At 61.6% G+C, this 56,392-nt stretch carries 53 protein-coding genes (1 of these 53 only partly in view); 19 read left to right on the top strand and 34 right to left on the bottom strand.

The genetic code is table 11. The annotated features are described in order from the left end of the window. On the top strand, nt 1–2,395 hold the 3' portion of the coding sequence (locus tag AC07OT_RS13895; RefSeq protein WP_495108312.1) for a sensor domain-containing protein. It extends 1,457 nt beyond the left edge of the window; the window shows 2,395 of its 3,852 coding nt (coding positions 1,458–3,852); its start codon lies beyond the left edge, outside the window; it ends in the stop codon at nt 2,393–2,395. 230 nt (nt 2,396–2,625) lie between these two features. Further along, nucleotides 2,626–3,879 (top strand): serine hydroxymethyltransferase, encoded by a 1,254-nt coding sequence (gene glyA / locus AC07OT_RS13900; RefSeq protein WP_017528864.1) that lies wholly within the window; start codon nt 2,626–2,628, stop codon nt 3,877–3,879. Nucleotides 3,880–4,005: 126 nt separating this feature from the next. Here glyA and yjiA read toward each other — a convergent pair whose 3' ends face one another. The 3 genes from yjiA to AC07OT_RS13915 all read right to left on the bottom strand — a co-directional run bounded on the left by yjiA (nt 4,006) and on the right by AC07OT_RS13915 (nt 7,380). Beyond that, complete coding sequence (yjiA, locus tag AC07OT_RS13905; RefSeq protein ID WP_065938307.1) at nt 4,006–4,965, bottom strand: GTPase; 960 nt, start codon at nt 4,963–4,965, stop codon at nt 4,006–4,008. A 135-nt stretch (nt 4,966–5,100) separates the two neighbouring features. Next, complete coding sequence (locus AC07OT_RS13910; RefSeq protein WP_003176208.1) at nt 5,101–5,298, bottom strand: YbdD/YjiX family protein; 198 nt, start codon at nt 5,296–5,298, stop codon at nt 5,101–5,103. Nucleotides 5,299–5,313: 15 nt separating this feature from the next. After that, nucleotides 5,314–7,380, bottom strand: coding sequence for a carbon starvation CstA family protein (locus tag AC07OT_RS13915; protein WP_027605316.1), 2,067 nt, complete (start codon nt 7,378–7,380; stop codon nt 5,314–5,316). Between the two features lie 174 nt (nt 7,381–7,554). Between AC07OT_RS13915 and AC07OT_RS13920 the strand changes: the two genes are divergently transcribed. Next, on the top strand, nt 7,555–7,923 hold the full coding sequence (locus AC07OT_RS13920) for a PilZ domain-containing protein (protein WP_141156055.1): 369 nt from the start codon (nt 7,555–7,557) through the stop codon (nt 7,921–7,923). A gap of 4 nt (nt 7,924–7,927) precedes the next feature. On the opposite strand, the gene AC07OT_RS13925 is transcribed toward AC07OT_RS13920, so the two are convergent. The 4 genes from AC07OT_RS13925 to katB are packed head-to-tail and all read right to left on the bottom strand — an operon-like array spanning nt 7,928 to nt 12,208. Continuing rightward, complete coding sequence (locus AC07OT_RS13925) at nt 7,928–8,653, bottom strand: hypothetical protein (RefSeq protein WP_495108313.1); 726 nt, start codon at nt 8,651–8,653, stop codon at nt 7,928–7,930. A 16-nt stretch (nt 8,654–8,669) separates the two neighbouring features. Beyond that, complete coding sequence (gene radA, locus AC07OT_RS13930; RefSeq protein ID WP_024077502.1) at nt 8,670–10,037, bottom strand: DNA repair protein RadA; 1,368 nt, start codon at nt 10,035–10,037, stop codon at nt 8,670–8,672. Nucleotides 10,038–10,072: 35 nt separating this feature from the next. Further along, nucleotides 10,073–10,612: an ankyrin repeat domain-containing protein gene (locus AC07OT_RS13935; RefSeq protein ID WP_495108314.1), complete on the bottom strand. Its 540-nt coding sequence runs from the start codon at nt 10,610–10,612 to the stop codon at nt 10,073–10,075. 54 nt (nt 10,613–10,666) lie between these two features. Beyond that, on the bottom strand, nt 10,667–12,208 hold the full coding sequence (katB, locus tag AC07OT_RS13940; protein ID WP_027605312.1) for a catalase KatB: 1,542 nt from the start codon (nt 12,206–12,208) through the stop codon (nt 10,667–10,669). 287 nt (nt 12,209–12,495) lie between these two features. Here katB and mscL point away from each other — a divergent pair, with 287 nt between their 5' ends. Next, nucleotides 12,496–12,912, top strand: a complete 417-nt coding sequence (mscL, locus tag AC07OT_RS13945; protein ID WP_115487559.1) for a large-conductance mechanosensitive channel protein MscL — start codon at nt 12,496–12,498, stop codon at nt 12,910–12,912. Nucleotides 12,913–12,958: 46 nt separating this feature from the next. Here mscL and AC07OT_RS13950 read toward each other — a convergent pair whose 3' ends face one another. After that, on the bottom strand, nt 12,959–13,735 hold the full coding sequence (locus tag AC07OT_RS13950; protein ID WP_115487558.1) for a ferredoxin--NADP reductase: 777 nt from the start codon (nt 13,733–13,735) through the stop codon (nt 12,959–12,961). 380 nt (nt 13,736–14,115) lie between these two features. On the opposite strand from AC07OT_RS13950, the gene AC07OT_RS13955 reads away from it, so the two are divergent. Both AC07OT_RS13955 and AC07OT_RS13960 read left to right on the top strand, forming a co-directional pair. Further along, on the top strand, nt 14,116–14,826 hold the full coding sequence (locus AC07OT_RS13955) for a helix-turn-helix transcriptional regulator (RefSeq protein WP_115487557.1): 711 nt from the start codon (nt 14,116–14,118) through the stop codon (nt 14,824–14,826). A 161-nt stretch (nt 14,827–14,987) separates the two neighbouring features. Beyond that, nucleotides 14,988–16,112 carry a methyltransferase gene (locus AC07OT_RS13960; protein ID WP_495108315.1) on the top strand — a complete coding sequence of 375 codons (1,125 nt, stop codon included), beginning with the start codon at nt 14,988–14,990 and terminating at the stop codon, nt 16,110–16,112. Nucleotides 16,113–16,178: 66 nt separating this feature from the next. On the opposite strand, the gene AC07OT_RS13965 is transcribed toward AC07OT_RS13960, so the two are convergent. The 3 genes from AC07OT_RS13965 to AC07OT_RS13975 are packed head-to-tail and all read right to left on the bottom strand — an operon-like array spanning nt 16,179 to nt 18,807. Further along, on the bottom strand, nt 16,179–16,346 hold the full coding sequence (locus AC07OT_RS13965) for a DUF2474 domain-containing protein (RefSeq protein ID WP_010562540.1): 168 nt from the start codon (nt 16,344–16,346) through the stop codon (nt 16,179–16,181). 12 nt (nt 16,347–16,358) lie between these two features. After that, nucleotides 16,359–17,366 carry a cytochrome d ubiquinol oxidase subunit II gene (gene cydB, locus AC07OT_RS13970; protein WP_027605307.1) on the bottom strand — a complete coding sequence of 336 codons (1,008 nt, stop codon included), beginning with the start codon at nt 17,364–17,366 and terminating at the stop codon, nt 16,359–16,361. A 1-nt stretch (nt 17,367) separates the two neighbouring features. After that, complete coding sequence (locus AC07OT_RS13975) at nt 17,368–18,807, bottom strand: cytochrome ubiquinol oxidase subunit I (RefSeq protein WP_027605306.1); 1,440 nt, start codon at nt 18,805–18,807, stop codon at nt 17,368–17,370. Between the two features lie 318 nt (nt 18,808–19,125). On the opposite strand from AC07OT_RS13975, the gene AC07OT_RS13980 reads away from it, so the two are divergent. Continuing rightward, complete coding sequence (locus AC07OT_RS13980) at nt 19,126–20,373, top strand: MFS transporter (protein ID WP_065938315.1); 1,248 nt, start codon at nt 19,126–19,128, stop codon at nt 20,371–20,373. Nucleotides 20,374–20,435: 62 nt separating this feature from the next. Here the strand turns inward: AC07OT_RS13980 and AC07OT_RS13985 are convergent, their stop codons facing one another. The 4 genes from AC07OT_RS13985 to AC07OT_RS14000 form a co-directional block, all read right to left on the bottom strand. Beyond that, nucleotides 20,436–22,619 (bottom strand): xanthine dehydrogenase family protein molybdopterin-binding subunit, encoded by a 2,184-nt coding sequence (locus AC07OT_RS13985; protein ID WP_495108316.1) that lies wholly within the window; start codon nt 22,617–22,619, stop codon nt 20,436–20,438. Next, a complete protein-coding gene (locus tag AC07OT_RS13990; protein WP_495108317.1) occupies nt 22,616–23,605 on the bottom strand; it encodes an FAD binding domain-containing protein in 990 nt (329 codons plus the stop codon). The genes AC07OT_RS13985 and AC07OT_RS13990 overlap by 4 nt, the downstream gene beginning before the upstream one ends. Then, nucleotides 23,602–24,126 carry a (2Fe-2S)-binding protein gene (locus AC07OT_RS13995; RefSeq protein WP_495108318.1) on the bottom strand — a complete coding sequence of 175 codons (525 nt, stop codon included), beginning with the start codon at nt 24,124–24,126 and terminating at the stop codon, nt 23,602–23,604. The genes AC07OT_RS13990 and AC07OT_RS13995 overlap by 4 nt, the downstream gene beginning before the upstream one ends. Nucleotides 24,127–24,222: 96 nt before the next feature. Beyond that, nucleotides 24,223–24,669, bottom strand: coding sequence for a DUF4879 domain-containing protein (locus tag AC07OT_RS14000; protein ID WP_065938392.1), 447 nt, complete (start codon nt 24,667–24,669; stop codon nt 24,223–24,225). 188 nt (nt 24,670–24,857) lie between these two features. Between AC07OT_RS14000 and AC07OT_RS14005 the strand changes: the two genes are divergently transcribed. Further along, nucleotides 24,858–26,153, top strand: a complete 1,296-nt coding sequence (locus AC07OT_RS14005) for an NCS2 family permease (protein WP_053137959.1) — start codon at nt 24,858–24,860, stop codon at nt 26,151–26,153. Then, nucleotides 26,150–27,229, top strand: a complete 1,080-nt coding sequence (gene trmA, locus AC07OT_RS14010; RefSeq protein ID WP_495108319.1) for a tRNA (uridine(54)-C5)-methyltransferase TrmA — start codon at nt 26,150–26,152, stop codon at nt 27,227–27,229. The genes AC07OT_RS14005 and trmA overlap by 4 nt, the downstream gene beginning before the upstream one ends. Here trmA and AC07OT_RS14015 read toward each other — a convergent pair. The 9 genes from AC07OT_RS14015 to AC07OT_RS14055 form a co-directional block, all read right to left on the bottom strand. Next, nucleotides 27,212–27,679 (bottom strand): DUF2442 domain-containing protein, encoded by a 468-nt coding sequence (locus AC07OT_RS14015; protein WP_495108320.1) that lies wholly within the window; start codon nt 27,677–27,679, stop codon nt 27,212–27,214. The genes trmA and AC07OT_RS14015 overlap by 18 nt on opposite strands. Beyond that, the gene (locus AC07OT_RS14020; protein ID WP_495108321.1) at nt 27,676–28,104 is read right to left on the bottom strand and encodes a DUF4160 domain-containing protein; all 429 of its coding nucleotides are present in this window, start codon (nt 28,102–28,104) and stop codon (nt 27,676–27,678) included. The genes AC07OT_RS14015 and AC07OT_RS14020 overlap by 4 nt, the downstream gene beginning before the upstream one ends. A 135-nt stretch (nt 28,105–28,239) precedes the next feature. After that, nucleotides 28,240–29,568: a TolC family outer membrane protein gene (locus AC07OT_RS14025; RefSeq protein ID WP_495108322.1), complete on the bottom strand. Its 1,329-nt coding sequence runs from the start codon at nt 29,566–29,568 to the stop codon at nt 28,240–28,242. Next, entirely contained in the window at nt 29,565–30,890 is a 1,326-nt protein-coding gene (locus AC07OT_RS14030; RefSeq protein WP_495108323.1) for an HlyD family type I secretion periplasmic adaptor subunit, read from the bottom strand. Before AC07OT_RS14030 ends, AC07OT_RS14025 begins: the two co-directional genes overlap by 4 nt. Next, nucleotides 30,887–32,623, bottom strand: a complete 1,737-nt coding sequence (locus AC07OT_RS14035) for a type I secretion system permease/ATPase (protein WP_495108324.1) — start codon at nt 32,621–32,623, stop codon at nt 30,887–30,889. Before AC07OT_RS14035 ends, AC07OT_RS14030 begins: the two co-directional genes overlap by 4 nt. 174 nt (nt 32,624–32,797) lie before the next feature. Further along, on the bottom strand, nt 32,798–33,418 hold the full coding sequence (locus tag AC07OT_RS14040; RefSeq protein WP_495108325.1) for a heme acquisition protein HasA: 621 nt from the start codon (nt 33,416–33,418) through the stop codon (nt 32,798–32,800). 103 nt (nt 33,419–33,521) lie between these two features. Beyond that, nucleotides 33,522–36,272: a TonB-dependent receptor gene (locus AC07OT_RS14045; protein ID WP_495108326.1), complete on the bottom strand. Its 2,751-nt coding sequence runs from the start codon at nt 36,270–36,272 to the stop codon at nt 33,522–33,524. A gap of 152 nt (nt 36,273–36,424) precedes the next feature. Beyond that, nucleotides 36,425–37,423, bottom strand: a complete 999-nt coding sequence (locus tag AC07OT_RS14050) for a FecR family protein (RefSeq protein ID WP_495108327.1) — start codon at nt 37,421–37,423, stop codon at nt 36,425–36,427. 63 nt (nt 37,424–37,486) lie between these two features. Then, complete coding sequence (locus tag AC07OT_RS14055) at nt 37,487–38,008, bottom strand: RNA polymerase sigma factor (RefSeq protein ID WP_065925006.1); 522 nt, start codon at nt 38,006–38,008, stop codon at nt 37,487–37,489. Between the two features lie 207 nt (nt 38,009–38,215). Between AC07OT_RS14055 and aroQ the strand changes: the two genes are divergently transcribed. Both aroQ and AC07OT_RS14065 read left to right on the top strand, forming a co-directional pair. Beyond that, nucleotides 38,216–38,665 (top strand): type II 3-dehydroquinate dehydratase, encoded by a 450-nt coding sequence (gene aroQ, locus AC07OT_RS14060; protein WP_010206717.1) that lies wholly within the window; start codon nt 38,216–38,218, stop codon nt 38,663–38,665. After that, nucleotides 38,662–39,510, top strand: a complete 849-nt coding sequence (locus AC07OT_RS14065) for a shikimate dehydrogenase (protein ID WP_495108328.1) — start codon at nt 38,662–38,664, stop codon at nt 39,508–39,510. Before aroQ ends, AC07OT_RS14065 begins: the two co-directional genes overlap by 4 nt. A gap of 49 nt (nt 39,511–39,559) precedes the next feature. On the opposite strand, the gene AC07OT_RS14070 is transcribed toward AC07OT_RS14065, so the two are convergent. Together AC07OT_RS14070 and quiC are read right to left on the bottom strand one after the other, a co-directional pair. Next, nucleotides 39,560–40,225, bottom strand: coding sequence for a TetR/AcrR family transcriptional regulator (locus AC07OT_RS14070; protein WP_027605289.1), 666 nt, complete (start codon nt 40,223–40,225; stop codon nt 39,560–39,562). 80 nt (nt 40,226–40,305) lie between these two features. Continuing rightward, the gene (gene quiC / locus AC07OT_RS14075; protein WP_027605288.1) at nt 40,306–42,207 is read right to left on the bottom strand and encodes a 3-dehydroshikimate dehydratase QuiC; all 1,902 of its coding nucleotides are present in this window, start codon (nt 42,205–42,207) and stop codon (nt 40,306–40,308) included. A 223-nt stretch (nt 42,208–42,430) separates the two neighbouring features. Between quiC and AC07OT_RS14080 the strand changes: the two genes are divergently transcribed. After that, nucleotides 42,431–43,765, top strand: a complete 1,335-nt coding sequence (locus tag AC07OT_RS14080) for an MFS transporter (protein WP_115487543.1) — start codon at nt 42,431–42,433, stop codon at nt 43,763–43,765. Here AC07OT_RS14080 and AC07OT_RS14085 read toward each other — a convergent pair whose 3' ends face one another. Beyond that, nucleotides 43,766–44,644 carry a DMT family transporter gene (locus AC07OT_RS14085; protein WP_027605286.1) on the bottom strand — a complete coding sequence of 293 codons (879 nt, stop codon included), beginning with the start codon at nt 44,642–44,644 and terminating at the stop codon, nt 43,766–43,768. A 199-nt stretch (nt 44,645–44,843) separates the two neighbouring features. On the opposite strand from AC07OT_RS14085, the gene AC07OT_RS14090 reads away from it, so the two are divergent. The 3 genes from AC07OT_RS14090 to AC07OT_RS14100 are packed head-to-tail and all read left to right on the top strand — an operon-like array spanning nt 44,844 to nt 47,167. Beyond that, a complete protein-coding gene (locus tag AC07OT_RS14090; RefSeq protein WP_368960404.1) occupies nt 44,844–45,257 on the top strand; it encodes a lipoprotein in 414 nt (137 codons plus the stop codon). Nucleotides 45,258–45,301: 44 nt separating this feature from the next. Next, complete coding sequence (gene ypfJ, locus AC07OT_RS14095) at nt 45,302–46,189, top strand: KPN_02809 family neutral zinc metallopeptidase (RefSeq protein WP_495108329.1); 888 nt, start codon at nt 45,302–45,304, stop codon at nt 46,187–46,189. Continuing rightward, nucleotides 46,190–47,167 (top strand): alpha/beta hydrolase, encoded by a 978-nt coding sequence (locus tag AC07OT_RS14100; protein WP_495108330.1) that lies wholly within the window; start codon nt 46,190–46,192, stop codon nt 47,165–47,167. On the opposite strand, the gene AC07OT_RS14105 is transcribed toward AC07OT_RS14100, so the two are convergent. The 3 genes from AC07OT_RS14105 to AC07OT_RS14115 are packed head-to-tail and all read right to left on the bottom strand — an operon-like array spanning nt 47,157 to nt 49,263. Then, nucleotides 47,157–47,786 carry an HAD family hydrolase gene (locus AC07OT_RS14105; protein WP_141156073.1) on the bottom strand — a complete coding sequence of 210 codons (630 nt, stop codon included), beginning with the start codon at nt 47,784–47,786 and terminating at the stop codon, nt 47,157–47,159. The genes AC07OT_RS14100 and AC07OT_RS14105 overlap by 11 nt on opposite strands. Beyond that, complete coding sequence (tesB, locus tag AC07OT_RS14110) at nt 47,783–48,652, bottom strand: acyl-CoA thioesterase II (RefSeq protein WP_027605282.1); 870 nt, start codon at nt 48,650–48,652, stop codon at nt 47,783–47,785. The genes AC07OT_RS14105 and tesB overlap by 4 nt, the downstream gene beginning before the upstream one ends. Before the next feature lie 41 nt (nt 48,653–48,693). After that, entirely contained in the window at nt 48,694–49,263 is a 570-nt protein-coding gene (locus AC07OT_RS14115) for a GNAT family N-acetyltransferase (RefSeq protein ID WP_495108331.1), read from the bottom strand. A 76-nt stretch (nt 49,264–49,339) separates the two neighbouring features. On the opposite strand from AC07OT_RS14115, the gene AC07OT_RS14120 reads away from it, so the two are divergent. Together AC07OT_RS14120 and AC07OT_RS14125 are read left to right on the top strand one after the other, a co-directional pair. After that, entirely contained in the window at nt 49,340–50,260 is a 921-nt protein-coding gene (locus tag AC07OT_RS14120; protein ID WP_495108332.1) for a histone deacetylase family protein, read from the top strand. 171 nt (nt 50,261–50,431) lie between these two features. After that, nucleotides 50,432–51,658, top strand: a complete 1,227-nt coding sequence (locus AC07OT_RS14125; RefSeq protein WP_495108333.1) for a TIGR03862 family flavoprotein — start codon at nt 50,432–50,434, stop codon at nt 51,656–51,658. Between the two features lie 122 nt (nt 51,659–51,780). On the opposite strand, the gene rhlE1 is transcribed toward AC07OT_RS14125, so the two are convergent. Together rhlE1 and yedA are read right to left on the bottom strand one after the other, a co-directional pair. Beyond that, the gene (rhlE1, locus tag AC07OT_RS14130) at nt 51,781–53,118 is read right to left on the bottom strand and encodes an RNA helicase RhlE1 (RefSeq protein WP_495108334.1); all 1,338 of its coding nucleotides are present in this window, start codon (nt 53,116–53,118) and stop codon (nt 51,781–51,783) included. Nucleotides 53,119–53,166: 48 nt separating this feature from the next. Then, entirely contained in the window at nt 53,167–54,063 is an 897-nt protein-coding gene (yedA, locus tag AC07OT_RS14135; protein ID WP_065924994.1) for a drug/metabolite exporter YedA, read from the bottom strand. Between the two features lie 161 nt (nt 54,064–54,224). Between yedA and AC07OT_RS14140 the strand changes: the two genes are divergently transcribed. Beyond that, nucleotides 54,225–54,680, top strand: a complete 456-nt coding sequence (locus AC07OT_RS14140; RefSeq protein WP_408014261.1) for an Lrp/AsnC family transcriptional regulator — start codon at nt 54,225–54,227, stop codon at nt 54,678–54,680. Beyond that, the gene (locus AC07OT_RS14145; RefSeq protein ID WP_253492154.1) at nt 54,670–55,368 is read left to right on the top strand and encodes a cyclase family protein; all 699 of its coding nucleotides are present in this window, start codon (nt 54,670–54,672) and stop codon (nt 55,366–55,368) included. The genes AC07OT_RS14140 and AC07OT_RS14145 overlap by 11 nt, the downstream gene beginning before the upstream one ends. 120 nt (nt 55,369–55,488) lie before the next feature. Here AC07OT_RS14145 and AC07OT_RS14150 read toward each other — a convergent pair whose 3' ends face one another. Together AC07OT_RS14150 and AC07OT_RS14155 are read right to left on the bottom strand one after the other, a co-directional pair. Further along, nucleotides 55,489–55,752 carry an acyl carrier protein gene (locus tag AC07OT_RS14150; protein WP_065938340.1) on the bottom strand — a complete coding sequence of 88 codons (264 nt, stop codon included), beginning with the start codon at nt 55,750–55,752 and terminating at the stop codon, nt 55,489–55,491. After that, complete coding sequence (locus AC07OT_RS14155; RefSeq protein WP_065938341.1) at nt 55,742–56,308, bottom strand: hypothetical protein; 567 nt, start codon at nt 56,306–56,308, stop codon at nt 55,742–55,744. Before AC07OT_RS14155 ends, AC07OT_RS14150 begins: the two co-directional genes overlap by 11 nt. Nucleotides 56,309–56,392 lie beyond the last annotated feature (84 nt).

Consider the following 56,392-nt stretch of genomic DNA (forward strand, 5'->3'; position numbering starts at 1 on the left):
CACCCTCGGATATACCAAGGCCGAACTGCAGCAAATGGGCGAGTATTTCTGGGAAATCCTGCTGCACCCCGAAGACGCCGAGCATTACCACGATTTGCGCCAGCAGCAACGCCAGGCCGGCTACGCGACGCAGTTGCACTGCCAGTTGCGCTTTCGCCATCGCAACAATCAATGGCGGCGCTTTGATATCCGCGAGCAGGCCCTGGCGCGGGACAAATCGGCGCAAGTCACGCGCATCATCGGTGTGGCCAAGGACATCACCGACCAGATCGAAGCCAGCGAGTCCCTGCGCGACAGCGAAAAGCGCTACCGCATGCTGGCCGAAAGCATCAGCGACGTGATCTGCTCCACCGACAGCCAACTGGCCCTCAACTACATCAGCCCGTCGGTCAACGCCGTGCTGGGTTACGACGTGGACTGGGTATTCAAGAACGGCTGGCAGTCGATCATCGCCAACCCCCAGCAACTGACCGGCATCTATAGCTTGCTGGAACAGGTCAGCCGGGCGCTGGGCGATCCCGACGCGCTGAACAGACTCCGCGATCAAGTGCAGACCCAATTGTTCCTGTTCGACTGCCTGCGCGCCGACGGCCGCAAGGTGCCGATCGAGCTGCGCCTGGTGCTGGTGTGGGATGAGCACGGCGCCTTCGAAGGCGTCCTCGGCGTGGGCCGCGATATCAGCCAGCAACGCCGCGCGGAAAAAGACCTGCGCATGGCCGCCACCGTATTCGAACACTCCACGTCGGCGATCCTGATCACCGACCCGGCCGGTTATATCGTGCAGGCCAACGAGGCGTTCAGCCGGGTCAGCGGTTATGCAGTGAGTGACGTACTCGACCAGTTGCCGAACATGCTCACCGTCGACGAACAACAGGAAGCCCACCTGCGCTACGTGCTCAAGCAATTGCACCAGCACAGCACCTGGGAAGGTGAAGTGTGGCTCAAGCGCCGCAACGGCGAGCACTACCCGGCCTGGGTCGGCATTACGGCGGTGTTCGACGACGAAGGCGACCTGGCCAGTTATGTGTGTTTCTTCAGTGATATCAGCGAACGCAAGGCCAGCGAACAGCGCATCCACCGCCTGGCCTACTACGACGCCCTGACCCACCTGCCCAACCGCACGCTGTTCCAGGACCGCCTGCACACCGCGCTGCAATCAGCCGAACGGCAGAAGTCGTGGGTGGTGCTGATGTTCCTTGACCTTGACCGTTTCAAGCCGATCAACGACTCCCTGGGCCACGCGGCCGGCGACCGCATGCTCAAGGAAATGGCGACCCGCCTGCTCGGCTGCGTGGCCGAAGACGACACCGTGGCACGCATGGGCGGCGACGAGTTCACGTTGCTGCTGCAACCACGGGTCAACCGCGAGATGGCGTTGAACCGCGCGATCCATGTGGCCGAGCAGATCCTCGCCAGCCTGGTGAAGCCCTTCGTGCTGGAGGGTCGCGAGTTCTTTGTGACCGCCAGTATCGGCATCGCACTCAGCCCCCAGGACGGCAACGAGCTGAGCCAGCTGATGAAAAACGCCGACACCGCGATGTATCACGCCAAGGAACGCGGCAAGAACAACTTCCAGTTCTACCAGGCCGATATGAACGCCAGCGCCCTGGAACGCCTGGAACTGGAAAGCGACCTGCGCCACGCCCTGGAGCAGGACGAATTCGTGCTTTATTACCAGCCGCAGTTCAGCGGCGACGGCAAACGCCTGACCGGCGCCGAGGCGTTGCTGCGCTGGCGCCACCCACGCCGTGGCCTGGTGCCGCCGGGGGACTTCATTCCGGTGCTCGAAGAGCTGGGCCTGGTGGTGGACGTGGGCGACTGGGTGATCAGCGAAGCCTGTCGCCAGCTCAAGACCTGGCACCAGAACAAGGTGCGGGTACCGAAAGTCTCGGTGAACATCTCTGCGCGGCAGTTCTCCGACGGCCAACTGGGCACGCGCATCGCCACCATCCTCAAGGACACCGGCCTGCCGCCGGCGTGCCTGGAACTGGAGCTGACCGAAAGTATCCTGATGCGCGAAGTCAACGAAGCCATGCACATCCTCGACAGCCTGAAAAACCTGGGCCTGAGCATCGCGGTGGATGACTTCGGCACCGGTTATTCGTCCCTCAACTACCTCAAGCAATTCCCCATCGACGTGCTGAAAATCGACCGCACCTTCGTCGATGGCCTGCCCTCCGGCGAACAGGATGCACAAATCGCCCGCGCCATTATCGCCATGGCCCACAGCCTCAACCTGGCGGTGATTGCCGAAGGTGTGGAAACCCATGAGCAACTGGACTTCCTGCGCGAGCATGGTTGCGACGAGGTGCAGGGGTATCTGTTCGGGCGGCCGATGCCGGCACATCGGTTCGAGGCGCAGTTCAGCAATGATGCGCTGTTCATGTTCGATTGAAATGTTGTGGTAAGGCTTATGGCCTCATCGGGGGCAAGCCCCCTCCCACCTTCTGACTTGTGAATACATTCAAATGTGGGAGGGGGCTTGCCCCCGATGAGGCCGGCACAGTCACCGCCCATCTCGAGATGAGCCCCACTTGTCCGCGACATGATGTCCTTTCATATGCCATCTAAAACCCATTGGGTTAGAATGCCCTCCTTTTCTGCCCCCGATCCTTGAGGACCGCCATGTTCAGCCGTGATTTGACTATTGCCAAGTACGACGCCGATCTCTTCGCCGCCATGGAGCAAGAAGCCGTGCGCCAGGAAGAGCACATTGAGCTGATCGCTTCGGAAAACTACACCAGCCCTGCGGTGATGGAGGCTCAAGGTTCGGTTCTGACCAACAAGTACGCCGAAGGCTACCCAGGCAAGCGCTACTACGGTGGCTGCGAGTACGTCGACGTGGTTGAGCAACTGGCCATCGACCGTGCAAAAGAACTGTTCGGCGCCGATTACGCCAACGTCCAGCCACACGCCGGCTCCCAAGCCAACAGCGCCGTGTACCTGGCCCTGCTGCAAGGCGGCGACACCATCCTGGGCATGAGCCTGGCCCACGGTGGTCACCTGACCCACGGCGCCAGCGTTTCCTCCTCCGGCAAGCTGTACAACGCCGTTCAGTACGGTATCGATGCCAACGGCCTGATCGACTACGACGAAGTCGAGCGCCTGGCGGTCGAGCACAAGCCAAAAATGATCGTGGCCGGTTTCTCTGCCTACTCGCAGATCCTCGACTTCCCACGCTTCCGCGCCATCGCCGACAAGGTGGGCGCCTACCTGTTCGTCGACATGGCTCACGTAGCCGGTCTGGTCGCCGCTGGCGTCTACCCGAACCCGGTACCTTTCGCTGACGTGGTGACCACCACCACCCACAAGACCCTGCGCGGTCCACGTGGCGGCCTGATCCTGGCGCGCGCCAACGCCGAGATCGAGAAAAAGCTGAACTCCGCCGTATTCCCGGGCGCCCAGGGTGGCCCACTGGAGCATGTGATCGCTGCCAAGGCGATCTGCTTCAAGGAAGCCCTGCAGCCTGAGTTCAAGACCTACCAGCAACAAGTGGTGAAAAACGCCAAGGCCATGGCCGGCGTGTTCATCGAGCGCGGCTTTGACGTGGTGTCCGGCGGTACTGAAAACCACCTGTTCCTGCTGTCCCTGATCAAGCAGGACATTTCCGGTAAAGATGCTGACGCTGCCCTGGGCAAAGCCTTCATCACCGTGAACAAAAACTCCGTGCCGAACGACCCACGTTCGCCGTTCGTCACCTCCGGCCTGCGCTTCGGCACCCCGGCTGTGACCACTCGTGGCTTCAAGGAAGCAGAGTGCAAGGAACTGGCCGGCTGGATCTGCGACATCCTGGCGGACCTGAACAACGAAGCCGTGATCGACGCGGTGCGTGAGAAGGTCAAGGCCATCTGCAAGAAGCTGCCGGTATACGGCGCGTAATACAAAGAAGCCCACTGTAGGAGCGAGCTTGCTCGCGAAAAACGTCAACGATAACGCGTGCATCTTGGGTGCACGCGCTGCCTGTGAGTTCTTCGCGAGCAAGCTCGCTCCTACAGGTGGGCTTTTTTATGCCTGATAGACCCGCTCAAAGCCTTCTCGGATCTTGTCCTCCGGCAATTCATCGGCAATAAACACGATCACACTCTCCCGCGCCTCACCCTCGGCCCATTCGGTATCCCAGTCGAAACCATAGAGCTTCAGCACGCCCTGGAACACCATGCGGCGGTCTTCGCCGGCGATATTGAGCACGCCCTTGTAGCGCAGCAGCTGCTTGCCATGGTCTTCCAGCAGTTCGTTCATGAACTCACTGAGCCGGTCGATATCCAGCGGCTGGTCGGTGCGCAGCACCAGGCTGGAAATACGGTCGATGGACGGCGCCTTGCTCACCGGGCGCAGGCTCATGCCGGCGTTGAGATTGAAGCCGCGCACATCGAGCAGTTCGGCCAGGTCAATCTTGCCGTGCTCAACCACGCGAATCGGCGCGCGGCGGTTGATGCGTGTGAGGCGTTCACTGAGTGCCTCGAAGGCAGCGTCGTCCACCAGGTCACGCTTGCTCACCAGCAGCCGGTCGGCGAAACCTATCTGCGCCTGGGCGATGGTCTGGGTCAGGTGATGCTCGGCGTGGGCGGCGTCCACCAGAGTGATGATGCCGTCGAGGATGTAGCGCTCGCGCAGTTCTTCATCGATGAAAAAGGTCTGGGCCACCGGCGCCGGGTCGGCCAGGCCGGTGCACTCGATCACCAGGCGGTCAAAGGCGATCTCACCGCTGTCCAGGCGCTCGAGCAGCAGATACAGGGCCTTGGTCAGGTCGGTGTGGATGGTGCAGCACACGCAGCCGTTGGACAGGGTCATGACTTGCACCGGTTCTTCGCCCAGCAATTGGGTGTCGATACCGGCGTCGCTGAATTCGTTTTCGATCACGGCAATTTTCAGCCCGTGCTCTGCCTTGAGCAGATGGCGCAGCAAAGTGGTCTTGCCCGCGCCGAGAAAGCCGCTGAGAACGGTGACTGGAATGGGGGAGGACAAAAGAAATTCTCCTTAAAGGAACACAGAAACAAATGTGGGAGGGGGCTTGCATCCGATAGCAGTGTGTCAGGCACTGATCTGTCACTGACACGCCGCTATCGGGGCAAGCCCCCTCCCACAGGGCGTTGCGTTAAATCAACAGCACTTGGGCCCACCCTTGCCGCCGTAACGGGCCTCCTGACGTTCCCGGAAGAACGCCTTGTAGTCCATCATCGGCTTGTCCGGGTGCTTGGTTTGCATATGCTCGACGTACGTGTCGTAGTCGGGCATGCCGACCATCAGGCGCGCGGCCTGACCGAGGTATTTACCGAGGCGACTGATGTCATTGAACATGGTTGCAATCCTCGATTATGCGTCCGGTACTGCCTGGAAGGGGGCTTCTTTATCCGTACGCTCTTTGTTGCCCCAGGCGGCGACGCCGACCTTGAGCGCATAGAACAGGATGCTGAACACCACGAACAGGAACAGCACAGTCAGCGTTGCGTTGGTGTAGGCGTTCCAGATCACGTGCTGCATCTGGTCCACGCTCTTGGCCGGGGCCAGGATCTGGCCGTTTGCCAGGGCATCACTGTACTTCTTCGCCAGCGACAGGAAGCCGATCGCCGGGTTGGCGTCGAACAACTTGATGAAGCCCGCGGTGGTGGTGCATATCAGCAGCCAGACCGCCGGCAGCATGGTCACCCAGATGTAGCGCTGGCGCTTCATTTTGATCAGCACAACGGTGGCGAGCATCAGCGCGATACCGGCCAGCATCTGGTTGGAGATACCGAACAGCGGCCACAAGGTGTTGATACCGCCCAGCGGGTCGATCACGCCCTGGTACAGCAGGTAACCCCACATGGCGACGCAACCGGCGGTCGCGATCAGGTTGGCGGTCCAGGACTCGGTGCGCTTGAGCGCCGGTACGAAGGAGCCGAGCAAGTCCTGAAGCATGAAGCGACCGGCACGGGTGCCCGCGTCGACGGCAGTCAGGATGAACAGCGCTTCGAACAGGATCGCAAAGTGGTACCAGAACGCCATGGTGTTTTCACCCGGCAGCACACTGTGCAGGATCTGCGCGATACCCACCGCCAACGTCGGCGCACCACCGGCACGCGCGAGGATGGTGGTTTCACCGATGTCATGGGCCACCGCCGACAGCGCCTCGGGGGTAATTGCAAAACCCCAGCTGCTGACGGTTTGTGCCACGGTCACCACGTCGGTGCCGACGATTGCCGCCGGGCTGTTCATGGCGAAGTACACGCCTGGCTCGATCACCGAAGCGGCAACCATCGCCATGATCGCCACGAAGGACTCCATCAGCATGCCGCCGTAACCGATGTAACGGGCGTGGCTTTCATTGGCCAGCAGCTTGGGCGTGGTGCCCGAGGAAATCAGCGCGTGGAAGCCCGAGACCGCACCACAGGCAATGGTGATGAACAGGAACGGGAACAGGCCGCCCTTCCATACCGGGCCGGTACCGTCGATGAACTGGGTCAGCGCCGGCATTTTCAGGTCGGGCATGGTCACCAGGATGCCAATCGCCAGGGCGATGATGGTGCCGATTTTCAAGAAGGTAGAGAGGTAGTCACGTGGCGCGAGGATCAGCCACACCGGCAGTACCGCCGCCACGAAACCGTAGCCGATCAGCATCCAGGTGATCTGGATCCCGGTGAAGGTGAAGGCCTTGGCCCAGACTGGATCAGCGGCGATCTGCCCGCCCAGCCAGATCGAACCGAGCAGCAACAGCACGCCGATGATGGAGATTTCACCGATACGGCCCGGGCGGATGTAGCGCATGTAGATGCCCATGAACATCGCAATCGGGATGGTCGCCATCACCGTGAAGATGCCCCATGGGCTCTCGGCCAGGGCCTTGACCACGATCAGCGCCAGCACCGCGAGGATGATGATCATGATCAGGAAGCAGCCGAACAGCGCGATGGTCCCCGGGATACGCCCCATCTCTTCGCGAACCATGTCGCCCAGGGAACGGCCATTACGACGGGTGGACAGGAACAGGACCATGAAGTCCTGCACCGCACCGGCCAGCACCACGCCGGCAATCAGCCAGAGCGTGCCGGGCAGGTAGCCCATTTGCGCCGCCAGTACCGGGCCGACCAGGGGGCCTGCACCGGCAATCGCCGCAAAGTGGTGACCGAAAAGGATGTGTTTGTTGGTCGGCACATAGTCCAGACCGTCATTGTTGAGCACTGCGGGGGTGGCCCGCCGTGGATCGAGCTGCATCACATTATTAGCGATGAACAGGCTGTAGTAGCGATAAGCGACCAGATAGATGGCCACGGCAGCGACCACGATCCACAAGGCGTTGATCGCCTCGCCTCGGCGCAAGGCCACTACGCCCAGGGCGCACGCTCCTACGATTGCCAGCACCAGCCAGGGTAGGTGGCGTAGCAGGCTATTATTATTTTTCATTTTTATATTCCAGCCAGGGTGGACAGAAAGGACAGCCATCCGGAGTTTAGCGCTACTGGCCTTAAAGGCCACCCCCCTACGTTGGTCTAGAGCCTTGCAGAGGCAAAAAAAGCAGAAAAAACCACCCGATGATGGCGCAGGGCTACAATCCTTTTATCCACAGAGGGTTTCACCATGACCGAGCAAGCGTCTGATCGCCGTCGTTTTCGCCGGATCGCCTTTGATGCCAAGACCGAACTTCGGCAAACCGGCCAGGAGTGGCCCGTGCAATTGGTGGATTTGTCGCTGAAGGGCTTGCTGGTGCAAAAGCCCGCCCCCTGGAAGGGGAATAAAGCCCTGCCGTTCGACGTCGACATACGCCTGGACCCCAAGGCTCATATAAAGATGCGAGTGCATCTGACCCACGAAGCGGATGGCCAGCTGGGATTTGTGTGCACAGACATCGATCTGGAATCGATCAGCCACTTGCGGCGGCTGATCGAGTTGAACCTGGGCGACCAGGAAGAGCTGGAGCGGGAGCTGGGCGCGTTGCTGGAGGTGTAACGGCTCAGGGAAACGCCGTACGTGCGGGAAATTCGCTTTCCATGTCCCAGTAGCCCTTCTGCTGACTTGAGGCGCCGTGCCACTGCCCGTCGACAAACCGATAAGTCTGATAACGGGTGGCAAAGTCATCCTCACCGTCGCCGTCCATGAAGGACGACACCTGCAGCAGTTCGTCCGCGCCGCCACTGGTTGGCGTCACGATCTTCCACGCCGCCTTGCCCGTATGCGCCAGGGTCAACGCCTGGACTTTGCCGTCGGCGCCCTGGTAACCCAGCGGTTTGAGTTGCTGCTTGCCAGGCAGCAACAGCTGCGTGGCAGGCCCGCTGTAGCTGCCCATGGGGGCGGTCTGGTCAATGGTCAAAAAATACACAGGTTCGGGCAGCCCTTTGATCGGGGCTTTCTCGACCTCGGCCAACGGGTAGCCGAGGTCTTCGTGGGCTATCACCTCGCCAGAGGCCGATACCCACCGCACCTGGGCTTCGAGCAGCGGGTTGTCGACCAAATCGCCGGGCTCGTCGAACGAGTCTTCATCCAGCCCACTGCCCCAACTGTCCTTGTGCAGCTGGACGCTGATGCGTTGGTCTTCGAGCACCTGCAACACACTGCCGTCCTGTGTCACCAGCGTTTGCGCCAGGCGATAGCCCGTTGGCAGCTCAGCCCAGGCCATGGCGGGCAAGCCGGCCAAGGTGATAAACAGGGCGACGACACCCCAGCGATTCGATCGTTGCATGGCGTCCATCCCTGAGTTATTCGAAAAGTGCATCCAACGCCTGTTCCAGGCGCGTGACCCCAATCACCTGCAATCCAGGTGGCATTTCCTTCGGCGCATTGCCCTTGGGCACAATCGCGCGTTTGAAGCCGTGCTTGGCCGCTTCCTTCAAGCGTTCCTGACCGCTCGGCACCGGGCGCACTTCGCCCGACAGGCCCACTTCACCGAATACCAGCAGGTCGTGGGGCAATGGCCGGTTACGCAGGCTGGACATCACCGCCGCCATCAACGCCAGGTCGGACGCGGTTTCCAGCACCTTGACCCCGCCGACCACGTTGAGGAACACGTCCTGGTCATGGGTCGGGATGCCACCGTGACGGTGCAGCACCGCCAACAGCATCGCCAGGCGGTTTTGATCCAGGCCCAGCGTGACGCGGCGTGGGTTGGCCAGATGGCTGTCATCCACCAGCGCCTGGACTTCCACCAGCATCGGCCGGGTGCCTTCCCACGTTGCCATGACCACGCTGCCTGGGACTTCTTCCTGGGCACGGGTCAGGAAAATCGCCGAGGGGTTGGAGACTTCCTTAAGCCCCCGGTCGGTCATGGCGAACACACCCAGTTCGTTCACCGCGCCGAAGCGGTTCTTCACCGCCCGCAGCAAGCGCAAGCGGCCATCGGACTCGCCTTCGAAATACAGCACGGTATCGACCATATGCTCCAGCACCCGTGGCCCGGCCAGCGCGCCCTCTTTGGTTACATGGCCGACCAGGAAGATCGCCGTGCCGCTCTGCTTGGCGTAACGCACCAGCAACGCCGCACTCTCGCGCACCTGGGACACGCCGCCCGGCGCCGATTGCAGTTGTTCGGTGAAAATCGTCTGGATCGAGTCGATCACCATGACCTTGGGTTTTTCGATCCGGGCCGTGGCAATGATGCTTTCGATGCAGGTTTCGGTCATGACCCGCAGTTGGTCCTGGGGCAGGCCCAGACGGCGGGCACGCATGGCCACCTGTTGCTGGGATTCTTCGCCGGTGACGTACAGCGCCGGCATGCGGCTGGCGATGCTGCACAGGGTTTGCAGCAGAATCGTCGATTTGCCGATGCCCGGGTCACCGCCGATCAACACCACCGAACCATCCACCAGACCGCCACCCAGCACCCGATCCAGCTCACCGGAGGCCGTCGAGAAACGCGGGATCTCTTCAACGCTGACTTCCGCCAGAGTCTTGATCTGCGCCTGCTGCCCGGTCCAGCCGGCGCGGCCGGTGGGGGCCGAGGCGCCGCCGCTTTCGATCATGGTTTCAGTCAGGGTATTCCACGCACCACACTCGGTGCATTGGCCGGCCCACTTGGGAAAGGTCGCGCCGCACTCCGTGCAGCCGTACATGCGCTTGGCCTTTGCCATTTGAGAACCTCCAACCGAAAAACCGCGATGATAGCTCAGCGCGACGCCGGGGTCCGGATTTCACCGCTGGCCAATCGTGAAGCACTGTTGCCGACCGGGTCTTGGGCGTTGAGATCGGCGCCCTTGGCCTTGAGTTCGTCGAGCAACTCGAGGCGCTTGAACAGGCCGGCGTACATGGCCGCCGTCTGACCGGCGCCATTACGTTGGTCGGGGTTGCAGTCGGTGGCCAGCAGGCGCTGGGCAATGGTCAACTCACCCTTGAAGATCGCCCCCATCAATGCGGTGTTGCCGCGTTTGTCCTGCACACAGGCGTCGGCACCGGCGGCGAGCAAACGCTCCACATAAGCGCTTTCGCCGTGGTAGGCGGCGAGGATCAGCGCGGTGTAGCCCTTGTCGTCCTGGGTGTTGAGGGGGAAGCCGGCGTCGATGAAGGTGTTGAGCATGTAGAGGTCGCCACGGCGGGCGGCGTCGAAGTAATAGTCCTGGAGCTGCGCCTTGAGCGCGACCGGGTCGGGCGACTCGGCATGGGCGACAAAGGCCAGCATGGTCATCAGTAAACCGATAGAAATACGCATGGGTTCTCTCCTGCCAGAGGTCGACGCCCGGGAGGGCGTCGACCGAAACCAACGTCAGTCAGTGAGTTTTTCGGCCAGCGCCTTCACGCGCGCCAGGTCACCCTTGGCGACCTTGGCCACGCCGGTGCCGTATTCCGGATCGGCCTTGTAGAGGAACGACAGGATGATGTGCTTGCTCTCGTCATCGGTAGTGGCCAGGGAGCCGCCGAAATTGTCGATCAAGTCCTGGCGTTCTTTCGGGCTGTAGGAGCGATACAGATCACCGGCCTGCTTGAAGTTCTGCTCACGCTGGATCTTCGCCTGCTGGGTACTGCCCGACAGCGCCGTCTGGCTGTAGCGCGCGGTTTGCGGCTCTTCACGGTTTTCCAGGCGGCTTGGCTGGTAGTTCACGCCACTGGTGGTCTTGCCAAAGTTCAGCGCGCCGTCCTGGTTACCGTTGTTGACGGTGACCCGTGGGGCGTTGATCGGCAGTTGCAGGGCATTGGCGCCCAGGCGATACATCTGCGTGTCGGCATACGAGAACACCCGGCCTTGAAGCAGGCGGTCTTCCGACGGCTCGATGCCCGGTACCAGGTTGGCAGGGGCCATGGCCACTTGTTCGGTTTCCTGGAAGACATTTGCCGGGTTGCGGTTCAGCACCATCTGCCCGACTTTGCGCTCGGGCACATTCGGCCAGATCTTGGTGGCGTCCAGCGGGTCGAAATCAAACTTGGCCAAGTCTTCCGGCTTGAGTACCTGCACATACAGGTCCCACTTGGGGAAGTCGCCCTTGTTGATATGGGTGACCAAGTCATTGGTCATATGGCTGTAGTCACGCCCCTGCACTTCGGTAACTTGCTTGGGATCGAGATTCTTGATGCCTTGCAGACTCTTCCAGTGGAACTTGACGTAATGCACTTCACCCTTGGCGTTGATCAACTTGTAGGCATGTACGCCATTGCCGTCCATTTCCCGATAACTGGCCGGAGTACCGGAGTCGGAATACAACTCGGTAAGTGTGCGAGTGGCCTCGGGAACATGGGAGAAGAAGTCGAAGCGACGGGAGTCATCATCCAGGTTGGTGCGCGGGTCCGGCTTGAAGGCGTGGACCATGTCGGGGAACTTGATGGCATCGCGGATAAAGAACGTCGGGAAGTTGTTACCCACCAGGTCCCAGTTGCCATCGGCGGTATAGAACTTGGTGGCGAAGCCGCGCGGGTCACGCAGGGTTTCAGGGGAATGATTGCCGTGCACCACGGCCGAGAAGCGCACGAACACCGGGGTCGTTTCGCCAGCAGCGAAGACCTTGGCCTTGGTCAGGTCACTGAGGTTATCGGTGACGGTGAAGGTGCCATGGGCGCCGGTACCGCGGGCATGCACCACGCGCTCAGGGATGCGTTCACGGTCGAAGCGCTGCAGTTTCTGGATCAGTTGCACGTCCTGCAGCAGCACCGGGCCGTTGGCGCCGGCGGTTTGCGAGTTCTGGTTGTCGCCGACGGCGGCACCGTTGTCACGGGTCAGGTTGGCGGCTTGTACAGAGAGGGAAAGCAGGCTGGCGGTCGCCAGTACCAGCACATGACGCGCCAATACCGGGCCGCGATTCATTGGATTCTTCATCAAGGTTTCCTCTGGTTTTTTTAGTGCACATTCAGTTGTGCTTGCCAGAGGCTAGTGACCCGCGAGTCAGAAGATAAATAGAAAAACACCACCAGGGCGATTAAGAAAATAATGTGGTAAGCCGCTGAAATGGCGCGTATTTCGCGCGCGACTGGTGGCACTTTGCAAACTATTTGCGATTTAATGTGTCGATAAAAACTGACAGTGTTAGCAGCTGTATCAGGCAAGCCGGTTACGACTGACTTACACTGAGCGGCACCCTTCTCATCTGTAACAAGGAATAACCTATGGGCGTGATCAGTGAGTTCAAGGCCTTCGCGGTCAAAGGTAATGTGGTCGACATGGCCGTCGGTATCATCATCGGCGCCGCCTTCGGCAAAATTGTTTCCTCGTTTGTAGGCGATGTGGTGATGCCGCCCATTGGTCTGCTGATCGGTGGCGTGGACTTTGGTGACCTGGCGATTACGCTCAAGGCGGCACAGGGCGATGTGCCTGCCGTGGTGCTGGCGTACGGCAAGTTCATCCAGAGCGTGATCGACTTTGTGATCGTCGCGTTCGCGATCTTCATGGGCGTCAAGGCCATCAACCGCCTCAAGCGCGAAGAAGCCGTGGCGCCGAGCCTGCCACCGACACCGAGCAAGGAAGAAGTGCTGCTGGGCGAGATTCGCGACCTGCTCAAGGCACAGAACGACAGGCAGCTTTAACCCATACCGGCTTGGAAAAAAGGCGCCTCCTTGAGGCGCCTTTTTATTACCAGTAGTTTTCCACTGCCACCTGCCCTGGCCGGCGGCTAAGGCTCAATTGCATGTCGCGCTGCTTGAGCAACTGGCGAGTGTCATCCACCATCTGCGGGTTGCCGCAAATCAGCACGCGGGAGTGTTCCGGGGTCAGCTCGACGCCGGCAGCACGCTCCAATTCTCCGTTTTCGATTGAGGTGGTAATACGCCCACTTAACGCCCCCGGATAATCCTCTCGGGTCACGATGGGGATGTAGGTCAGTTTGTGCGCATATTCTGCCAGGTACTCCCGCTCGCCCAACCCCTTGATCAGCGACTGGTACGCCAGCTCCCGGGCTTCCCGCGCGCTGTATACCAGGATGATGCGCTCGAATTTCTCCCAGACTTCGAAGTCCTGCAGGATCGACAAAAACGGTGCCACCCCGGTGCCGGTGCCTAACATCCACAAGTCCCGGCCATCGACGAAACGGTTCAGGGTCAGGAACCCGGTAGCCTGGCGCTCCACCATCAAGGTATCGCCCACCCGCAATCGGCTGAGTTCACTGGTGAATTCACCGCCTGGGACAACAATCGAGAAAAAGTCCAAGTGTTCATCAAACGGCGAGGACACCACGGAATACGCGCGCCACACCGTGCTGCCATCCGCCTTGGTAACGCCCAGGCGCACGAACTGACCGGCGGTAAACCGGAACCCGGGGTCACGGGTGGTTCGCAGGGTAAACAGGCTGGGGGTCAGGGATTGCACATCGAGCAAGGTTTGGCGGGTAAATTTCTCAGCACTGGCCGTCATGGGGGACTCCGTTCTACAGGTGCCCTAGTGTCCCTCAAACTCGAGCCCGGAAACACCTCTGGTTGGTAGTGGCATTATATAGGCACAACATAATGGCAACCTAATATCAACTCTGATCAATTTGCTATTAGCTCCTTTATCCGCGCTACAAGCACGCTCTAAGTTGATCCGCCACAGGTGCTTTAACTGACTAAAAAATCGAAAAAAACAACTAAGCCCCTTAGCTAAGCCCGCCGCGACCTTAGAGAAAATTTCTTAAACGCTGCCCTGCAAGAGCGAAAATTTCATCTCGTGATGTAGCTCATGTCCTACACTAATTTCCGTGCAGTGGGAGTTCAGGACGTATCCCATGTCATGCGGAAACCCATGGAGAGTTACCAATGGTCAACTGGCGCAATACCCGACTTCCCAAACTGGAAGGCGAGAGCGAGGTTACGACTCTTTTCGAGATGGCAGTCAACCACACCTACGCACTTGGCTTCCAATACTGTTCTTTCACGATGAGCTCTCAACTACCCAACAATCAAACGAAACCTATTCGCCTCAATAACTATCCAGATGAATGGAACAAACTGTATAACCAGGCCCACTTCTTTGACGCTGATCCCGTGGTGGAACATTGCAAACGTTGTGTACTGCCCCTTGTCTGGGAAGAAAAAATCTTTAAAGACTCACCCAACCTGTGGTCTTTAGCCCAATCCTTTGGTGTGCATTTGGGATGGACCCAAGCCGTGCATGATTTCCAGGGTGTGTTCAGCATGCTGACCCTGGGTCGCAGTGCGGGTGAAGTGACCCCGCAGGAGCTTTATGAAAAAGCCGGCCAGGTCCTGTGGCTGTGCCATGCGATGCATGCGGTAGTCGCGAAGACTTACGCACACAAGCCCAGCATTAACCCAGCAAGCAAATTAACCCCGCGCGAAACCGAAATCCTCAAGTGGTCAGCCATGGGCAAGACCGCCGCGGACATTGCCGCCATCCTGTGCCTGTCCGAACGTACGGTGGGCTTTCATATCTGCAGTTGCTTCAAAAAGCTGGGAGTCAACAACAAGATCGCCGCCGTGCTCTGCGCTTCGAAAGCCGGGTTGTTTTAATCAGCGTTGAAACACCGCATGTAATCCCTCAGGAAAAAAAGTAACATTTACGACCCATTCTGAGTGCTGGGCTGTCCCCACGGGGTGCCGCCCGCTGTTCACTCAGACGGTTCCGCAGCCGACTGCCGAACACCCATTGATGACCCAGAGCCTCCCTCGCCATGCCCCTGCTCGACAGCCCCTTCGCCCAGCTCGATCTGATCCGCCAGCCAGAGCAACATAACGATCCGCTGCAAGCCTTCGACGCCGCCGACGAGTACCTGCTCAGCTACCTGGCGGAACAGCAACCGAGCGCTGCGACCCGCGTGCTGGTGCTCAATGACAGCTTCGGCGCCCTGGCTGCGAGCCTGGAAGGCCGGGTGCAGGTGACCTCCAGCGGCGACTCGTTCCTGGCCGCCCTGGGCCTGGATAAAAACCTGGTGCGCAATGGCAAGGCCTTTGACGCCGTGCCGTTCATCCCCGCCAGCGAGGTGCCCAGCGGGCCGTTCGACCGGGTGCTGATCCGCGTCCCCAAGACCCTGGCATTGCTGGAAGAACAGCTGATCCGCCTGCAAGGCCAACTGGCGCCGGGCGCCGAAGTGATTGCCGCAGCCATGGTCAAGCACCTGCCCCGGGCGGCCGGTGAGTTGCTGGAGCGCTATATCGGGCCGATGCACGCCTCCCTGGCGGTGAAGAAGGCACGGTTGCTGATTGCGACACTGGCCGACCGCCCCGCGGCGGTCTCGCCCTACCCGACGCGCTACACCCTGGACGCGCCGGCCATCGAACTGCTCAACCATGCCAACGTGTTCTGCCGTGAAGGCCTGGACATCGGCACCCGCGCCTTCCTGCCGCACCTGCCCAATAACCTGGGCAGTGCCCGCGTGGCGGACCTGGGTTGCGGCAACGGGGTATTGGCGATTGCCAGCGCACTGCAAAACCCCGACGCCCGGTACACCTTGGTGGACGAGTCCTATATGGCCGTGCAATCGGCCCTTGAGAACTGGCAAGCCGCCCTCGGTGAGCGGGAGGTGACAGTACGTGCCGGGGACGGCCTCGCAGGCCAGGAGCCGGACTCCCTCGACGTGGTGCTGTGCAACCCGCCGTTCCACCAGCAGCAGGTGGTCGGCGACTTCCTCGCCTGGCGTATGTTCCAGCAGGCGCGGGAGGCGCTGGTGGTAGGCGGCGCCCTGTATATCGTCGGCAACCGTCACCTGGGTTATCACAGCAAGTTGGCGCGCTTGTTCCGTGGCGTAGAGCAGGTCGCCGCCACGCCCAAGTTCGTGATTCTCAAAGCACGCAAATAAAAAAAGCCCTGCCCTTCCAAAAGAAGAGCAGGGCTGAAAACCGGGCGCGAAGCCCGGATCGGGATGTCAGTGGGTGGTCAGGCCGGCCGCATTCATGAACATGCGCATCAGGCTGGCCACCACGAACAGGGCCAGCACACTGCCGGTCCAGATCATCGCCAGCCAGCCGAGGCGCCGCCAGAGCGGCTGTTTCTCGGCCTGTTCAATCTCGTGCAACGTAGGTTTGCCGGACATGCAACGACCCTCCTAGTGATAGCCGTCTTCGTGGGTGACCTTGCCGCGGAACACGTAGTAGCTCCAGAAGGTGTAGCCCAGGATGAACGGGATGATGAACAAGGTGCCCACCAGCATGAAACCCTGGCTCTGCGGCGGCGCAGCGGCATCCCAGATCGACACCGAGGGCGGGATGATGTTCGGCCACAGGCTGATCCCCAGACCGCTGTAGCCGAGGAAGATCAACACCAGCGTCAGCAGGAACGGTGTGTAGTGGGCATTACGCGCCACGGCGCGGATCAAGCCGTACATGGTCACCAGCACCAGGATCGGTACCGGCAGGAACCAGAACAGGTTCGGCAGGGTGAACCAGCGCGAGGCGATTTCCGGGTGCGACAGCGGCGTCCAGAGACTCACGATGCCGATCACGGCCAGCACCACGAAGGCCAATGGCCGCGCCAGGTTGTGCATCTTCTCCTGCAACGGGCCTTCGGTTTTCATGATCAGCCAGGTGCAGCCGAGCAATGCATACGCCACGATCAGCGCCACGCCGCAGAACATCGTGAACGGCGTGAGCCAATCCAGCGAGCCGCCGGCAAACTGGCGATTGACCACCGGGATCCCGTCGATAAACGCCCCCAGCGCGACGCCCTGGAAGAACGTGGCCGCCAGCGAACCGCCGATAAACGCCTTGTCCCACAGGTGACGCTTGTGGTCCTTGGCCTTGAAGCGGAACTCGAAGGCCACGCCACGAAAGATCAGCCCTACCAGCATCAGGATCAGCGGCAGGTACAGCGCCGACAACACCACCGAATAGGCCAGCGGGAACGCGCCGAACAACGCCGCGCCGCCCAGCACCAGCCAGGTTTCGTTACCGTCCCAGACCGGGGCCACGGTGTTCATCATCACGTCACGGTCGGTCTTGCCCGGGATAAACGGGAAGAGAATGCCGATACCCAGGTCGAAGCCGTCCATGACCACGTACATCATGATGCCGAAGATGATGATCACGGCCCAGATCAGCGGAAGATCAATACCCATCTCAATTCCCCTTATGCTGGATGTGGGCGTGGTCGTCATCGCTGCCATCATCGGCGGCGGACAACGGACGGGCCGGTGTGCGTTTCTGGCCAGGGCCACCGTGGGTCGGTTCCGTGCCTTCGTGGGTCACCGGGCCTTTGCGCACCAGGCGCATCATGTAGCCCAGGCCGGCGCCGAACAGCGCGAAGTACACCACCACGAACAACACCAGGGTGATCGTCATCTGCGCCAGGCTATGCCCGGAAGAAGCATCCGCCGTGCGCATCAACCCGTAGACCACCCACGGCTGGCGGCCGATTTCGGTGGTGAACCAACCGGCGAGAATCGCGATCAGCCCAGACGGCCCCATCCACAGCGCCAGGTACAGGAACGGCCTGGACGTGTACATTTTGTCGCCCCGGCGCAGCCAGAGGCTGAACAGGCCGGTGAAGATCATCAGGAACCCCAGGCCGACCATGACCCGGAACGACCAGAATACGATGGTCGAATTCGGCCGGTCTTCCGGCGGGAATTCCTTGAGCGCCGGCACCTGTTTGTCCAGGGAGTGGGTCAGGATCAGGCTGCCCAGGTACGGAATCTCCACAGCGTATTTGGTTTTTTCGGCCTTCATGTCCGGCCAGCCAAACAGGATCAGCGGGGTTGGCTCATTGCCTTTGTTTTCCCAGTGGCCTTCAATCGCGGCAATTTTCGCCGGCTGGTGCTCGAGGGTGTTGAGGCCATGGAAGTCGCCGATCACCGCCTGGATAGGCGCCACGATCAGGGCCATCCACATCGCCATCGACAACATCTTGCGGATGGCCGGGTTGTCTTTGCCGCGCAGCAAGTGCCAGGCCGCCGAGGAGCCGACGAAGAACGCGGTGGCCACGAACGCCGCCGTCGCCATGTGCATCAGGCGGTAAGGGAACGACGGGTTGAAGATCACCGCCAGCCAATCGGTAGGAATCACGCGGCCGTCGATGATTTCAAAGCCTTGCGGCGTCTGCATCCAGCTGTTGGACGCCAGGATCCAGAAGGTCGAGATCAACGTACCGACGGCCACCATCACGGTGGAGAAAAAGTGCAGCTTGCGCCCCACCTTGTTCCAGCCGAACAGCATCACGCCGAGGAAACCGGCTTCCAGGAAGAAGGCCGTAAGCACTTCGTACGTCAGAAGCGGCCCGGTCACGGCGCCGGCGAAGTCCGAGAAGCGGCTCCAGTTGGTGCCGAACTGGTAGGCCATGACCAGACCGGAGACCACGCCCATGCCGAAGTTGACGGCAAAGATCTTCGACCAGAAATGGTAGAGGTCACGGTAGGTATCGTTATGGGTCTTGAGCCACAAGCCTTCCAGCACCGCGAGGTAACTGGCCAGGCCGATGGTGATCGCCGGGAACAGGATGTGGAATGAGATGGTGAACGCGAACTGAATTCGGGCGAGATCTAGCGCCTCCAAACCGAACATAAGTCTTCCTCTGTCAGGTAATACCGGCTGCTGGCGGGAGCCTGCACCCACTGCCCCCACGGATATGGAGTCTGGCGAATTTCAATTCGTTTCTTTTTTTAACCAGCCACGCAGGGAATCGGGCCTTGCGGCCACCAGAACAAATTCTGAAATGACTTTGATCTGGGTCAATCACAGTGAAAAGAGTAGTCCCATTTTCGCGGCTGGCCTGTGTGGTCTTTTGCCGCGTGACAGCTTGCCTCAGCCTTCTTCTCGCAACTAATTGTTACAGCTTGATGCTAATCTGCCTCTTCCCTCCGGCCTTGACCTGAACTCCCGATGCCCAGTGAACCCACGTTGCTGTTACGTCACCACCGTCCTTTCATCGCGTTCTGGCTAGCACGGATCTTCACCGCCAGCGGCTTCCAGATGCTTACCGTGGCCATTGGCTGGAACCTCTACCAACTCACCGGCAACGTGCTCGACCTGGGGCTGGTCGGTCTGGTGGAGTTCGTGCCGCGCGTGCTGTTCATGCTGCACACCGGGCATGTGGCCGACCGCTATGAGCGACGCAAAGTCGCGGCCATCTGCCAGACCGTGCAGGCGCTGATTGCCCTTTCCCTGGCCATCGGCGGCCTCACCGGCAACGTGACCCGCGAGATGATCTTTATCCTCGCCTTCCTGCTCGGTGCCGCACGCTCGTTTGAAATGCCCACCACCCAGGCCCTGCTGCCAAGCATCGTGCCCAGTGCGCTGTTCCCGCGTGCGGTGGCCTCGTCGCAGTCGGCCCAGCAACTGGCAACCATCGTCGCCCCGGCCCTCGGTGGTTTGCTATACGCCTTCGGCAGCGTCTGGGTGTATGGCCCAACAGTGGCGCTGTACCTGATTGCCTGTGTACTGACCCTCAACCTGCCCGCCCGCCAGACCCCGCTCAACAAAGGCAAGGCCACCCTCGATTCACTGCTGGCCGGCATCCGCTTTATCCGCAGCCGCCCGGACATCCTCGGGGCGATTTCCCTCGACCTGTTCGCCGTGCTGCTGGGCGGCGCCACCGCGTTGCTGCCGGTGTTCGCCAAGGACATCCTGCTGACCGGCGCCTGGGGCCTGGGCCTGTTGCGCTCGGCGCCGGCGGTGGGCGCCTTGTTGATGTCACTGTGGCTGGCGCGCTTTTCGGTAGATCGGCAGGTGGGCCGGGTGATGTTCACCGCCGTCGGCGTATTCGGCGTGGCGACCATCGCCTTCGGCCTGTCCACCTCGTTCTGGTTTTCCCTGGCGGTGCTGGTGGTGCTGGGCGCGGCGGACATGATCAGCATGGTGATCCGTGCGTCCTTCGTGCAGCTGGAGACGCCGGATGAAATGCGCGGACGGGTGAGTGCGGTCAATGGTCTGTTTATCGGTGCGTCCAACCAACTGGGCGAGTTCGAATCGGGGATTACCGCCCATTGGTTCGGCACCGTGCCCGCCGTGGTCATGGGCGGCATCGGTACGCTGGTGGTGACCGGAGTGTGGATCAAACTGTTCCCGACCCTGGCGAATCGGGATCGTATGCATGTGCCGGTAGATGAAAGCATCAAGCCCGCTGCATGATCCAATGTGGGAGGGGGCTTGTTCCCTCCCACATTTGGATCTTCAGTGTTTGCTGGACCGCGTCAGAGCACCTTATCCAGGGTGATCGGAAACTCTCGCACCCGCTTGCCGGTGGCATGGTAGACCGCATTCGCCACCGCCGCCGCCACCCCGACAATGCCGATCTCTCCCACGCCCTTGGAGCCAAGGGCGTTGACGATCTCGTCATGTTCCTCGACAAACACCACGTCAATCTCGCCGATATCGGCATTTACCGGGATGTGGTACTCGGCCAGGCTGTGGTTCATGTAGCGGCCCAACTGATGGTCGATCTGGGTCTCCTCATGCAGGGCCATGCCGATGCCCCACACCACCCCGCCGAGGATCTGGCTGCGGGCCATCTTCGGGTTGACCACCCGACCGGCCGCAATGGCGCTGACCACGCGGCTGACCTTGATCGTGCCCAAGTCTTCATCCACCCGCACTTCGACGAACACCGCCGAGTGGGTGGCGGTGGCGTAGCCCTCGCGCTTTTTGTCCGGCTCGCTGTCGACCTGGACTTCCACGCTCTCTTCACCGCTGTCCTTGACCAGCTGTGCCAACGACACGCTCACGTCGCCGGTGTGCAGTTGGCCGTCTTCAAAACGCACGGACTCGGCATCCTTGAACACCGGGTAAGTCTGCCGGGCGATGGTCAGCAGCCTCGCGCTCAACGCTTCGCAGGCTTGCTGCACGGCGGTGCCGACGGACGACACGGTGAACGAGCCGCCTTGCAGCGGCGCGGTGGGCAATGAAGAGTCGCCGAGCAGGAACACCACGTCCTCAACCGCCACGCCACTGGCCTGCGCCGCGATCTGGGTCATCACCGTGTAGGTGCCGGTGCCGATGTCCGTGGTCGCACTGCTGACGGTCAGCTTGCCCTCGGCGTCGATGCACGCCTTGGCGCTGGCCTTCATCTGCATGGCCTCCCACACGCCACCGGCCATGCCCCAGCCGATCAACTGGCAGCCGTCGCGCATGCTGCGCGGTTCCGGGTTGCGCTGGCTCCAGCCGAAGCGTTCGGCGCCTTCGCTGTAACACTCGCGCAGGGCCTTGCTCGACCAGGGTTTGTCTTCGTTCTGGTTGCGCTCGGCGTAGTTGACCAGCCGCAATTGCACCGGGTCCATCCCTAACGCACAGGCCAACTCGTCCATGGCGCATTCCAGGCCGATCACGCCCAAGGCGGCGCCGGGCGCGCGCATGTCCAGGGGCGTGAATACATCCAGCGGCACCAGTTTGTAGGTCAGTTGCACGTTGTCGCAGTGATAGAGCATGCCGCTCCACTCCACCACGTGCTCGCTGAAGTCTTCGAAGCGCGAGGTCTGGCCAATCGCCGTATGCCCCAATGCCAGCAGGCGACCATTGGCGGCGGCGCCCATCTGCAAACGCTGCAAGGTGCGCGGGCGGTAGCCGAAGGTGAACATCTGCTGGCGAGTCAAGGTGACGCGCACCGAGCGCTTGAGCGCCAGGGACGCCATCACTGCCAGCGGCAATTGATACTGCGGGCGCAAGCCCGAGCCGAACGCACCGCCGACGAACGCGGCGAAGATCCGCACCTGGCTTTTATCCAGGCCGAACACCTCTTGCACATAGGCCTGGCAGTTCTGCGGGCCCTGGGTCTTGTCATGGATATGCAAGGTGCCGTCCGGCTGATACAGCACGGTGCTGGCGTGGGGTTCCATGGGGTTGTGGTGTTCGATGGGGGTGCTGTAGTGCAGGTCGAGGCTGACGGCGGCAGCGGCCCACTCGGCCTGGAAGTTGCCACGCGGCTTGGGCGGCGCCTGCGGTGAAGCATGGGCCTGTTCCTGCTGGGCGAGCAGGTCGGTCTCGAAGTCTTCCCGTGCGTAGTCGATCGCTACCAGCGAGCCGGCATGCCGCGCCAGTTCCAGGTTGTCGGCGATCACCAGGGCCAGGGGTTGGCCGCTGTACAGCACACGGTCGTTATACAGCGGGCGAAACGGCGAACCGTCCGCCGCATCGTCATCCTGGAAGGCCTCGTCGTAACGGGCGATTGTCGGCCGGTTGAGGTGATGGATAACCGCCACCACGCCCGGCAGGGCCAGTGCCCTGGACGCGTCGATCGCCAGCACACGGCCCTTGGCGATGGTGCTGGACACCACACTGCCGTGGAGCAGGCCGTCCTCGGGAAACTCACCGGCATAACGCGCCTGGCCGGTGACCTTGAGCAGACCGTCGACACGGTCCAGGGGTTTGCCAATAGCGGTCATGGGCGATCTCCTGCGACAGCAGCGTCGCTCAGGGCACGGATGATTGCGCGGCGCGCCAGCTTGATCTTGAAGCCGTTGTGTTCCAGCGGCTCGGCGTCTTGCAGCACGGCGTCGGCGGCATTGCTGAAGGTTTCGCGGCTGACCGCCCGGCCGATCAGCGAGGCTTCCACCGCACGGTCGCGCCAGGGCTTATGGGCCACGCCGCCGAGGGCCAGGCGCGCGTCGACGATTCGATCGCCGTCCAACTCGAGAGCGGCGGCCACCGACACCAAGGCAAACGCATAAGACGCGCGGTCGCGGATTTTCAGGTAATGGCTGTGACGGGCCAGGTGGTCAGCGGGCAATTCGATGGCGGTGATCAGCTCATCGTCGGCCAGTTGGTTGTCGCGTTGCGGCGCATCACCGGGGAGGCGGTGGAAGTCGGCAAACTCGATAACCCGCGCGCCACCTCGGCCTTCGACATGCACCCGCGCCTCCAGCGCCGCCAGGGCCACGCACATGTCCGACGGGTGAGTTGCCACGCACTGTTCGCTGGCACCAAGGATCGCATGGATACGGTTCAAGCCAGTGCGCGCCGGGCAGCCGCTGCCGGGCTCACGCTTGTTGCAGGGCACGCTGGCGTCATAGAAGTAGTAGCACCGGGTGCGTTGCAACAGGTTGCCGCCGGTGCTGGCCATATTGCGCAGTTGCGGCGAGGCCCCGGCAAGGATCGCCTGGGACAGCAACGGGTAACGCTGTTCGATCAGCGGGTGCCAGGCCAGGTCGGCATTGCTCACCAGCGCGCCGATGCGCAGGCCGCCCTCGGCGGTTTGTTCAATCTCATTGAGCGGCAGGCCGGTGATATCGATCAGGTGCTCGGGGCGGCTGATGTTTTCTTTCATCAAGTCCAGCAGGTTAGTGCCGCCGGCAATAAAGCGCGACGCGGCGCTGCTCAGGTGCACGGCTGCGTGGACATCCGCCGGTTTGCTGTACTGGAAGGGATTCATTGCTCGCCTCCCTGGGCGCGGCAGGCCGGCAAAGCCTCTTCGATGGCATCGCGGATATTGCTGTAGGCGCCGCAGCGGCACAGGTTGCCGCTCATCAGCTCCTGGATCTGCGCGGTATCGTGGGCACGGCCTTCATTGGCCAGGCCGACGGCGGAGCAAATCTGCCCGGGCGTGCAGTAGCCGCACTGGAAGGCATCGTGCTTGATAAAGGCTTGCTGCATCGGGTGCAGTTGGTCGCCGTCGGCCAGGCCTTCGATGGTGGTCAATTCGGCGCCGTCGCACATCACCGCCAGGGTCAGGCAGGCGTTGATGCGTTTGCCGTCGCGCAATACTGTGCACGCACCGCATTGGCCGTGGTCGCAGCCTTTTTTGCTGCCGACCAAGTCCAATTGCTCGCGTAGCAGGTCCAGCAACGTGGTCCAAGGCAATACGTCGAGTTGGCGGTCCTGACCATTGAGGGTCAAGCGTATGGAGTGGGCGACGAACGGTTGGGCCGCCGCGCCATTGGGGATCGCGCTCATAAACACCTCACGGGTTGGTGTACATCCGCGGCGTTCAGGAAAGTCGCCGTCTCAGGGGTACGACTTCCCGGGATTTTGAGCGTTCAAGCTGATTGATCAGCGGATATTGAGCAGGGTCTTCAAGGTGTTCCGCGGGCCGTTGATCGACGAGTTGCTGTATTCGAACCAGCCTTGGGCCTGGACATTCAGGTCAAATACATAGATGTAGCCCATCAGCGTGCCTGCCCCGCTGCAGGCCTCGCTGACGCTGCCGACCTGGCACACGGGCGTACGTTGCCCGTTCAGTTCGGCACCATTGAAGCGCCCCATCGGGTTGTTACCCAGGCCGACTTCCATCACCGACACTTGGGTGGGCCCACGGTGCGTGCACATCTGGGTGCTTTGCGCGCGTTCCGGGATGGTTTCCGTGCAGTGCGCCGATTCGACCTTGAATACGCGCACCTCGCTCAAGGGCGGTGCAGTCGCGCCCCACACCGGTGCCGCGCCCAACCACAGGCCGAGACAGGGGATCAGGGCTAGACTCCACGCGTTGGCTTTTTTCATGCTGTCGATGACCCGCTGTTGAACGTCGCCGCAGTATGCCTCAAGGCCATGCGCCACACAGCCTCGGCTGCTGGTATGATGCGCCGCTTTTTCCGATCCTCTCTGGAATCACAGGCGCTTGGCGCAGTTTGTGCTTTGACTTAGAGGTCAACAAATAACGACGCAACATAGCGTCACAGGGAGCAGGCATGCTGGAAAAGCTGTTTCAACTCAAGGCACACAACACCAACGTGCGCACCGAGATCCTCGCGGGCATCACGACATTCCTGGCCATGGCCTACATCCTGTTCGTGAACCCGAGCATCCTCGGCGAGACCGGCATGGACAAGGGCGCGGTGTTTGTCGCGACGTGCCTGGCGGCGGCCATCGGTTCGACCGTGATGGGCCTGATCGCCAACTACCCGATCGCGCTGGCACCGGGCATGGGCCTCAACGCCTTCTTTACCTACACCGTGGTGTTGCACATGGGTCACACCTGGCAGGTTGCGCTGGGTGCGGTATTCATTTCGGCGGTGCTGTTCTTCCTGCTGTCGATCTTCCGTATCCGTGAGTGGATCATCAACAGCATTCCCCTGCCCCTGCGTTCGGCGATTGCCGCCGGTATCGGCCTGTTCCTGGCACTGATCGCCCTGCACAACGCCGGGATCGTGGTCGGCAACCCCAACACCCTGGTTGGCATGGGCGACCTGACCAAGCCGGCGCCTATCCTGGCCATCCTCGGCTTCATGCTGATCGTTGCGCTGGAAGCCCTGGCCGTACGCGGCGCGGTGCTGATCGGCATCCTGGCGGTGACCATCGTCTCCATTCTGCTGGGCGTCACCGCGTTTGGCGGCGTGATGTCGATGCCGCCGTCCCTGGCCCCGACCTTCCTGCAGCTGGATATCAAGGGCGCGCTGGACATCGGCCTGGTCAGCGTGATCTTCGCCTTCCTGTTCGTCGACCTGTTCGACAACTCCGGCACCCTGATCGGCGTGGCCAAGCGCGCCGGGCTGATGGGCAAGGACGGCCACATGCCGAAAATGGGCCGTGCGCTGATCGCCGACAGTACCGCCGCCATGGCCGGTTCCCTGCTGGGTACGTCGACCACCACCAGCTACATCGAATCCGCTGCGGGCGTAAGCGCCGGTGGCCGTACCGGCTTGACCGCCATCGTGGTGGCGATCCTGTTCCTGCTGGCGCTGTTCTTCTCGCCGCTGGCCGCCAGCGTACCGGCCTTCGCTACCGCGCCGGCGCTGCTGTTCGTCGCCGTATTGATGACCTCAGGCCTGGCCGAAATCGACTGGGATGACATTACCGTTGCAGCGCCGGTGGTGATCACCGCCCTGGCGATGCCCTTCACTTACTCCATCGCCAACGGCATTGCCTTCGGTTTCATCGCCTGGACCGCCATCAAGCTGCTTTCGGGCCGCTACCGTGAGCTCAACCCGGCACTGGTGATTCTGTCGATTCTGTTCGTGATCAAGCTGGGCTGGTTCAACGCATGACTTTTGACGCCGCACGCTACACCGCTCAACTGCAAGACAAGGTCACGCGTTTGCGTGACCTGTTGGCACCGTTCGACGCACCCGAGCCGCAGGTCTTCGAGTCGCCGCTGCAGAACTTCCGCCTGCGGGCGGAGTTCCGCCTGTGGCGCGAAGGCGGTGAACGCCACTACGCGATGTTTTCCCAGGACGACAAGCGCACGCCAATCCTGATCGAAGCGTTCCCCATCGCCAGCCAGCGCATCAACCAGTTGATGCCCCAGCTCAAGGCCGCCTGGCAAGCCAGCGCTGCCCTGAGCCACAAGCTGTTCCAGGTGGAGTTCCTCACCACCCTGGCCGGCGACGCGATGATCACCCTGTGTTATCACCGCCCGCTGGACGAGCACTGGCACACGGCGGCGAATAAGCTGGCGACTGAATTGAATGTGAGCATCATCGGCCGCTCCAAGGGCAAGCGCGATGTGATCGGCCACGACTACGTGGTGGAAAAACTCGACGTCGCCGGCCGCACTTTCAGTTACCGCCAACCCGAAGGCGCCTTCACCCAGCCCAACGGCACGGTGAACCAGAAGATGCTCAACTGGGCATACGAAGCCTTGGGCGATCGCCCGGATGACTTGCTGGAGCTGTATTGCGGCAACGGCAACTTCACCCTGCCCCTGGCCACCCGTGTGCGTAAAGTGCTGGCTACCGAGATCAGCAAGACCTCGGTGAATGCGGCCCTGAGCAACCTCGATGAAAACGCGGTGGGTAACGTCACCCTGGTGCGCCTCTCCGCCGAAGAGCTCACCGAAGCGCTGAACGAAGTGCGCCCATTCCGTCGCCTGCACGGCATCGACCTGAAGAGCTATGAATTCGGTAGCGTATTCGTCGACCCGCCCCGCGCCGGCATGGACCCGGACACCTGCGAACTGACCCGACGCTTCGACAATATCCTGTACATCTCCTGCAACCCGGAGACGCTGGCGGCGAACATTGCGCAACTGCATGACACCCACCGCATTACCCGGTGTGCGATGTTTGACCAGTTCCCCTGGACGCACCATATGGAATCCGGTGTGTTATTGACCCGGCGGTAATTCAGCGTCCTCAGGTTCCTTCTTGCGTGGCCGGCCGCCCTTCTTGCCATTGGCGCGGGCGGCGGCGGATTTGGCGGCGCTGCTCTTGCGACCGTTGCGTGACGCTACCAGGCTGGTGGCCAGGTCCATCAGCGGCTGGCTTGTGGCGATCAGGCCCGTGATCGAAACATCCAGATCCTGAGCCTCACAGCTAATAGCCTTGCCACCGAAACTGACTTCCAACTGCTGGAAATCTTCCTCTGAAAACCCTTCGAACTCCGGCAGCCCTGCCACCGGCAGCATGACGCGACTGCCGTCGCTGAAACCGATGGAAATGCAGTCGTCTACATAACGCACATTGCTGGCGTTGGCGTACAGGCGCTTTAGCCTGCGGCCACGGGCGATTGCCTTGTCGATGTCAACGTCAGTGAGAGGTACATAAGGTATGACTTTGGCTTTTACGATTTTCATAAATTAATCCCCACGCAATCTGGCGCTCTTACCAGATTCAAAATAGTCCGTTGCGCTACAGCGTCGTGCCAGGCGCTTGCGATGACGTAGACACCACGTCGAATGACTAACCCTGGAACCAATTCACTGGTGTCCCAGTTCCATGAATGGTTCTCCAGGCAAACCGTTTGCAGTTTTTCCCACCAAATCCTGCGTGCCCGTGCCAGATAATGTCGCTGCATGATTACCTCGCGTATTTCCTTCAGAACCGCAGTGGGTGGCCGCCTCCGTTCAGGCTCTACGTCCCACAACTCAACGTCCCCATCCAAAAAACTAAAACGAAACCGCGCATCCCACTCCTTGCCCCTGACATGTACATGAGGCGGACAATGCTCGTCCCTGATAAACACCGAGATGACATACCCCTTGTAAGCACCTACTTTCATCGTAACCCATCCGTTAGGTTATTTTCCGCCAGGTAACAATTTCCCCCTGCCACCCGACAACCGGCTCCCTATTCCCGAAGCTGTTTCACAGATTAGTAACCACAAAAAACCCGGCGAATGCCGGGTTGTAACCACTCATGCCGAAGGCTGGAAGTACCCCGCCAAGGCCTGCAAGTCCTGCTCGCTCAGCAACCCCGCGTAATACTTCAACTGAATCCTGGCCAGCAGATACGCATGCCGCGCATTGGCCAGGTCGCGGCGGGCAGTGAAGAGTTGTTGTTCGGCGTCGAGCACGTCGAGGTTGACCCGCTCACCGCCGCTGACGCTCTTTTTGGTCGCAGTGACCAGCGCGGTGGCGGAGCTGACGGCCATCTCGTAGGCACGCACTTTCGCCGCGCCACTGGTGTTGAGGTTGAACTGCTTGCGCAGCTCCACCAGCGTCGCCGAGGTATGTGCGTCCAGCTCGTATTGGGCCTGGGACAGTTGATTGGCCGCCTGGCGCGTAGAGGCCGACACCGAGCCGCCGGCAAACAACGGCAGGCTGACCTGGATACCGACGCTGTTGGTGTCGTACTTCTGGTTGTAGCTGCTTTCCGAATCGGAGCTGGTCTGGCGGCTGCTGGCGTACAGGCTGACCTTGGGCAAGTGGCCGGCGCGTTTACGCTCCACTTCGTAAGAGGCCACGTCCAGCGCGTGGTGCTGGGACTTGAGTTCCGGGTTGTTGGCCATGGCCAGTTCACGCCAGGTTTCGAAGCGATTGGGCTCCAGCGGCGGGATGTCGAATTGACGGGCCAGGGGTGCCAGCGCGTCGATCTGCAACGGTTGGCCGACAATCGCTTCCAGCTCGCGCAAGGCGCTGTCCTGGGCGTCCAGCGCCTCGATTTCCTCCGCCTGGGCCAGGCTCAAGCGCGCCTGGGTTTCGAGTACATCGGTGCGCGTGCCTTCACCACCTTTGAGCAGGCGATCATTGAGTTGCAGGCGTTCGGCATACGCACGTTTCTGCGCACGGCTCAACTCGATGCGTTCCTGCGCCAGCAGCGCCTGGCTGTAGGCACTGAGCACGCGCACGGCCAACTCCTGACTCTTGCCGCGAAAACGCTCATCGGCCATCAACGCCTGGGCCGTGCCTTGACGAAAGCGCGCATAGGCTTCGTAGTCCAGCAACGGTTGCTGCAAGGTCAGGGTCGAGGCGTAGCTGCGGTAATCACGGTCGCTGGTGACATCGCCAACGGCGGTGCTTTGGGTAACTTCGGATTCGTTGCGCGAGTTGTTATAGCTCCAGGACAGGTTCGGCAATAACGCTGCACGGCCGATCACGCGGTTCTCTTCACCGGCCTCGCGTTCCTGGATGGCGGCCTGGAAGGTCGGGTCATTGCGCAGGGCGAGGTCATAGGCGTCGAGCAAACCCAAGGCATGTGCCGCCGGTGTAACGCTCAGGCACAGGGTCAAAAACAGCGCCTTCATTCTTCCACCAGGGCCATGTGGGTACGGTCCAGCAAGGGTTTGAACAGGTAGTTGAGCATCGAACGCTCACCGGTCTTGATGAAGGTTTCCACCGGCATGCCCGGACGAATCCGCACGCCGTCCAGTTGTTGCATGCCCGCCGCACTGACCTGGGCGCGCACGGTGTAATAAGGCTCGTCGGTGCGCTCATCGACCTGGCGGTCGGCGGAGACCAGCGTCACCTCACCGGCCACCCGTGGGGTAGTGGCCTGGTTGAACGCCGAGAACAGCAACTCCACCGGTAGGCCCGGATGCACCTTGTCGATCATTTGCACCGGCACCCGCGCTTCCACCCACAGCGGTTCGCCCTGGGGCACGATGTCCATCAGGGCCTGGCCGGGCTTGGTCACGCCGCCTTCGGTGTACACCTCCAACCCCACCACCACCCCCGAGGCCGGCGCCCGCACCAGGCTGTTGGCCAGTTCGAACTCGGCCGACGCCAGGCGGTTACGCAGGTCATCGCTGCGGGTACGGGTCTCGGCCAACTGGCCGCGCAGGTCTTTCTGGAACTCTTCGCCGAGCTGGCGGATGCGCAGGCGCAGTTCCACAACCTGGCGCTGCAACTGGCCGATGCGCCCGTAGTCTTCGGCAATCGTGCCGTCGACCTGGGCGTACAGGCGCTCGCTGTCGAGCAGGCGATTGCGCGGGATATAGCCATCGCGCGCCAACTCGCGCAGCCCTTGCAGTTGCTCATTCAATGCCGCGCGTTGCTGCAGCTTGCTCGCCTGGGAATCCCGCGTGCCGCGCAACTGCGCCTCGGCGCCGGCGATGGTTTCGCGCAGGCCTTGCTGCTCGGTGGCCAGCGCCTGGGCGCGGCTGGTGAACAGTTGCCGTTGCAGGTTCAAGGTGTTGGCGGCCTCCGGCTCGTTGAGCAATTCAGGACCGAAGGTGATGGCGGGCAGCCCTTCGCTTTCCGCACTCAAGCGCGCCTCACTGGCCAGGGACGCCAGGTACTGGCTGCGCAGCGACTGCATCTGCCCGCGCAAGGGTGTTTCCTTCAAGCGCAGCAGCACCTGGCCGGCGTTGACCACATCACCGTCACGCACCTCGATACGCTCGACGATCCCCCCGGCAGGATGCTGCACGGTCTTGCGATGGCCAGAGACCATGACCTTGCCCGACACCGCCACGCCCTTGTCCAGCGGCGCCAACGCGGCCCAGCCGATAAATCCGGCAAAGCCGCCGAGCACCAACAACCAGCCCAGGCGCGAATATTTTTTGTCATCCAGCGTCAACACCGTGTGAGGGCGGTCGCTGACCAGCACCGGCTTACTCATGCTCATGCCTGTTTTCCTTCACCGAGGCGGTAGCTCATGCTCAGGGTCGACACCGGTTTGGAAGCTGCCGGTTTCTGCCGCGCCTCCAGCACCCGCGCCGTCGGACCAAAGGCCTGCAACTGGCCGTCCTTGAGGATCAGCAACTGGTCGGTCAGGCTCAGTACATTGGCTTTGTGGGTAATCAGGATCACCGTGCGGCGCTGCTGCTTAAGCTGGGTGATGGCCTGGAGCAGGGCCTGCTCGCCCACCTCGTCGAGGTTGGCGTTGGGCTCATCCAGCACGATCAACGCCGGCAGGCCGTACAGCGCACGGGCCAGGGCCACGCGTTGCTTTTGCCCACCGGACAACCCCGCACCGCCCTCCCCCAATTGCGTGTCATAGCCTTGGGGCAGTTGCAGGATCAGTTCATGTACGCCGGCCATTTTCGCGGCGGCCAGGACGTTGTCGCTATCCAGTTCGGCAAACCGCGCGATGTTGTCGGCGATGCTACCGGCGAACAATTGAATGTCCTGGGGCAGGTAGCCGATGTGCGGGCCGAGTTGCTGTTTGTCCCACTGGACCAGGTCGGCGCCGTCCAGCCGCACCTTGCCGGCCAGTGGTGCCCAGGCGCCCACCAGCACCCGCGCCAGGGTGGATTTGCCGCAGCCGGAAGGCCCGATCACGCCGAGCACATCCCCCGCGGGCAGGTTAAACCCCAGGTTCACCAGTGCAGGCCGACGGCTGCCGGGGGCGCAGGCGCTGATTTGCTCGACGCTCAACTGGCCCTTGGGCACCGGCAGGTTCATGCGCGGCGGTCGCGCCGGGTTGGCCGCCAGCAGCTGCGACAGCCGCTCGTACGCCAGGCGCGCCGAGCCCCATTGTTTCCAGACGCCGATCAGTTGGTCGATGGGGCTCAGCACCCGCCCCATCAGGATCGAGCCGGCAATCATCATCCCCGGCGTGATGTCGCCCTGCACCGCCAGCAACGCGCCCAGGCCGAGTACCAACGACTGCAACCCCAGGCGTACGCCCTTGGACCAGGCGGTGACGGCGGCGGTCTTTTCACTGGCCAGGTTTTGCTGGGCGAGGAACGCCTGGTGCTGGTTGAACCAACGCCCGCGCAAAGTGGCGAGCATGCCCATGGCTTCGATGCTGTCGGCATTGCGCAGGTTGGCCGTGGCCTGCTGGCTGGCGTGGATGGACAGTTGGCTGGCCTCGGCCATCGGCGCCTGGCTGACATGGTGGTTGATCCACGCCAACGCGATCAGTATCGCCGCGCCGCCCAGCGCCAGCAGGCCAAGCCAGGGGTGGAACAGGAAGATCACCAGCAGATACACCGGAAACCACGGCGCATCGAAAAACGCGAACAGCGCCTGGCCGGTGGCGAACTGGCGCAAGGTGGTCAGGTCATGCAACGCCTGGCCTGCCGCCTGGGTGCCGCCCTTGAGTTGCGCTTCGAACGCGGCGTCATAGACTCGCTGGTTCAGGCGCATGTCCATCTGCGTGCCGAGGCGGATCACCACCTGGCTGCGCACCCACTCCAACGCGCCCATCAGGCCGAACAGGCCGAGGATCATCAACGTCAGCATGAGCAGGGTCATCTGATTACCCGACGCCAGCACCCGGTCGTACACCTGCAGCATGTACAGCGCCGGGGCCAGCATCAGCAGGTTGATCACCGCCGAGAACAGGCCGATGTTGAAGAAGCCACTTTTATAGGCCGTGAGGGCGGCCAGGGTTTCGTTGCCGACGTGGCGCATCTGGGGATTCTCGTGGGGTTGAACGTGCAGCGTCGCCGCGTTGACAGCCGATACGGCGCTGCGCAGAATTCGGCACCGCCGTCGCCGGAAGAGTTAGAAGGCTTGGGCGACGGCGGTGTAATGCAGCGAATGGGAGAGCGATCTTCCATTCGCTTTTTTCAGGCGGCAGCAGGTTCAGGCAGCGAGTGCCCAGTCCTGTGCCACGTCCTGCACGCCCACCAGGGCAACATCGGTGGACACTGCGCTGGCGTGTGCCGCCAGGCCCGCCGACACTTCGTCGAAGGTGCTGGCAGTGGACAGGCCGAAGTCGTCGAGCAGGTTGTTGAGCACGGTTTCCAGCGCGGCGGTGTTGCCCTGCATCAAACCGTAGATCACGCTTTGTACGTCGTTGCCAGCCCGGCCGGCGCCCTCGGCAGCGCTCAGGTCGAGGCCGTTGAACGCGACCTTGAAGTCGCTCAGGGAGAAGTCGCTGCCATTGCCGCCGCCCAGGCCTGTGCCCAGTTGCACGTTATCCAGGTCGCCCCACAGGTAGTGGTTCAGGTTGCTGCTGGCGGGCAACGACGGGTTGAACACATAGTGCAGGCCATTGCTGGTATCGCTGTCGGCGATGAACGCGTACTCGGAGTTGTCGGCGCCGTGGGTCGAATACTGGTCGCCGCTGAGGGTGCCGTTGCTGAAGCCGCCGGTGTTGCTGGTGCCGTGCCCTGCAGTGTTGAACCCCACTGCCCAGGAGCTCAGGTAGTCCGATACCGACAGAGAACCCAGGCCCGAATCGTAGCTAACAGAAATAGTCATCGCTAAACCTCGTTAAACAACGTTGTTGATGAGCACGCCGGTGCGGCGCGCCTTTTTGCCCACCCATGGGCAAAACCGTTGATCAAGTGCCTGCGCACGCTGATCAGAATTTGTATTCCAACATGCCGCTCAGGGTTCGCCCGCGCGCCAGACTGAGGTTGTTGGCGTCGCCCATGGCGACGAAATAGGCTTCATCGGTGGCGTTTTCCAACGCCAGTGCAATGTTCAGTTGATCCGTCATCCAGTAACTGGCGTACAGGTCATAGAGCGTGTACTTGGGCCACATCGCCTGATCCATCAGCTCGTAGCCCTGCTGATTGAGGTTTTCGCCGTTGCCCGAGCTGTAGCGCACACGCACACCCGTATCCAGGCGTTTTTCCAGGAAGCGCGTACCCAGGGTCAGCGAGCCGCGATCGGCTGGCATGTACGTGGCGTTCCCCATGATTCGCCCGCAGCTTTCCTTGTTGTTGGCGACGTCGTCATCCAACACTTCATAGGTGGTGACCGGCCGTATGCCGATGCGCCCATCCGGCAGGGTGAAACGCTCCAGGCGAGTAGTCCTTGGCCCGGTGGTCTTGGCACCGCCCATGTAATAGTTCTTCGAGCAGAACTCATTGCTGCCGATCATGTGGGTGTAGCTGAGGTTGGCGTACGCGCGCCCCATGTCGTAATTGAGCTGGTATTCGACCCCGCGAAAACGCGTCGGGTTGGTGTTATTGACGTAAGCCATGGTCCCGAGAAATCCACCCACCTGGGTTTCCGGCAAGCTGACGCTGGTGTTGAGGAAAGAGAAATTTTCGATCCGGGTATCGAAGTACGCCACCTTCATGCCGAGGCGATCGTCACTGAAAAACAAGCCTTCCTTGAAGACATTCATGCCCACTTCCCAATCCCGTGATTCTTCAGGCTTGAGGTAGGGGTTGGGAAATACGCGCTCTCCCGAACCGCCACCGTGGGGCCGGCCGGTCATGAAGGTTTCGGTCACCGCCGGTGGCCGCCAGCCCTTGCCCCACCGGGTATAGAGTTGCAGCCAGTCCACGCCCGGCTTTACCGCAAGACCGAAGGTGGGGGAAAACTGGCCTTCCTCACGGTCGACCTCCATCACTTCCGAGACACGCCTGGCGCCGACAAGGCTGTTGTAGAAGCGATCACGCCGGTACAGGGTCATGCCGGTTTCGCCTTCGAGCCGATAGCGGTCATAACGCAAGCCCGCATCCAGGGTCAGCCAGCCGCCATATTCGTACTGCGCGTTGTTGAACAGGCTGGCGATGGTGCGTTTGCCCCCTGGCGTGCTGCCCTCTGCGTAAGGCAACAAGCCCAGGTTGTTGGTGGCTTCAACTTTGTTGGTGCGGGGCTTGAACTCGTCCTGATACAGCTCCACCCCGTAGTTCCAGGTGACATGCCCCTGTTCGCCGAAATCGAACCGCGAGGTGTTGTCACCCTGCAGGCCCCAGGTGTCGGTCTGGAAGTGATCGGTATAGGCGCCGACGTAGTTACCGGTACCTGGCGACGACAGGTTGGGAGCGTTGCTGCGATCCATCTGGGTGGTGACGTAATAGAGCTTGGCCTTGAGATCGATCAGCGGGTTATCCGGGCTGTAGCTGTAGTCCAGCGCGACGTTTTTGGCGTTGAGGTTGTTTTTGCTGGTGCGTACGTAGTAGGTGCTCTGAAGGTCGTTGGCGATATAGCCCCAGGCATCGTTACTGTCGGTGTCGGTTTCCAGGTAGCTCAACTGCACGCGCTGGTCGTTGGGCAGGTTCAGGCCGAACTTGACGATCTGCGAGCGGGTCACGCTGCCGGTGTCGCCGACTTCGCTGTTCAACCAGTCGTCGAAGGCCGCAGGGGCAGATGACCTGGCGCGCAGGTTGGTGCCCAGGTTGTCGTCGTTGTGCCTGCCGGCGCGGTAGTTACCGAAATGCCGCTCGCTGTAGCCCAGCACGACATCACCGCGCTCATCACCAAAGGCAAACACGCCACTGCCGTTGAAGTCGGTGCCGTTACCCAGCTCACCAATGCCGCTGCCGGCGCGAAGGCGGCCGCCGTAGTCCTTGCCGTCCTTGAGGAACTCACTGGCATCCAGGGTCTTGAACGAAGCAATGCCGCCCAGTACGGCCGCACCGCCCTGCCCCGACTGGCTGCCTTTGTCGATCTCGATGCTGGAGATGAACTCCGGGTCGATCAGCATGGTGCCGTTGCGCTGCTGGTGGCCGTTGACGTTGAAGTTCTGGCGCATGCCGTCGATGTTCATGTTCACCCGGCCATAGTCCTGCACACCGCGAATATTCACCGACAGGCCAGGGTCGCGCTGGTTGACGGCGGTGTAGACACCGGCGGTTTCTTCGAGCATGTCGGCGGCGTGACGGGGCGGACGTTTATCGATCATGTCGCGGCTGATCACCGCCACGGACTTTGGGGTCTGGTACACCCAGTCGCTGGCCTGGCCGTTGGTGTTGCCGGTGATGGTGGTGGTGCCCACGGTCATGGCGCCGTCGGGGTCGTCGCTGACACGGTTGAGGGTGACCTGGCGCTCACCGGTAAAGCGGTACTCCACCGGCGTGGCACCGAGCAAACGGCCAAGCCCTTCCTGCACGCTGAAGCTGCCTTTGAGCGCGGTGCTGCGCAAGCCTTGCAGGCGCGGGCTGTCGAACAGCACCTGCAGACCGGCCTGGTCGGCAAAGGCCAATACGGCACTGCCCAAGGATTGCGCCGGGACATCGAACACCCGCACCGCCGACTGGGCAGCGTCCACCTGAGGCTGCACCGCATACACGGGAGCGGCCGCGGCGAACAGCCCCAAGTGGATGGCCAGGGCTAACCGGCTACCGGTGATACGCCCCTTGGTGAGTGCTGACATTTCTGGTTTCCCTGCGCTGATCGTATGTTTGTTTATGCGAATGCTTCTCACCTAGCAAGACGTACGAGGCGCAGGAAGTCAGTAAGGTTTTTTAAAAAGTTTTTGCACAGGGGGGGGTTTAAGCGGGTGAGAGCAGGCCTCCCACCGGGTCATCAATAGATCAGGCTGAGGCCTGCCAAGTCCAAGCGTTGCACTTGAAGTTCCTGGGTGAGCGTTCCGAGGGCGCTGTCGAGCATGTCGAGACGGAAGACGCCGCTGACTTCGCGCTCGCCCAAATCGGAATGGGTCAACACCACCCGCCCCGGACGGTAGCGATTGAGCTGCTCAATAACCTTGGCCAGGGGCTGGCGATCAAAGATCAGCACGCCGCGTCGCCAACTGGTGGCACGGTCTACATCAAATTGATCCAGGGGCACCACGCCCTCCTGGGCGTTGTAGCGCGCAGCCTGGCCCTCCTGGAGCACCCGATCGCTCGGGCCTTTTTTCGGCGAGGCGTGCAAAGACACTTCGACGCTGTGCTGCAAAACGCCCACCCACGCCCGGCGTTCGGCCTCGCGCTCCACCACAAACCGCGTGCCCAACGCCCGCGTCTGCCCGCCGGCGCTCTGCACCACGAACGGACGGGTCTCCTGACCCACCATCGGCGCCACATCAAAAATCGCCGAGCCCTGGATCAGGCTGATACGCCGCTGCACGCCGTCGTAATCCAGGCGGATGGCACTGGCGGAATCCAGCTCCACCGTGCTGCCATCGGCCAAGTGCACGGTGCGTACCTCGCCCTTTTGGGTGACATAGTCGGCCTGCATGCGCAGCCAGGCGTCCGGCCCGCGCAGCCAGCCGACGCCGGCCACCACCACGACCAGCGCGACCGCCGCCGCACGTTGCCAGGGCCTGCGCCGCAGGGAGCGACGCACAGGCAGCGCTGCGGTCGCGGGGTGCTGGCGGTGAACGCTCTCGTCCTTATGCACCTCGCCCAACGCCGCCCAGGTCTGTTCGGCAAAGCGCAGCGCCGCTTCGTGGCGGCTGTCGCAGGCGATCCACTGGCGCAGCTCGGCCTGCTCCTGGTCGGTCAGGGCACCGGCGTGCAGGCGCACCGCCCACTCGGCGGCCTCCTCGGTGATGCTGTGCTGTTGCGGACCCTGGCTATTCACGTGTGAATCTCGAATTTTTCGTTATATGACGCTGTGACGTCTGAGCTGAGGTTTTTCCGTAATTCATTCGTCGGCTGGCTCCACCTCGCCGTCCTGCAAGCGCTGCATCACATACGCCAGCGCCTTGGCCAGGTGTTTTTGCACGGAGCTGTCGGAGATATCCAAATGCCGGGCGACCTGGGCGTGGGTCATGCCCTCTATACGGTTCAGACGGAAGATCTGCTGGGTGCGTTCCGGCAATTCCGCCAACGCCTGCTTCAATGCCTGTCGCTGTTGCTGCGCCATTGCCTGAGCCTCCAACCCGGCCACTTCATCTTCAATCTCGGCCAGCGCCTCATGGGGCACGGAGTCTGTCTTGCGCCGCGCTTCCTGGCGAATATGGTCGATCAGCAGATTGCTCGCCGTTCGATAGAGATAGCCCTGGGAGTTGTCGATACGCTCGCCGGCGGGTTTTTCCGCCAGGCGCAGGAAGCTCTCCTGCACCAGGTCGGCCGCCAACTGCGGGTCCCGTACCTTGCGCGCCAGATACCCGCGCAGGGTATCGGCGTGCTTGAGAAACAGGCCCTTGAGATCCACGTCCGACAAACCGACTCCCTGGAATGTAAAGGAAACAGGCGGGCATCTTAAGCGTTGTCGAGAATGATTTTCAATTGATATCTAATCTGATTCGAGCGCCGGACACGTCTGATTAACGGTTCGGTAATCGAACACATCTGCCGTCATCAATTGACCAAATTAACTAACCAGTACATTTTATCCCCACAACCAACAAGAACTGTGGAGATCCCCCGTATGCCGCCCATCGTGCTGGTGCTCAACGGCCCCAACCTCAACCTGCTCGGCACCCGCGAACCCGCCACCTACGGCCACGAAACCCTGGCCGACGTGGCCGCTCTATGTGGCCGCAGCGCAGAACAACTGGGGCTGAAAATCGAATTTCGCCAGACCAACCACGAAGGCGAACTGCTCGACTGGATCCACGGCGCCCGCGCCCGCTGCGCCGGTATCGTGATCAACCCGGCAGCCTGGACCCACACCTCGGTGGCGATTCGCGACGCCTTGGTGGCCAGTGAAGTGCCGGTGATCGAGGTGCACTTATCCAACGTGCATGCGCGCGAGGCGTTTCGGCATCACTCGTTTGTGTCGCCCATCGCCAAGGCGGTGCTCGCAGGCTTTGGCAGCCATGGCTACCACTTGGCCCTGGAACATTTCAGCCAGTTGTTGAAGGGGTCGGCCCGATGAAACCGCGCATCCTCGCCGGCCTGATCGGCGCCGGCATCCAGGCCTCCCGCACCCCCGCCTTGCATGAACAGGAAGGCGACGCCCAAGGTTTGCGCTACCTGTATCGCCTGATTGACCTTGAGCCCCTGCACCTGGACATCAACGCCCTGCCCGACCTGCTGGACGCTGCCGAGTTGATGCACTTCACCGGGTTGAACATTACCTACCCGTGCAAGCAGGCAATCCTGCCGTTGCTCGATGATTTGTCCGACGAGGCCCGAGGCATCGGCGCGGTCAACACCGTGGTCTTCAAGGACGGCAAGCGCATCGGCCATAACACCGACTGCCTGGGATTTGCCGAAGGCTTTCGCCGCAACCTCAACGATGTGCCGCGCCAACGCGTGGTGCAGATGGGCGCGGGTGGTGCCGGTGCTGCGGTGGCGCATGCACTGCTGGCCGAAGGTGTGGAACAGTTGAGCGTCTTCGACGTGGACGCCAGCCGCGCCCGCGACCTTGTGGATAACCTCGCCCAGCGTTTCGGCGCCGGTCGCGCCCAGGTCGGCACCCACCTTGAGAACGCCATGGCCGAGGCCGATGGCCTGGTCAACACCACGCCCATGGGCATGGCCAAGCTGCCCGGCACACCGGTGCCAGCGGCCCTGCTGAGAACCGAACTGTGGGTGGCTGAAATTGTGTATTTCCCGCTGGAAACCGAACTGCTGCACGATGCCCGCGCCTTGGGCTGCCGCACCCTGGATGGCGGCAACATGGCGGTTTTCCAGGCGGTAAAGGCGTTTGAGTTGTTCAGTGGCGAGGTGCCGGATGCGCAGCGGATGCTCGCGCACTTCAAGAGCATGAACAGCTGAAAAGTGGGAGGGGGGGCAAGCGCCCTCCCACATGGGGTCAGCAGTGTACTCAGGCCTGCAGGTAGCGCAGCACCGATTCGCAAATCATCTCGCGATGCCGTTGTTTAACCGCCTCATCCGACAGGTCGATCTGAAAGATCTCACTGAACGTATGGCGGTTGGACACCCGGTAAAAGCTGAATGAGTTGATCAGCAGGTGCACGTCCAACGGTTCCAGCCCTTCACGGAACAGCCCCATCTCGGCGCCCCGGCGCAACGTCACCCCTAGCCCCTCGAGGATTTTACTGTTCATCGCCTTGATGGTTTCGGTGCGTTTGACGTACTCGGCATTGTGGATATTTTCGATGCTGACGATACGCACGAAATCGACGTTCTGATCGTGGTGATCGAAGGTGAACTCCACCAGCCGCCGGATCGCCTCACGCGGTTCAAGGGCGGTGAGGTTCATCCGCGTTTCGGTGTTGCGAATATCGCCGTAGAGCTTCTCCAGCACCTCGACGTACAACTGCTCCTTGCTGCCGAAGTAGTAATAGATCATGCGTTTGGAGGTATGGATGCGCTCGGCGATGGCATCCACGCGAGCGCCGGACAGGCCCTGCTGAACAAACTCGACGATGGCTTCCTGGAGAATGTTCTCGCGGGTCTTTTCCGGGTTGTTCTTACGACTCTTGCGCGGTGCGTCGGACACCGCGGGGAGTTCGGGACTTGAGGTCATGGTGCGCTCACGGCCATTTTTATTGTGCAGGCCGCGATTATGGGCCGAGGCGTCCTACGAAGGAAGCACCAGGCCCACCGTTATAAACGCGCCTGGCGCACAGCGCCGCTGCGGGATTTGGCCATCGCCGCCAGGCGCACCGCTACGTTGGCCGCGCCGTAGCCGGCGTAACCGTTCTTGCGTTGGATGATCTCGAAGAAAAACCGTCCTTCGAAGGGCTCGGTGTACACATGAAACAACTCACCGCCCTGGGCGTCACGGTCGTACAACACGTTGTAGTACGCCAGTTCGCTGAGGAACTCATCATCGAAATCAAAGCGCGCGGCCAGGTCATCGTAGTAGTTGAGCGGAATATCCAGCAGCGGCACCCCGGCCTCCTTGGCACGGCGCACTTCGGCAAAAATATCCGCGCAGTCAAAGGCAATGTGATGCACACCCGAGCCGCGATAGCTCGACAACGCGTGGGAAATCGCGGTGTTGCGGTTCTCGGAAATATTCAGCGGTAAGCGAATCGAGCTGCAACGGCTGCGCAGCGCACGGCTTTTCACCAGGCCGTAGGGGTCGGGCAGCACCACTTCGTCATCGGCTTCGAAATCCAACAGGCTCTTGTAGAACAGCACCCAGCTGTCGAGGCTGTCGGCCGGCAAGGCCATGGCCATATGGTCGATGCGCAGCAAACCACCGCCGGCAGCGCTGGACGCTTGCAGATTGAAATCGGTGTCGTAGATCCCGCCCTCACTCTGATCCACCAGGTAAATCAGGCTGCCGTCCGGCGCACGCACTGCCGCCAGCTCCAGCTCATTGGGCCCGACCAGGCCGCGGTAGGGCTGGCCTTTGTAGGCCACCGCCCGTTCCAGGGCCTTGGCGCTGTCCTTGACCCGAATCGCCGTGGCGCACAACGATGGCCCATGGGCCTCGAAAAAGTTATGCGCAAAGGAATAGGGTTCGCAGTTGAGGATCAGGTTGATGTCACCCTGGCGCAGCAGGCTCACGCTCTTGGAGCGGTGCTGGCCGGCCTTGACGAAACCCAGGCGTTCCAGCCAATGGGTGAGCTTGGCGCCGAGGTTTTCATCCACGGCGAATTCGAGGAACTCGATACCGTCGTACTCGCTGGCCGCCGGGGTATCAAACAGAATCTCGACAGGTTGCGCGGGCGCCTCCTGTTGCAGGCGCTCGCGGGTTTTCTCTTCCAGGTAGAGCAGGGAGCGCAGGCCATCTGCCGCATTCGCACGGGTTGGCGCGGCGCGGAAGCCATCGTTGAAAATTTCCAGGGACAACGGCCCGGTGTAGCCGCTCTTGATGATCGGCGCGAGGAACCCCGCCAGGTCGAATTCACCCTGGCCGGGGAAGCAGCGAAAATGCCGGCTCCACTCCAGCACATCCATGGCCAAGATCGGCGCGTCGGCCATTTGCACAAAGAAGATCTTGTCGCCGGGGATCTGCGCGATGGCGCTCGGGTCGCCCTTGAGCGACAGCGTGTGGAAGCTGTCGAGCAACACCCCAAGGCTCGGGTGATCGACCTGGCGCACCAGGTTCCACACCTGCTGCCAGGTGTTTACATGCTTGCCCCAGGCCAACGCCTCATAGCCAATGCGCAGGCCGCGACGACCGGCGTGTTCGGCCAACAGGCCGAGGTCGTCGAGCAGGATGCGTTCATCCCCGACGCAATCGGCCGAGGCATTGCTGCACACCAGCACCAGGTCGGTGCCCAGTTCCTGCATCAGGTCGAACTTGCGCTCGGCGCGCTCCAGGTTGCGCGCCAGGCGATCGCGGCGGCAGCCTTCAAAGTCGCGAAACGGCTGGAACAAGGTGATGGCGATGCCGAGGTCGGCGCACATCTGCCTGACCTCACGGGGGCTACCGTCGTAATACAACAAGTCGTTTTCGAAGATCTCGACCCCATCGAACCCGGCGGCAGCAATGGCTTCGAGCTTTTCCGGCAGGGTACCGCTCAAGGACACGGTGGCGATGGAACGTTGCATGGGCGACTCCCGGCAATTGTTGTTTGTGGCAAATTATTCGCCCCCAGACTACCCGCAGCAATTAAAATGTACGAACCGGTTAGTTTTTGGTGCGATTATCGAACACTAAGCCTCTTTGGCGAATTGACGATTTTTTAGCCACTGCGCACCATCAATCACGCAGCGACACCCAAAAGAAGACCCACAACACCTCATAAAAATTTCAAAAAACGGGTACAACCACATGCCTTCGCAAAACTCCGCCCTGGCCGCGCGCCCGGGCACCCCGCACGCCGGCATCGGCGACAAGATCCGCGGCGCCCTCGCCGTGGGTAAAACCCGCTGGGGCATGCTGGCCCTGGTGTTCTTTGCCACCACCCTCAACTACATCGACCGCGCCGCCCTGGGCGTGATGCAACCGATCCTGGCCAAGGAAATGAGCTGGACGGCGATGGACTACGCCAATATCAACTTCTGGTTCCAGGTCGGCTACGCCGTCGGTTTTGTGCTGCAAGGCCGCCTGATCGACCGCGTGGGCGTCAAGCGCGTGTTCTTCTGCGCCGTACTGCTGTGGAGCCTGGCCACCGGTGCCCATGGCCTGGCCACTTCGGCCGTCGGCTTTATGGTCTGCCGCTTTATCCTCGGGCTGACCGAAGCCGCCAACTACCCGGCCTGCGTGAAGACCACGCGCCTGTGGTTCCCCGCCGGTGAACGTGCGGTGGCCACCGGTATCTTCAACGCCGGTACCAACGTCGGCGCGATGATGACGCCGATGCTGCTGCCGCTGATCCTGCACGTGTGGGGCTGGCAGGCGGCGTTCCTGTGCATGGCGTCGCTGGGCGCGATCTGGCTGGTGTTCTGGGGCTTGAAGTACTACAACCCGGAAGACCATCCGAGCGTTAAACAATCCGAACTGGACTACGTGCAACAGCAAGTCGAACCGGAACAACCCGGCGTACCGTTCAGCCGCATCCTGCGCATGCGCGGCACCTGGGCCTTCGCCATCGCCTATGCGCTCACCGCACCGGTGTTCTGGTTCTACCTGTATTGGCTGCCGCCGTTCCTGAACCAGCAATACAACCTGGGCATCAACGTGACCCAGATGGGTATCCCGCTGATCATCATCTATCTGACTGCCGACTTCGGCAGTGTGGGCGGGGGGATTCTGTCGTCGTTCCTGATCGGCCGTGGGATGAACTCGATCAAGGCGCGGTTGCTATCGATGTTGCTGTTTGCCTGCTGCATCGTCGGCGTGATCATGGCCGCCGGCTCAAGCCAGCTATGGGTTGCGGTGTTTGCCATTTCCCTGGCCATCGGTGCGCACCAGGCGTGGACCGCCAACATCTGGAGCCTGGTGATGGACTACACGCCCAAGCACATGATGAGCACGGTGTTCGGTTTCGGCGGCATGTGCGCGGCCATCGGCGGCATGTTCATGACCCAGATCGTCGGCCACATCCTCACCGTCACCAACAACAACTACACCGTGTTGTTCACCCTGATCCCGGCGATGTACTTCATTGCGCTGACCTGGATGTACTTCATGGCACCGCGCAAGATTCCGACCGTAGACGCCTGATCACCTGCGCCGCTGCTGCCAGGCAGCGGCCAGACCGCTCATGCAGATCACCCCGATGCCGACCACCGTGGTCACATCGGGGGTATGGTTGAACACCAGCCAGCCCAACAACCCCGCGAAGACGATCTGGCAATAGCCGAACGGCGCCAGCAAGGCCGGTGCGGCAAAGCGGAACGCCTGGGTCAGCATCAAGTGGGCAGTCATCCCACAGGTGCCCAGCGCCAGCATCAGCACCCCGTGCCACAGCGTGGGCACCTGCCAGAAGAACGGCACCATCGCACTCATCACCAAGGTATTGCACAGCCCGGCGAAGAAGTTGCTGGTGGTGGGCGTGTCGTATTGGCTGAGGATGCGCGTAAGCAGTTGGTAGAAGCAGAAGAACAGCGCCGAACACAGCGGCAGCAACACCGCCGGCGTAAACAACTCACCGCCTGGGTGAATGATCACCAGCACGCCGACAAAACCGCAGATCACCGCCAGCCATTGGCCGCGTGTCACGTGCTCGCCAAGCAGCGGCACCGACAGCGCCGTCACCAGGATCGGCGCAAGGAAGTTCACCGCCGTGGCTTCCGCCAACGGGATGTAATGCAGCGCCGTGGTGAAAAACAGGCTGGTGCCCAACAGGCACAAGGCCCGCACCACCTGCATCCCCGGTCGTTTACTGCGCAGCACCCGCAAACCCGATTGCGGCAGGAAAATCCCGGCCATCAGCAAGGTATGCACCACGTAGCGCGCCCACACCACCATCACGATCGGGTAGAACCCGGCCAGGTATTTGGACAAGGCATCGTGGCTGGAGAACAGGAATGTCGCCAACACGATCAGCAAAATGCCTTTGAAGGGATGGTTGACGCCGGAAAGGGGGGTGCTGACAGTCATGGAATTCTCTTGCGTGGCGAGCGGAACGCTGAGCACTGAACGAAACAGCGCTCAACCCGGTAATCTAGCAGCCGGGCTGGAGTCTGCCCCAAGAGCATAACCAAACACCGGGCGAACAGCGCACTAAATCACTGGATTCGAGTCCAACGCAGCACCTTAGCCTGCGCATTGCATACTTTTTAACCAAGGCCTCGTTGCTATGAAAAAATTCCTCTTTGTTCTTTCTGCCCTTGCCCTGCTGACCGCCTGCGACCAGGCGTCCACGCCGGCGCCCAAACCTGCGCCGCCTTCCGTGCAGGCCACCCTGGTACCCGAAACCCCGCCCACGGATAAATGGGTCGGCAAATGGATCGGCGTCGAAGGCCTGCACCTGACCATCGCCAAGGACGACAGCATCGGCCGTGGCCATTACCTCCTGACCATGCAATACGGCCTCGACGCCGACGACTCGGGCACCTTCAAGGGTGAAGCGGCCGAAGACGGCATCGCCTTCACCCGTCCGGACGGCCCGCAACTCCTACGCGCCGGCGACGGAGAAGCGACCGGGCTGAAATGGCTGGCGGACAAAAAAGACTGCCTGATCGTCGCCACCGGCGAAGGCTATTGCCGTTAATACCGACCATACTCAATCACGGTTAGCACACAGAGGATTGCCCCATGCTATGGAAAAAAGGCCGACGCAGCGACAACGTGGTGGATGCCCGCGATGACAGTGGCGGCGGCGGTGGCGGGATGCGCTTTGGCGGCGGCAAGGGCCTGAGCCTGACCGCGATTGTGCTGATCGTCGGCATCGGCTGGCTGACCGGCCAGGACCCGATGCAGATCCTCGGCCAGTTGACCGGCCAGATGGAACAGGTGCCCTCGGTGAGCACGCAGTCGCGCCAGGCACCGCCGGCCAACGATGAGCAGGCCGACTTCGTACGCGCGGTGCTGGGCGATACCGAAGACACCTGGGGCCAGGTGTTCCAGGAAAACGGCCTGGCCTACAAGAACCCGAAGCTGATTCTGTTCCGTGGCCGGGTCAATTCCGCCTGCGGTGGCGCCACCTCGGCCAGCGGCCCGTTCTATTGCCCGGCTGATCAGCAGGTCTATCTGGACCTGGATTTCTTCCGGGAAATGTCCCAACGCTTCCAGGCCGCCGGCGATTTCGCCCAGGCCTATGTGATCGCCCACGAAGTCGGGCACCACGTACAAACATTGCTGGGCATTTCGTCGAAGATCCAGGCCGCACGCCAGCAAGGCCGGCCGATGCAAGGCGACGGTGGCCTGCTGGTGCGCCAGGAGCTGCAAGCCGACTGCTTCGCCGGTGTGTGGGCCAACCGTGCGCAAAAGCGCCTGAACTGGCTGGAGCCTGGCGATATTGAAGAAGCACTGAACGCCGCCAACGCCATCGGCGATGACCGTTTGCAGCAGCAGGGCCAGGGCCGCGTGGTGCCGGACTCGTTTACCCACGGCACCTCGGCACAGCGGGTGCGCTGGTTCAAGACCGGCTTCGCCCAGGGCCAGATCACTCAATGCGACACGTTCGCTGCCAAGAGCCTATAAATGAATCAACGATTGGGACTGCTGTTGGGCCTGTTGCTCATCTCATCATCCGCCTGGGCCGCCGAGCAGGGCGTCAAGGTGGTCAGCCCCGAGCGTTTTCATCTGGAGGCCGGCGATCTCAGCCTCGGCCTGAGCCAGGACTGGCGCCAGCCACTGCCCGACGTCACCCGCGCGTTGATCATCGTGCACGGGCGCCTGCGTAATGCGCAGACCTACCTGCAAAGCGGAATGGATGCCGCCGAACACGCAGGCGTTGGCCCCACCACATTGGTAATCGCGCCGCAGTTTCTCAATGGGGCCGACGTCAAGCGCAACCATCTGGGCAATCAGTTGCTGCGCTGGAAGGGCAATGACTGGATGGCCGGCGATGCCTCCACCGGCCCGGGCCAGATCAGCTCTTTCGGCGCCCTCGACCAGATCATCAAGCACCTGGGCAACCGCACGCTGTTCCCGGCGCTGAAGGAAATCGTGGTCGCCGGTCACTCCGGCGGTGGCCAGGTGGTGCAGCGCTTCGCCCTCACCGGCCACGCGCACCCGACCCTGCAAACCGAGGGCATCCGCCTGCGTTATGTGGTGGCCAACCCCTCGTCCTATGCCTACTTCAGCCCACAGCGGCCGGTTAGGTTCGATACCGCCAGTTGCCCGGGGTTCAACACCTGGAAGTACGGCATGCAGCACCTGCCGGCCTACGCCAACGGCCAAAGCGCCGAGCAGCTGGAACAAGCCTACGTATCACGCACCATCACTTACCTGCTGGGCCAGCAGGACACCGACCCGAACCACCCGGCGCTGGATAAAAGCTGCGAAGCCGAGACCCAGGGCACGTATCGGCTGATTCGTGGGCACAACTACTTTGACTACCTCAAGCAGCGCCATCCGCAATTGCGCCAGACGCTGGTGGAAGTGCCGGGGGTGGGGCATGACGGGGATGGGATGTTTACGTCGCCCGAGGGCCAGAAGGTACTGTTCACTCAGTAATACCTGACGAAACAGTCTCAAAATGTGGGAGCTGGATCATTCGGCGCAATGCAGCGCAATCTGCAGCATGCCAATCCGCCAGCTCCGGCCACGGGTTCTCCGGCAGGTTGACCAACACCGTCCGCGCCCCTGCCGCCCGGCCGCAGTCCAGGTCAAAACGGTAATCGCCGACCATCACCATCTCGCTCGGCGATACATCCCACGCCGCCGCCAATTTCAATAACCCACCCGGATCCGGCTTGGGCGGCGCATCGTCGCGCCCCAGCACGTCGTCCACGGCAAAGCAGTCCGCCAGGCCGATCGCCTCCAGGGTGATATGCGCCAACTCCCGCGCATTGCGAGTCAAAATCCCCAGGCGATAACCGCGCCCGGCCAGTTCGCGCACCAGCTCCACCGCGCCGTCCGCCGCGACGGAGCCCAGCGCCAGCTCGCGCTCATGTTCCAGCAACCAGGCGTGCTTAGCCGCTGCGATGTCCGCCGGTAATGCGGCAAGGTGAGTGAGGATGTCGTCCTCGGGAGGAATGTCCAGGGCCACGCGAATCGCCGCAAAATCATGCACCGCCACCGTCAGGGTGCCGTCCATGTCGAACACCCAGTGCTTAACGTCCGTCAGGCTCATGCCCAATCCTTGCGATGGCGGATCAAGCCTTCCTGGGTCACCGACGCCACCAGTTGCCCGGCGCGGTTGTACACGCTGCCACGGGAGAACCCACGGGAATTGCCGGCCCATGGGCTGTCCATGGCATACAGCAACCAGTCATCGGCACGCAGGTCGGCGTGGAACCACAACGCGTGGTCGAGGCTGGCGACCTGCATGTCTTTCTGCCACACGGTCTTGCCGTGGGGCAGCAACGAGGTGGTCAGCAGGCCGAAGTCCGAGGCGTAGGCCAGCAGGTATTTGTGCAGCGCCGGCGTATCCGCCAGGGCACCATCGGCGCGAAACCACACGTATTTGACCGGGTCGGACGGCTGCGGGTTGAACGGGTCTTTTTCGGTGACCGGGCGCACTTCGATGGGCTTGGGGCACAGCAGCTTGTCGCGCATATGCTCGGGGATCAGGTGCGCGCGCTGCTGGGTCAGCTCCAGCTCCGACGGCAGGTTTTCCGGGCCGACCACCACGGGCATGGTGGTCTGGTGCTCGAAGCCGGCCTCGTCGTACTGGAACGAAGCGCTGCAGGTGAAGATCGGGTGGCCCTTCTGGATCGCCGTCACGCGGCGCGTGCTGAAACTGCCGCCATCGCGTACACGGTCCACCGAGTACACCACCGGCAACTTCGCATCGCCGGGGCGCAGGAAATAGCCATGCAGGGAATGCACATGTCGCGCTTCTTCGACGGTCTGGCTGGCGGCCGACAGCGACTGGCCGAGCACCTGGCCACCGAACAGTTGGCGAAAACCCAGGTCCTGGCTGCGGCCGCGAAAGAGGTTTTCCTCGATCGGCTCCAGGGTCAGCAAGTCCACCAGATCTTCCAATACTTGGCTCATAGAGCAACTCCTACAACAATCGATAGGGCATTCCGGGCTGCTTATCCGTGCAGCGTGTCCAACCATTGGGCGCGGGTGATGCGGTACAAAACGTGGGGGCGCAGCGGGTCATCGGCTGCGACCTTGGGGTGTTCAAAATCTGCCTGGGGATCGTAATGCATACCGATGGCCTGCATGACTTTTTGTGATGGCAGATTGGCTTGAGTGGTGAAAGCGACGATTTCGTCCAACTGCAGACGGTCGAAACCACAGCGCAGCGCGGTCCAGGCCGCCTCGCTGGCATAACCCAGGCCCCAATGCTCGCGGGCCAGGCGCCAGCCGATTTCCACTGCGGGGGTAAAGCCCGCTTCGAAGCTGACGTTCTGCAACCCGGTCAGGCCGATAAACTCACCGGTGTCCTTGCGTTGCAGGGCCCACAGGCCAAAACCGTATTCGGCGAAGTGGCCGCGAATCCGACCGATCAGGGCGGCGCTTTCCAGGTGGCTCAATCTGGCCGGGAAATAGCGCATCACCTGCGGGTCGGCACACATGCGCGCAAATTCCGTCAGGTCGGCATCGCGCCACTGGCGCATGACCAGGCGCGCGCTTTCCAATTGCAATATCTCCTCCATGGGTCCCCTCCCCTTGCCATGTGCGTGAGTGTACAGCGCTGTTAAGATCCTTCGCAGATCCCCGTCAGAAAATCCCATGCCTTTGCCATTGATCTACCACGATGACTACAGCCCTGAGTTTCCGGCAGACCACCGGTTCCCCATGGACAAGTTCCGCCTGCTGCGTGACCACCTGGTGGCCAGCGGCCTGACCGAAGACAGCCAATTGCTGCGCCCGTCGCTGTGCCCACCGGAGATTCTGGCCCTCGCCCATGAACCTGGGTATATCGAACGCTACATGAGCGGCGAGTTGTCCCGCGAGGACCAACGGCGCCTTGGCCTGCCCTGGAGCGAAGCCCTGGCCCGGCGCACCGTGCGCGCGGTCGGCGGCTCGATCCTGGCGGCGGAGCAGGCGCTTGAGCATGGCCTGGCCTGCCACCTGGCGGGCGGTACCCACCACGCCCACTACGACTACCCGGCGGGCTTTTGCATCTTCAATGACCTGGCGGTGATCAGCCATTACCTGCTGGCCAGCGGCCGGGTCAACCGCGTGCTGATCTTCGACTGCGACGTGCACCAGGGCGACGGCACCGCGCGCATCCTCCACGACACGCCGGAGGCGATCACTGTGTCCCTGCACTGCGAAAAGAACTTCCCTGCGCGCAAAGCCCAGAGCGATTGGGACATCCCGCTGCCCATGGGCATGGGCGATGCCGACTACCTCACGGTGGTGGACGACGCCCTCAACTACCTGCTGCCGCTCTACCAGCCGGACCTGGTGCTGTACGACGCCGGCGTCGATGTGCACAAGGATGACGCGCTCGGTTACCTCAAGCTGACAGACGCAGGCGTGACCGCCCGCGATGAAAGCGTGATGCGCCACTGCCTGGGCCGCGACATCCCGGTGATGGGCGTGATCGGTGGCGGCTACAGCAAGGATCGCCCGGCCCTGGCCCGCCGCCACGGCATCCTGCACCACAGCGCGCAGCGGGTGTGGACGTCATCAGGGTGTCATTGAAGTGTGGGCGTTACCCACAATGCCTGTGGAACGGCCTGTGGATAACTTGAGCGTAAGCGTCTAAGAGCCCGTAGCTGCCTAGCCTGTAGGAAGCTGTACATTTTTTGATCAGGCAACGCCGCGCGCCTCGGGTAGAATGCCCGACTTATTTCCGCGATCGTAGCCCTGCCCATGTCCGATATTTCCTCTCGACACGTCACCATCATCGGCGGCGGCCCTGCCGGGCTGATGGCCGCCGAAGTCTTGAGCCTGGCCGGGGTGCGGGTAGACCTGTACGACGGCATGCCGTCGGTGGGGCGCAAGTTCCTGCTGGCGGGCGTGGGCGGCATGAACATCACCCATTCCGAAGCGTACCCGGCGTTCCTGTCGCGCTACGCCGAGCGAGCCCCGCAAATAGCACCGTTGCTGCGTGGGTTTGGTGCCGAAGCGTTGTGCGAATGGATTCATGGCCTGGGTATTCAAACCTTTGTCGGCACCTCCGGTCGCGTATTTCCTACCGATATGAAAGCCGCCCCGCTATTACGTGCCTGGCTCAAACGCCTGCGCGACCAAGGCGTGGTTATCCACACCCGGCACCGTTGGGTGGGCTGGAATGCCGAGGGTGATTTACTTATCCACAGCCCGGACGGTGAAAAAGTTGTCCACAGCGATGCCGTGCTCTTGGCCTTGGGCGGCGGCAGTTGGTCGCGCCTGGGCTCCGACGGCGCCTGGCTCAAGCTGCTGGAGGATAAAGGCGTGCCTTGCGTGGCCCTGCAACCCAGCAATTGCGGCTTCGAGGTGTCGGCCTGGAGCGACTTGATGGTCAGCAAATTCGCCGGCGCACCGCTGAAAAACGTCGCCATTGGGCTGGGGGATGACAAGCCGCGACTCGGCGAATGCGTGATCACCGCCACCGGTATCGAGGGCAGTTTGATCTACGCGCTGTCGGCGCCGATTCGTGAGGCGATCAACCGTAATGGCTCGGCGACGGTGCATATCGATTTGCTGCCGAGCAAGCCATTGGACAAGATCCAGGCCGCCTTGACCAAGCCGCGAGGTTCGCGCTCGATGAGCAAGCATTTGCACAGCCAATTGAGTTTGGATGGGGTCAAGGCGGCGCTGTTGCGCGAGTTGGCACCCGCCGAACACTTCAACGACCCGGCGCAATTGGCGGTGGCTATCAAGGCGTTGCCGCTGACAGTGGTGACGACACGGCCGATGGATGAAGCCATCAGCACCGCAGGCGGCGTGCCCTTTGAAGCGTTGGATGAGCGGCTGATGCTCAAGCAATTGCCGGGGGTGTTTTGTGCAGGGGAGATGCTCGACTGGGAAGCGCCGACCGGCGGGTATTTGCTGACGGGGTGTTTTGCCAGTGGCAGAGCGGCTGGGCGGGGGATGTTGGAGTGGCTCAACCGCTGAGATCTGCGGTGATTCAAAGCCGCCATCGGGGGCAAGCCCCCTCCCACAGTTTGAATGTATTCACAGATCAAAAATGTGGGAGGGGGCTTGCCCCCGATTAGGCCATCAGCCACCCCGCAAAATCACTTCTTCTTACGCGGCCCGGTATTAAACACCGGTACCTTGCGCACCGGCTTGATCGAAGGCTCCACCGGCGCCACTTCACCACTGTCCACCCACTTGCCGAGGTTGCGCTTGCCACCGCCACCACCGGATGCCTTGGGCTTCTTCGGTTTTTTCGGCTTCTTCACCACCTGACCGCTGGCATCGGTATCCGGCACGCGGTGTTCCGGCTCGAAGTCCTGTTCCATCTTGCGGGTCAAGGTCTGGCGGGTCAGCATCTCGATGGCCGACAGCATGTTGACTTCATCGGCACACACCAGGGAAATCGCCTCACCGGTGTTACCCGCGCGACCGGTCCGGCCGATGCGGTGGATGTAGTCCTCGGCCACGATCGGCAGGTCGAAGTTGACCACCAGCGGCAGGTCTTCGATATCCAGGCCTCGGGCCGCTACGTCGGTGGCGACCAGGATCTGCACTTCGCTCGATTTGAAACGGTCCAGCGCGCGTTGGCGCGTGGCTTGCGGCTTGTCGCCATGGATGCCATCGGCGTTGATGCCCAGGCCCTGCAACTTATCCACCAGCGCATCCACGCCGTTACGGGTCTTGGCGAACACCAGCACCTGCTTCCAGCGGCCTTTGCGCATCAGGTGCACAAACAGCTCCGCCTTGCGCTTCTTGTCCACCGGCACCACCCATTGCTTGACGGTGTTGGCAGCGACGTTACGCGGGCTGACTTCGATGCTCAGCGGGTCGTTGAGCATCTGCCCGGCCAGCAGGCGAATGTCATCGGAGAAGGTCGCGGAGAACAGTAACGTCTGGCGCTTTTTCGGCAGCATGCGATAGATGTTCGCCAGTTCTTCGGAGAAGCCCAGGTCGAGCATGCGGTCGGCTTCGTCCAGCACCAGGGTTTGCAGCTGGTTGAGTTTCAGCGCGTTCTGGCGGAACAGGTCGATCAGGCGGCCCGGCGTGGCGACCAGGATGTCGACGCCCTTGCGCAGCTTCATCATCTGCGGGTTGATGCTCACGCCGCCGTACACCGCGTAGGTGGTGAGCGGCAGGTGCTGGGCGTATTCGGCAACGCTGGCGTGAACCTGCTCGGCCAGCTCGCGGGTCGGGCACAGGATCAGCGCGCGCGCCGAGTTGGCGGCGACTTTCGGCCCTTCCAGGGTCAGCAGTTGCAGCAGCGGCACGGCGAAACCGGCGGTCTTGCCGGTGCCGGTCTGGGCTGCGGCCATCAGGTCACGACCGGCGAGCACCGCCGGAATGGCTTGCGCCTGCACCGGCGTCGGGGTCTGGTAGCCGAGCGTCTCAAGGGCGCGCAGCAAGGGTTCGATCAGGCCAAGTGTGGCGAAAGTCATGTAGTTACCGTAGGAAAAATTCAGCGCAAGGGCGTAATGCGCGGCAGTTTACCTTATTTCCGGCTTGGGCTTTCGCCACTGGGGCAGGCTGATCAACAGCACGGCGCTGATAATCACCAGCATGGCCAGGGCCTCTTCCAGACCGATGGTCTCGCCGATGAATACAATCCCCAGCAAGACTGCGACGGCGGGGTTGACGTAGGCATAGCTGGTCGCGGCCGCCGGGCGTACGTGCTTGAGCAGGTACATATAGGCGTTGAAGGCGATGATCGAGCCGAACACGGCCAGGTAAGCCAGGGCCAGCCAGCCTTCCAGCGGCGGCATGGCTTGCAGGCGCTCACCGGTCAGCGCGCTGGCGATCAACAGTGTCACCCCGGCCACCAGCATTTCTGCGGCACTGGCCATAGCGCCCGGCGGCAACGGCAGGCGCCGGCTCCACACCGAACCAAACGCCCACGAGGCCGCTGCAAACAACAACAAAGCGGCGCCCATGGGGCTCGACTGCAATGTGCTGCCCATGTTGAGCATGGCGATACCGATCATGCCCAGGATCACCCCGGCCCATTCCAGCCGGGTATTGCGCGCGCCCCAGAAATACCCACACAGCAAGGTGAACAACGGCACGGTCGCCACCGCCAGCGCCGCCACGCCGGACGACACCCCAGTGTGCTCGGCCACACTCACCGCGCCATTGCCGAAGGTCAGCAGCAAAATACCGATCTTGGCAGCAGCCTTCCACTGCTCCCAGGTCGGCGCCGGCGCCCCACGCCAACGCAAAAATCCATACATCGCCGCACCCGCCAACAAAAAGCGAATACCGCCCAGCATCAGCGGTGGCCAGTATTCAACGCCGATGCGAATCACCAGGTAGGTGGAACCCCAGATCACATACAGTGCAAAAAAGGCGGCGATCAACGGTAAGGGAAAGCGACGTGTGCCAGGCATTGGGCGGCTCGAAGGCAGAGATAAGAGAGGCTTATTCTAAAAAGGCAGGCCGTTAAACATAAGTTACAAAACCTGTTTAAACCGCCAGTACACTTTCCAAAGCATGGTTATGAGGGCTATAAATCGTGTTTTCGAAAGCCATCCCCGAGTAGAGCCTTATCATGGACAAATACGACCGCATGCTCCTCAGCGCCCTTCTCGAAGACGGCCGCGCCTCCTACGCGCAACTGGCCCGCACGGTCAACCTCTCCGCCCCCGCCGTGGCCGAACGCGTGGCCAAGCTGGAAGCCAGCGGGGTGATCACCGGGTACCAGGCCAAGGTGGATTTTTCGAAAGTGGGCTTGCCGATTCAGTGCGTGATCGAACTGCGGCTGACCAACCATGGCAACCAGAAGGTGTATGACGCACTGGCCGAAATCCCGGAACTGACCGAGTGCCACCGGGTGACGGGCGATCCGTGCGTGATCATGCAAGCGGCGGTGGGCTCGATGCCGGAGTTGGAGAACTTGATCAATCGGCTGGCGAAGTTCGGGTTCAGCAAGACCTCGATTATTTTGTCGAGCGCGATAGAGCGGCGGGTGCCGTTGGGGCAGTTGGAGGGCAAAAATGGTGGATAAGCACAGCAAGGTCTTCAGCCTCAGCCACCCGATCACCCCGCGTATTCCGCTGTGGCCGGGGGACCCGCCGGTGACGTTTGAAGACGTCGCGTCACGGGATAAGGACGGCTATTTCCTAAGGCGTTTCAGCATGGGCGAACACAGCGCCACGCACATGAATGCGCCGAACAGTTTTTATGCCGACGGGATGGGGATTGATGGTTATCAACCCGAAGACTTGGTGCGACCCGCTGTAGTGATCGATGTGCACGGTAAAACCCAGAGCAATCCAGATTACGAAATCAGCCCACTGGATATTGAAGCGTGGGAACGTCAGCACGGGCTTATCGAACCTGGCTCGGTGGTGCTGATGTACACCGGCTGGCAACACCTCTGGAACGACCCGATAGCGTTTTTTGGGCAGGACGCGCAAGGCTCACACTTCCCTGGGATTGGTGAAGCGGCGATTCGGTTTTTACTCGAACAGCGCCAGATTGCCGGGGTTGGCATTGATACCCACGGGGTCGATCCAGGGCAAAGCACCGCCTTCGCGACAAACCATGCCGTGTTGGCGGGAAACGGGATTGTGCTGGAATGCCTGACCCACCTCGACCGGCTTCCGGCCAAGGGCGCCACGTTAGTGATAGGTGTACTGGGACTGGAAGGCGGTTCGGGATCACCAGCCTCGGTGATGGCGTTTATTCCCTGACTTGCAGGTAGGCCCTACCGACGCCATCGCAGGCAAGCCAGCTCCCACACTAGACCGCATACAGTCCGGGCAACTCGTCACCTGTGGCGAGCGGGCTTCCCCGCGACGACGTCGGTTGCTTCAACACAGCTGTGAGCGTTGAACAATCAAATCGACCACTTGCTCAATGGTGGTGATGTGATCCCAATCTTCCTGGGTCGCTTGCAAGTTGAATTGCCACTTGATCTGCATGACAAAGCAGGTCAAATCATCATCAATAATCTTGAAGTCATGGATGAAGTCCGTTTGCTCCGTGACCTGACTTCGGTCGATGAAACCGATGATATCGACGAATAGCTGAATCACCTTTTCGCTGATCTCGGCTCTAGTCGGGCTACCTTCCATTTCTTGCCTCATAGGCACACTTACCAATACTGATTAGATCAAAGACAGCCAACCCCGCAGCAACGAAAGGAATGCCTCGTCCAATAATGCCAAATACCCGGACGGTGCCAAACGTTGCTTTCGCCATTCTGGCCACCGTGGGTTGCCTGATCAATGTACGAGGGAAAAAGCGCATTCCAATGAGACTCGCCAGGTTCGTCGTTTTGCTGGAGCCAACATGAACCCAAGTGCCCACGGCAATTTTGCTTATAGGTATGCCCGCGGCGCCAGTGAGAACCGTTGCGGCCGTCAAGCCATAGTGTTGCTGTGTACATTTCCAGAGTTCGTCAAACGTGGTGTTCGGCACCGAGGAGTCAGCATGAACGGGCTTGAGTAACTGGTAACTGGCGCCATGGGTCCAGCCTGGCGAATTAGGTAAAACCATGACTGCCGGGCAACTTGTCATCGTGTTTCCTAAATGAAACGCCATGCTTGAAGTTGAGCCGAAATCAATTCCATTGCGTTGGAGCTCAAACTGGCTGTGCATGATTGCTGTGTGAAGATCGATTTCCTGCATGACGTAATCCTTTTACGTAAATGACAGGCGGGATGTTAGGTGGCCGCGCAAGGCGATAGGCGGCAGAAGGGAAAATCCAGAAAG

This window comes from Pseudomonas sp. GW821-FHT09C10 (assembly GCF_059418085.1).

Bases quoted from the DNA above. Each gene is read 5' to 3' on its own strand.
- glyA (WP_017528864.1), top strand. From the start codon at position 2,626: ATGTTCAGCCGTGATTTGACTATTGCCAAGTACGACGCCGATCTCTTC.
- AC07OT_RS13910 (WP_003176208.1), bottom strand. From the start codon at position 5,298: ATGTTCAATGACATCAGTCGCCTCGGTAAATACCTCGGTCAGGCCGCG.
- AC07OT_RS13915 (WP_027605316.1), bottom strand. From the start codon at position 7,380: ATGAAAAATAATAATAGCCTGCTACGCCACCTACCCTGGCTGGTGCTG.
- AC07OT_RS13920 (WP_141156055.1), top strand. From the start codon at position 7,555: ATGACCGAGCAAGCGTCTGATCGCCGTCGTTTTCGCCGGATCGCCTTT.
- AC07OT_RS13925 (WP_495108313.1), bottom strand. From the start codon at position 8,653: ATGCAACGATCGAATCGCTGGGGTGTCGTCGCCCTGTTTATCACCTTG.
- radA (WP_024077502.1), bottom strand. From the start codon at position 10,037: ATGGCAAAGGCCAAGCGCATGTACGGCTGCACGGAGTGCGGCGCGACC.
- AC07OT_RS13935 (WP_495108314.1), bottom strand. From the start codon at position 10,612: ATGCGTATTTCTATCGGTTTACTGATGACCATGCTGGCCTTTGTCGCC.
- katB (WP_027605312.1), bottom strand. From the start codon at position 12,208: ATGAAGAATCCAATGAATCGCGGCCCGGTATTGGCGCGTCATGTGCTG.
- mscL (WP_115487559.1), top strand. From the start codon at position 12,496: ATGGGCGTGATCAGTGAGTTCAAGGCCTTCGCGGTCAAAGGTAATGTG.
- AC07OT_RS13950 (WP_115487558.1), bottom strand. From the start codon at position 13,735: ATGACGGCCAGTGCTGAGAAATTTACCCGCCAAACCTTGCTCGATGTG.
- AC07OT_RS13955 (WP_115487557.1), top strand. From the start codon at position 14,116: ATGGTCAACTGGCGCAATACCCGACTTCCCAAACTGGAAGGCGAGAGC.
- AC07OT_RS13960 (WP_495108315.1), top strand. From the start codon at position 14,988: ATGCCCCTGCTCGACAGCCCCTTCGCCCAGCTCGATCTGATCCGCCAG.
- AC07OT_RS13965 (WP_010562540.1), bottom strand. From the start codon at position 16,346: ATGTCCGGCAAACCTACGTTGCACGAGATTGAACAGGCCGAGAAACAG.
- cydB (WP_027605307.1), bottom strand. From the start codon at position 17,366: ATGGGTATTGATCTTCCGCTGATCTGGGCCGTGATCATCATCTTCGGC.
- AC07OT_RS13975 (WP_027605306.1), bottom strand. From the start codon at position 18,807: ATGTTCGGTTTGGAGGCGCTAGATCTCGCCCGAATTCAGTTCGCGTTC.
- AC07OT_RS13980 (WP_065938315.1), top strand. From the start codon at position 19,126: ATGCCCAGTGAACCCACGTTGCTGTTACGTCACCACCGTCCTTTCATC.
- AC07OT_RS13985 (WP_495108316.1), bottom strand. From the start codon at position 22,619: ATGACCGCTATTGGCAAACCCCTGGACCGTGTCGACGGTCTGCTCAAG.
- AC07OT_RS13990 (WP_495108317.1), bottom strand. From the start codon at position 23,605: ATGAATCCCTTCCAGTACAGCAAACCGGCGGATGTCCACGCAGCCGTG.
- AC07OT_RS13995 (WP_495108318.1), bottom strand. From the start codon at position 24,126: ATGAGCGCGATCCCCAATGGCGCGGCGGCCCAACCGTTCGTCGCCCAC.
- AC07OT_RS14000 (WP_065938392.1), bottom strand. From the start codon at position 24,669: ATGAAAAAAGCCAACGCGTGGAGTCTAGCCCTGATCCCCTGTCTCGGC.
- AC07OT_RS14005 (WP_053137959.1), top strand. From the start codon at position 24,858: ATGCTGGAAAAGCTGTTTCAACTCAAGGCACACAACACCAACGTGCGC.
- trmA (WP_495108319.1), top strand. From the start codon at position 26,150: ATGACTTTTGACGCCGCACGCTACACCGCTCAACTGCAAGACAAGGTC.
- AC07OT_RS14015 (WP_495108320.1), bottom strand. From the start codon at position 27,679: ATGAAAATCGTAAAAGCCAAAGTCATACCTTATGTACCTCTCACTGAC.
- AC07OT_RS14020 (WP_495108321.1), bottom strand. From the start codon at position 28,104: ATGAAAGTAGGTGCTTACAAGGGGTATGTCATCTCGGTGTTTATCAGG.
- AC07OT_RS14025 (WP_495108322.1), bottom strand. From the start codon at position 29,568: ATGAAGGCGCTGTTTTTGACCCTGTGCCTGAGCGTTACACCGGCGGCA.
- AC07OT_RS14030 (WP_495108323.1), bottom strand. From the start codon at position 30,890: ATGAGCATGAGTAAGCCGGTGCTGGTCAGCGACCGCCCTCACACGGTG.
- AC07OT_RS14035 (WP_495108324.1), bottom strand. From the start codon at position 32,623: ATGCGCCACGTCGGCAACGAAACCCTGGCCGCCCTCACGGCCTATAAA.
- AC07OT_RS14040 (WP_495108325.1), bottom strand. From the start codon at position 33,418: ATGACTATTTCTGTTAGCTACGATTCGGGCCTGGGTTCTCTGTCGGTA.
- AC07OT_RS14045 (WP_495108326.1), bottom strand. From the start codon at position 36,272: ATGTCAGCACTCACCAAGGGGCGTATCACCGGTAGCCGGTTAGCCCTG.
- aroQ (WP_010206717.1), top strand. From the start codon at position 38,216: ATGCCGCCCATCGTGCTGGTGCTCAACGGCCCCAACCTCAACCTGCTC.
- AC07OT_RS14065 (WP_495108328.1), top strand. From the start codon at position 38,662: ATGAAACCGCGCATCCTCGCCGGCCTGATCGGCGCCGGCATCCAGGCC.
- AC07OT_RS14070 (WP_027605289.1), bottom strand. From the start codon at position 40,225: ATGACCTCAAGTCCCGAACTCCCCGCGGTGTCCGACGCACCGCGCAAG.
- quiC (WP_027605288.1), bottom strand. From the start codon at position 42,207: ATGCAACGTTCCATCGCCACCGTGTCCTTGAGCGGTACCCTGCCGGAA.
- AC07OT_RS14080 (WP_115487543.1), top strand. From the start codon at position 42,431: ATGCCTTCGCAAAACTCCGCCCTGGCCGCGCGCCCGGGCACCCCGCAC.
- AC07OT_RS14085 (WP_027605286.1), bottom strand. From the start codon at position 44,644: ATGACTGTCAGCACCCCCCTTTCCGGCGTCAACCATCCCTTCAAAGGC.
- AC07OT_RS14090 (WP_368960404.1), top strand. From the start codon at position 44,844: ATGAAAAAATTCCTCTTTGTTCTTTCTGCCCTTGCCCTGCTGACCGCC.
- ypfJ (WP_495108329.1), top strand. From the start codon at position 45,302: ATGCTATGGAAAAAAGGCCGACGCAGCGACAACGTGGTGGATGCCCGC.
- AC07OT_RS14100 (WP_495108330.1), top strand. From the start codon at position 46,190: ATGAATCAACGATTGGGACTGCTGTTGGGCCTGTTGCTCATCTCATCA.
- AC07OT_RS14105 (WP_141156073.1), bottom strand. From the start codon at position 47,786: ATGAGCCTGACGGACGTTAAGCACTGGGTGTTCGACATGGACGGCACC.
- tesB (WP_027605282.1), bottom strand. From the start codon at position 48,652: ATGAGCCAAGTATTGGAAGATCTGGTGGACTTGCTGACCCTGGAGCCG.
- AC07OT_RS14115 (WP_495108331.1), bottom strand. From the start codon at position 49,263: ATGGAGGAGATATTGCAATTGGAAAGCGCGCGCCTGGTCATGCGCCAG.
- AC07OT_RS14120 (WP_495108332.1), top strand. From the start codon at position 49,340: ATGCCTTTGCCATTGATCTACCACGATGACTACAGCCCTGAGTTTCCG.
- AC07OT_RS14125 (WP_495108333.1), top strand. From the start codon at position 50,432: ATGTCCGATATTTCCTCTCGACACGTCACCATCATCGGCGGCGGCCCT.
- rhlE1 (WP_495108334.1), bottom strand. From the start codon at position 53,118: ATGACTTTCGCCACACTTGGCCTGATCGAACCCTTGCTGCGCGCCCTT.
- yedA (WP_065924994.1), bottom strand. From the start codon at position 54,063: ATGCCTGGCACACGTCGCTTTCCCTTACCGTTGATCGCCGCCTTTTTT.
- AC07OT_RS14140 (WP_408014261.1), top strand. From the start codon at position 54,225: ATGGACAAATACGACCGCATGCTCCTCAGCGCCCTTCTCGAAGACGGC.
- AC07OT_RS14145 (WP_253492154.1), top strand. From the start codon at position 54,670: ATGGTGGATAAGCACAGCAAGGTCTTCAGCCTCAGCCACCCGATCACC.
- AC07OT_RS14150 (WP_065938340.1), bottom strand. From the start codon at position 55,752: ATGGAAGGTAGCCCGACTAGAGCCGAGATCAGCGAAAAGGTGATTCAG.
- AC07OT_RS14155 (WP_065938341.1), bottom strand. From the start codon at position 56,308: ATGCAGGAAATCGATCTTCACACAGCAATCATGCACAGCCAGTTTGAG.